General features: G+C 45.3%; 56 protein-coding genes (1 of these 56 cut by a window edge). 30 read left to right on the top strand and 26 right to left on the bottom strand.

Annotation, left to right across the window (positions count from 1 at the left end; all coding sequences use genetic code 11):
- From NDI42_RS08215 to accB, 3 genes are all read left to right on the top strand, one after another.
- Window positions 1-156 (top strand): transposase (locus NDI42_RS08215; RefSeq protein WP_190455406.1); only part of this gene is annotated, 156 nt, incomplete at its 5' end.
- A gap of 187 nt (window positions 157-343) precedes the next feature.
- Window positions 344-907, top strand: a complete 564-nt coding sequence (gene efp / locus NDI42_RS08220; protein ID WP_190420829.1) for an elongation factor P — start codon at window positions 344-346, stop codon at window positions 905-907.
- Between the two features lie 256 nt (window positions 908-1,163).
- Window positions 1,164-1,679, top strand: a complete 516-nt coding sequence (accB, locus tag NDI42_RS08225; RefSeq protein WP_190420825.1) for an acetyl-CoA carboxylase biotin carboxyl carrier protein — start codon at window positions 1,164-1,166, stop codon at window positions 1,677-1,679.
- Between the two features lie 361 nt (window positions 1,680-2,040).
- Here accB and NDI42_RS08230 read toward each other — a convergent pair whose 3' ends face one another.
- Window positions 2,041-2,520 (bottom strand): GNAT family N-acetyltransferase, encoded by a 480-nt coding sequence (locus tag NDI42_RS08230; protein WP_190458166.1) that lies wholly within the window; start codon window positions 2,518-2,520, stop codon window positions 2,041-2,043.
- Between the two features lie 507 nt (window positions 2,521-3,027).
- Here NDI42_RS08230 and NDI42_RS08235 point away from each other — a divergent pair.
- A complete protein-coding gene (locus NDI42_RS08235; protein ID WP_190458168.1) occupies window positions 3,028-3,897 on the top strand; it encodes a Uma2 family endonuclease in 870 nt (289 codons plus the stop codon).
- A gap of 72 nt (window positions 3,898-3,969) precedes the next feature.
- Here NDI42_RS08235 and NDI42_RS08240 read toward each other — a convergent pair whose 3' ends face one another.
- From NDI42_RS08240 to NDI42_RS08250, 3 genes are all read right to left on the bottom strand, one after another.
- On the bottom strand, window positions 3,970-4,584 hold the full coding sequence (locus NDI42_RS08240; RefSeq protein ID WP_190458008.1) for a GerMN domain-containing protein: 615 nt from the start codon (window positions 4,582-4,584) through the stop codon (window positions 3,970-3,972).
- A gap of 90 nt (window positions 4,585-4,674) precedes the next feature.
- On the bottom strand, window positions 4,675-5,487 hold the full coding sequence (locus NDI42_RS08245) for an LmeA family phospholipid-binding protein (RefSeq protein WP_190458010.1): 813 nt from the start codon (window positions 5,485-5,487) through the stop codon (window positions 4,675-4,677).
- 63 nt (window positions 5,488-5,550) lie between these two features.
- The gene (locus NDI42_RS08250) at window positions 5,551-7,356 is read right to left on the bottom strand and encodes a proline--tRNA ligase (RefSeq protein ID WP_190458011.1); all 1,806 of its coding nucleotides are present in this window, start codon (window positions 7,354-7,356) and stop codon (window positions 5,551-5,553) included.
- 81 nt (window positions 7,357-7,437) lie between these two features.
- Here NDI42_RS08250 and NDI42_RS08255 point away from each other — a divergent pair, with 81 nt between their 5' ends.
- From NDI42_RS08255 to NDI42_RS08265, 3 genes are all read left to right on the top strand, one after another.
- Window positions 7,438-8,799, top strand: a complete 1,362-nt coding sequence (locus tag NDI42_RS08255; protein WP_190458014.1) for a 1-acyl-sn-glycerol-3-phosphate acyltransferase — start codon at window positions 7,438-7,440, stop codon at window positions 8,797-8,799.
- A 554-nt stretch (window positions 8,800-9,353) separates the two neighbouring features.
- The gene (locus tag NDI42_RS08260) at window positions 9,354-10,130 is read left to right on the top strand and encodes a Uma2 family endonuclease (protein ID WP_190458015.1); all 777 of its coding nucleotides are present in this window, start codon (window positions 9,354-9,356) and stop codon (window positions 10,128-10,130) included.
- A 292-nt stretch (window positions 10,131-10,422) separates the two neighbouring features.
- Entirely contained in the window at window positions 10,423-10,902 is a 480-nt protein-coding gene (locus tag NDI42_RS08265; RefSeq protein WP_190458018.1) for an orange carotenoid protein N-terminal domain-containing protein, read from the top strand.
- Between the two features lie 277 nt (window positions 10,903-11,179).
- Here NDI42_RS08265 and NDI42_RS08270 read toward each other — a convergent pair whose 3' ends face one another.
- The 4 genes from NDI42_RS08270 to NDI42_RS08285 all read right to left on the bottom strand — a co-directional run bounded on the left by NDI42_RS08270 (window position 11,180) and on the right by NDI42_RS08285 (window position 15,784).
- A complete protein-coding gene (locus NDI42_RS08270) occupies window positions 11,180-11,854 on the bottom strand; it encodes an acetoacetate decarboxylase family protein (protein WP_190458020.1) in 675 nt (224 codons plus the stop codon).
- A 30-nt stretch (window positions 11,855-11,884) separates the two neighbouring features.
- Window positions 11,885-13,279 carry a DUF2079 domain-containing protein gene (locus NDI42_RS08275; protein WP_190458023.1) on the bottom strand — a complete coding sequence of 465 codons (1,395 nt, stop codon included), beginning with the start codon at window positions 13,277-13,279 and terminating at the stop codon, window positions 11,885-11,887.
- Between the two features lie 131 nt (window positions 13,280-13,410).
- Window positions 13,411-14,688 (bottom strand): mannosyltransferase family protein, encoded by a 1,278-nt coding sequence (locus tag NDI42_RS08280; protein WP_242017759.1) that lies wholly within the window; start codon window positions 14,686-14,688, stop codon window positions 13,411-13,413.
- A complete protein-coding gene (locus NDI42_RS08285; protein ID WP_190458025.1) occupies window positions 14,681-15,784 on the bottom strand; it encodes an isomerizing glutamine--fructose-6-phosphate transaminase in 1,104 nt (367 codons plus the stop codon). The genes NDI42_RS08280 and NDI42_RS08285 overlap by 8 nt, the downstream gene beginning before the upstream one ends.
- Window positions 15,785-16,013: 229 nt before the next feature.
- On the opposite strand from NDI42_RS08285, the gene dxr reads away from it, so the two are divergent.
- From dxr to NDI42_RS08305, 4 genes are all read left to right on the top strand, one after another.
- A complete protein-coding gene (dxr, locus tag NDI42_RS08290) occupies window positions 16,014-17,207 on the top strand; it encodes a 1-deoxy-D-xylulose-5-phosphate reductoisomerase (protein ID WP_190458027.1) in 1,194 nt (397 codons plus the stop codon).
- 76 nt (window positions 17,208-17,283) lie between these two features.
- The gene (locus NDI42_RS08295; RefSeq protein ID WP_190458029.1) at window positions 17,284-18,246 is read left to right on the top strand and encodes an Rpn family recombination-promoting nuclease/putative transposase; all 963 of its coding nucleotides are present in this window, start codon (window positions 17,284-17,286) and stop codon (window positions 18,244-18,246) included.
- A 258-nt stretch (window positions 18,247-18,504) separates the two neighbouring features.
- Window positions 18,505-19,206: a tetratricopeptide repeat protein gene (locus NDI42_RS08300; protein WP_190458031.1), complete on the top strand. Its 702-nt coding sequence runs from the start codon at window positions 18,505-18,507 to the stop codon at window positions 19,204-19,206.
- 63 nt (window positions 19,207-19,269) lie between these two features.
- Window positions 19,270-19,488, top strand: coding sequence for a hypothetical protein (locus NDI42_RS08305; RefSeq protein ID WP_190421293.1), 219 nt, complete (start codon window positions 19,270-19,272; stop codon window positions 19,486-19,488).
- A gap of 30 nt (window positions 19,489-19,518) precedes the next feature.
- Here NDI42_RS08305 and NDI42_RS08310 read toward each other — a convergent pair whose 3' ends face one another.
- From NDI42_RS08310 to NDI42_RS08320, 3 genes are all read right to left on the bottom strand, one after another.
- Window positions 19,519-20,280 (bottom strand): MinD/ParA family ATP-binding protein, encoded by a 762-nt coding sequence (locus NDI42_RS08310; protein WP_190458033.1) that lies wholly within the window; start codon window positions 20,278-20,280, stop codon window positions 19,519-19,521.
- A gap of 68 nt (window positions 20,281-20,348) precedes the next feature.
- Complete coding sequence (locus NDI42_RS08315) at window positions 20,349-20,678, bottom strand: ArsR family transcriptional regulator (protein WP_190458035.1); 330 nt, start codon at window positions 20,676-20,678, stop codon at window positions 20,349-20,351.
- Between the two features lie 58 nt (window positions 20,679-20,736).
- Window positions 20,737-23,052, bottom strand: coding sequence for a CHASE2 domain-containing protein (locus tag NDI42_RS08320; RefSeq protein ID WP_190458037.1), 2,316 nt, complete (start codon window positions 23,050-23,052; stop codon window positions 20,737-20,739).
- Window positions 23,053-23,560: 508 nt separating this feature from the next.
- Here NDI42_RS08320 and NDI42_RS08325 point away from each other — a divergent pair.
- Window positions 23,561-24,364: a DUF928 domain-containing protein gene (locus NDI42_RS08325; protein WP_190458039.1), complete on the top strand. Its 804-nt coding sequence runs from the start codon at window positions 23,561-23,563 to the stop codon at window positions 24,362-24,364.
- Between the two features lie 187 nt (window positions 24,365-24,551).
- Here the strand turns inward: NDI42_RS08325 and NDI42_RS08330 are convergent, their stop codons facing one another.
- The 8 genes from NDI42_RS08330 to NDI42_RS08365 form a co-directional block, all read right to left on the bottom strand.
- On the bottom strand, window positions 24,552-24,731 hold the full coding sequence (locus NDI42_RS08330; RefSeq protein ID WP_399317629.1) for a DUF6760 family protein: 180 nt from the start codon (window positions 24,729-24,731) through the stop codon (window positions 24,552-24,554).
- On the bottom strand, window positions 24,695-25,075 hold the full coding sequence (locus tag NDI42_RS08335) for a phage tail assembly protein (RefSeq protein ID WP_190421283.1): 381 nt from the start codon (window positions 25,073-25,075) through the stop codon (window positions 24,695-24,697). The genes NDI42_RS08330 and NDI42_RS08335 overlap by 37 nt, the downstream gene beginning before the upstream one ends.
- A 9-nt stretch (window positions 25,076-25,084) precedes the next feature.
- Complete coding sequence (locus NDI42_RS08340; protein ID WP_190421281.1) at window positions 25,085-25,444, bottom strand: hypothetical protein; 360 nt, start codon at window positions 25,442-25,444, stop codon at window positions 25,085-25,087.
- Window positions 25,431-25,937, bottom strand: a complete 507-nt coding sequence (locus NDI42_RS08345) for a phage tail protein (protein ID WP_190458043.1) — start codon at window positions 25,935-25,937, stop codon at window positions 25,431-25,433. Before NDI42_RS08345 ends, NDI42_RS08340 begins: the two co-directional genes overlap by 14 nt.
- Window positions 25,938-26,047: 110 nt before the next feature.
- Complete coding sequence (locus tag NDI42_RS08350) at window positions 26,048-26,548, bottom strand: phage tail protein (protein WP_190421276.1); 501 nt, start codon at window positions 26,546-26,548, stop codon at window positions 26,048-26,050.
- Between the two features lie 104 nt (window positions 26,549-26,652).
- Window positions 26,653-27,123, bottom strand: a complete 471-nt coding sequence (locus NDI42_RS08355) for a phage tail protein (protein WP_190421274.1) — start codon at window positions 27,121-27,123, stop codon at window positions 26,653-26,655.
- Between the two features lie 83 nt (window positions 27,124-27,206).
- Window positions 27,207-28,925: a phage tail sheath family protein gene (locus NDI42_RS08360; RefSeq protein WP_190443951.1), complete on the bottom strand. Its 1,719-nt coding sequence runs from the start codon at window positions 28,923-28,925 to the stop codon at window positions 27,207-27,209.
- A gap of 45 nt (window positions 28,926-28,970) precedes the next feature.
- Window positions 28,971-29,528, bottom strand: coding sequence for a Pvc16 family protein (locus tag NDI42_RS08365; RefSeq protein ID WP_190458044.1), 558 nt, complete (start codon window positions 29,526-29,528; stop codon window positions 28,971-28,973).
- A gap of 245 nt (window positions 29,529-29,773) precedes the next feature.
- On the opposite strand from NDI42_RS08365, the gene NDI42_RS08370 reads away from it, so the two are divergent.
- The 4 genes from NDI42_RS08370 to NDI42_RS08385 all read left to right on the top strand — a co-directional run bounded on the left by NDI42_RS08370 (window position 29,774) and on the right by NDI42_RS08385 (window position 35,117).
- On the top strand, window positions 29,774-30,919 hold the full coding sequence (locus tag NDI42_RS08370) for a sensor histidine kinase (protein ID WP_190458046.1): 1,146 nt from the start codon (window positions 29,774-29,776) through the stop codon (window positions 30,917-30,919).
- A 91-nt stretch (window positions 30,920-31,010) separates the two neighbouring features.
- Entirely contained in the window at window positions 31,011-31,685 is a 675-nt protein-coding gene (locus NDI42_RS08375; protein WP_190421265.1) for a response regulator, read from the top strand.
- Between the two features lie 112 nt (window positions 31,686-31,797).
- Window positions 31,798-33,138 carry a Pvc16 family protein gene (locus tag NDI42_RS08380; RefSeq protein ID WP_190458048.1) on the top strand — a complete coding sequence of 447 codons (1,341 nt, stop codon included), beginning with the start codon at window positions 31,798-31,800 and terminating at the stop codon, window positions 33,136-33,138.
- Window positions 33,135-35,117, top strand: coding sequence for an ATP-binding protein (locus NDI42_RS08385; protein WP_190458067.1), 1,983 nt, complete (start codon window positions 33,135-33,137; stop codon window positions 35,115-35,117). The genes NDI42_RS08380 and NDI42_RS08385 overlap by 4 nt, the downstream gene beginning before the upstream one ends.
- Window positions 35,118-35,405: 288 nt before the next feature.
- Here NDI42_RS08385 and NDI42_RS08390 read toward each other — a convergent pair whose 3' ends face one another.
- A complete protein-coding gene (locus NDI42_RS08390) occupies window positions 35,406-35,615 on the bottom strand; it encodes a Nif11-like leader peptide family natural product precursor (RefSeq protein WP_190421259.1) in 210 nt (69 codons plus the stop codon).
- A 215-nt stretch (window positions 35,616-35,830) separates the two neighbouring features.
- Here NDI42_RS08390 and NDI42_RS08395 point away from each other — a divergent pair, with 215 nt between their 5' ends.
- From NDI42_RS08395 to NDI42_RS08415, 5 genes are all read left to right on the top strand, one after another.
- Window positions 35,831-38,188, top strand: coding sequence for a substrate-binding domain-containing protein (locus NDI42_RS08395; protein ID WP_190458068.1), 2,358 nt, complete (start codon window positions 35,831-35,833; stop codon window positions 38,186-38,188).
- A gap of 97 nt (window positions 38,189-38,285) precedes the next feature.
- Window positions 38,286-38,480 (top strand): hypothetical protein, encoded by a 195-nt coding sequence (locus NDI42_RS08400; protein ID WP_190458070.1) that lies wholly within the window; start codon window positions 38,286-38,288, stop codon window positions 38,478-38,480.
- A gap of 14 nt (window positions 38,481-38,494) precedes the next feature.
- A complete protein-coding gene (locus tag NDI42_RS08405; RefSeq protein WP_190421255.1) occupies window positions 38,495-39,085 on the top strand; it encodes a phage tail protein in 591 nt (196 codons plus the stop codon).
- Between the two features lie 16 nt (window positions 39,086-39,101).
- Window positions 39,102-43,418 (top strand): hypothetical protein, encoded by a 4,317-nt coding sequence (locus NDI42_RS08410; RefSeq protein ID WP_190458072.1) that lies wholly within the window; start codon window positions 39,102-39,104, stop codon window positions 43,416-43,418.
- A gap of 144 nt (window positions 43,419-43,562) precedes the next feature.
- A complete protein-coding gene (locus NDI42_RS08415) occupies window positions 43,563-44,090 on the top strand; it encodes a CIS tube protein (protein WP_190421251.1) in 528 nt (175 codons plus the stop codon).
- 174 nt (window positions 44,091-44,264) lie between these two features.
- Here NDI42_RS08415 and NDI42_RS08420 read toward each other — a convergent pair whose 3' ends face one another.
- The gene (locus NDI42_RS08420; RefSeq protein WP_190458172.1) at window positions 44,265-44,918 is read right to left on the bottom strand and encodes an HAD-IA family hydrolase; all 654 of its coding nucleotides are present in this window, start codon (window positions 44,916-44,918) and stop codon (window positions 44,265-44,267) included.
- A gap of 114 nt (window positions 44,919-45,032) precedes the next feature.
- On the opposite strand from NDI42_RS08420, the gene NDI42_RS08425 reads away from it, so the two are divergent.
- The 3 genes from NDI42_RS08425 (at window position 45,033) to NDI42_RS08435 (ending at window position 47,273) form a co-directional block, all read left to right on the top strand.
- Complete coding sequence (locus NDI42_RS08425) at window positions 45,033-46,082, top strand: saccharopine dehydrogenase family protein (RefSeq protein ID WP_190458074.1); 1,050 nt, start codon at window positions 45,033-45,035, stop codon at window positions 46,080-46,082.
- Window positions 46,083-46,193: 111 nt separating this feature from the next.
- Entirely contained in the window at window positions 46,194-46,985 is a 792-nt protein-coding gene (locus tag NDI42_RS08430; RefSeq protein ID WP_190458076.1) for a YdcF family protein, read from the top strand.
- Window positions 46,986-47,048: 63 nt separating this feature from the next.
- Window positions 47,049-47,273 carry a hypothetical protein gene (locus tag NDI42_RS08435; protein ID WP_190458077.1) on the top strand — a complete coding sequence of 75 codons (225 nt, stop codon included), beginning with the start codon at window positions 47,049-47,051 and terminating at the stop codon, window positions 47,271-47,273.
- 54 nt (window positions 47,274-47,327) lie between these two features.
- Here the strand turns inward: NDI42_RS08435 and NDI42_RS08440 are convergent, their stop codons facing one another.
- Together NDI42_RS08440 and NDI42_RS08445 are read right to left on the bottom strand one after the other, a co-directional pair.
- Window positions 47,328-47,552, bottom strand: coding sequence for a ferredoxin-thioredoxin reductase variable chain (locus tag NDI42_RS08440; protein ID WP_190421300.1), 225 nt, complete (start codon window positions 47,550-47,552; stop codon window positions 47,328-47,330).
- A gap of 301 nt (window positions 47,553-47,853) precedes the next feature.
- Complete coding sequence (locus NDI42_RS08445) at window positions 47,854-49,923, bottom strand: PP2C family protein-serine/threonine phosphatase (protein ID WP_190458079.1); 2,070 nt, start codon at window positions 49,921-49,923, stop codon at window positions 47,854-47,856.
- A 282-nt stretch (window positions 49,924-50,205) separates the two neighbouring features.
- Between NDI42_RS08445 and NDI42_RS08450 the strand changes: the two genes are divergently transcribed.
- Window positions 50,206-50,622, top strand: a complete 417-nt coding sequence (locus NDI42_RS08450; RefSeq protein ID WP_190421298.1) for an NfeD family protein — start codon at window positions 50,206-50,208, stop codon at window positions 50,620-50,622.
- Between the two features lie 44 nt (window positions 50,623-50,666).
- Window positions 50,667-51,650 (top strand): SPFH domain-containing protein, encoded by a 984-nt coding sequence (locus NDI42_RS08455; RefSeq protein WP_190458081.1) that lies wholly within the window; start codon window positions 50,667-50,669, stop codon window positions 51,648-51,650.
- A gap of 46 nt (window positions 51,651-51,696) precedes the next feature.
- Here NDI42_RS08455 and NDI42_RS08460 read toward each other — a convergent pair whose 3' ends face one another.
- On the bottom strand, window positions 51,697-52,104 hold the full coding sequence (locus NDI42_RS08460; RefSeq protein WP_190458082.1) for a Fur family transcriptional regulator: 408 nt from the start codon (window positions 52,102-52,104) through the stop codon (window positions 51,697-51,699).
- Window positions 52,105-52,262: 158 nt separating this feature from the next.
- Between NDI42_RS08460 and purS the strand changes: the two genes are divergently transcribed.
- Window positions 52,263-52,541: a phosphoribosylformylglycinamidine synthase subunit PurS gene (gene purS / locus NDI42_RS08465; protein ID WP_190421235.1), complete on the top strand. Its 279-nt coding sequence runs from the start codon at window positions 52,263-52,265 to the stop codon at window positions 52,539-52,541.
- Between the two features lie 80 nt (window positions 52,542-52,621).
- Window positions 52,622-53,296: a phosphoribosylformylglycinamidine synthase subunit PurQ gene (gene purQ, locus NDI42_RS08470; RefSeq protein ID WP_190458084.1), complete on the top strand. Its 675-nt coding sequence runs from the start codon at window positions 52,622-52,624 to the stop codon at window positions 53,294-53,296.
- On the opposite strand, the gene NDI42_RS08475 is transcribed toward purQ, so the two are convergent.
- Window positions 53,260-53,616, bottom strand: coding sequence for a hypothetical protein (locus NDI42_RS08475; protein ID WP_190458086.1), 357 nt, complete (start codon window positions 53,614-53,616; stop codon window positions 53,260-53,262). The genes purQ and NDI42_RS08475 overlap by 37 nt on opposite strands.
- A gap of 137 nt (window positions 53,617-53,753) precedes the next feature.
- Window positions 53,754-54,341, bottom strand: a complete 588-nt coding sequence (locus NDI42_RS08480) for a Uma2 family endonuclease (protein WP_190458088.1) — start codon at window positions 54,339-54,341, stop codon at window positions 53,754-53,756.
- A 249-nt stretch (window positions 54,342-54,590) separates the two neighbouring features.
- Between NDI42_RS08480 and NDI42_RS08485 the strand changes: the two genes are divergently transcribed.
- Together NDI42_RS08485 and NDI42_RS08490 are read left to right on the top strand one after the other, a co-directional pair.
- A complete protein-coding gene (locus NDI42_RS08485) occupies window positions 54,591-55,673 on the top strand; it encodes an iron-containing redox enzyme family protein (protein ID WP_190458090.1) in 1,083 nt (360 codons plus the stop codon).
- Between the two features lie 650 nt (window positions 55,674-56,323).
- Window positions 56,324-56,869 carry the 5' portion of a WGxxGxxG-CTERM domain-containing protein gene (locus NDI42_RS08490; RefSeq protein ID WP_190458091.1) on the top strand. The gene runs 342 nt beyond the window's last position, so 546 of the gene's 888 nt are visible here — the first part of the coding sequence; it begins with the start codon at window positions 56,324-56,326; the stop codon falls past the right edge of the window.

Below are 56,869 nucleotides of genomic sequence, written 5' to 3' on the forward strand. Positions count from 1 at the left end.
GATGAAATTATTGCTTACTTTGACAACCGAACTACGAGTGGTGTTGTTGAGGGTATTAACAATAAGCTCAAGTTGATTAAACGCTCTGCTTATGGGTTTAGGAATTTTGAAAAGTACCGAATTAGATGTTTACTTACTTGGCATTTTAATTATTGAATTAGCATACTAAGTACTGAAGAGCCAACTGCTATATTAAAACCGCTATATGAGATATGAGATATGAATTCATAACTCATATCTCATAAGTTTTCCCCAATCCCCAATCCCCAGTCCCCAGCCCCCAGTCCCCAGTCCCTAGTGCGGTAAAATGAATTGCCGATTGTTCTCCCCAAGATAGAGATTCATGATTTCGAGTAACGACTTTAGACCCGGTGTCACGATTGAATTAGATGGCGCTGTGTGGCGGGTGGTGGAATTTCTCCACGTCAAGCCAGGGAAGGGTGCAGCGTTTGTGCGGACGAAGCTGAAAAATGTGCAAACAGGTAGTGTGGTGGAGCGCACCTTCCGGGCTGCTGAAACGGTACCGCAAGCCAACCTGGAAAAGCGCACGATGCAGCATACCTACAAAGAGGCCGACCAGTTCGTGTTTATGGACATGGAAACCTATGAGGAAGCTTCTCTGCGAACAGATCAGATTGGCGATCGCGTGAAATACCTCAAGGAAGGCATGGAAGTGAACGTTATCCGCTGGGGCGAGCAGATAATGGAAGTAGAACTACCTAACTCGGTGGTGCTGGAAGTCACCCAAACCGATCCGGGCCTTAAAGGAGATACTGCTACGGGGGGATCAAAACCAGCAATTGTGGAAACTGGCGCTCAGGTAATGGTTCCTTTGTTTATTACTGTCGGCGAACGAATTAAGGTTGACACTCGTACCGATACTTATCTGGGTCGAGAAAATGCCTAATACCATTTTGGATTTTGGATTTTGGATTTTGAAGCGATTTTTGAGGATATGGATTCTTCCCAAAACATCGCGTGATTTTGGATTGTCAACTAAAAGCCAATACACAAGTCCAGAATTTGAAATCCGCAAGTCTCAAACAAAATGGTATAAGTCAGAGGAAGAATTAAAAATACCAAGTTAAAAATTTTAAAAGCGAAATTTTTAACTTGGCATTTTTAATTTTTTTTTTCATCCTTCATTCTTCATTCTTCCCGTCATGTCAATAGATTTCAACGAACTCCGCGAACTGCTGGCGGCGATCGCGCAAACCGATATTGCGGAGTTGACATTAAAAAGCGCTGATTTTGAACTTACGGTGCGGAAAGCGCCGCGCTTTATCGCTCCGGTCGATCCACCTGCCCTATCAACAAGCGATAGCCCCAGCGTTGCGCCTCCCACCCAAGCAGCATCTATTCCTGTGCTACCTAGTCCGGGTATTGAGGTGCCGCCCCGTGCGGTTGCTCCCGTTGCTGCTCCCAATAGTGATCGCAAATTACCAGAGGTCGCATCCCCAATGGTGGGAACGTTTTATCGCTCTCCGGCACCCGATGAACCTCCATTTGTCGAGGTAGGCGATCGCATCCGTACCGGGCAAACAGTCTGCATTATTGAAGCAATGAAGCTGATGAATGAAATTGAGGCTGAAGTGTCTGGTATTGTGATGGAAATTTTGGTTCAAAACGGCGAACCCGTCGAATATGGACAACCCTTAATGCGGATTAACCCAGAATAATTTTCCTGTTTCTAGATTGCAATTCGAGGTGCGATAAATGTTCAAAAAAAATCTTGCTTTTTCGGCTACTTTTGTCTACGATCTAATTATCTAATAATTGCATTTTTATAATGGAAATATTGACGTTTATTAACAAATCCAAATATTTCCATTATTTAATATAATAACCCAAAATAATAATATAAAAAGGTAACGAAGATTACACGAAAACAATTTATTTCATATTTAAGATTTTTGTGCTTTAGGCAATACGGTAAACTTTACCTACTTAAACATAACCCAACGCAGCTGATTGACTGCCAAATCTCCGATGAGCTACTAAGATTTTTCTGAGATATGATCGTTTTCCAACCCTCCACACCTACAACTTCTTGAAGTATCTGGCAATCGGTAAAAGCCCAAAACCCAGCTTTTCATAGGTACGACGTGCTGGGGCATGGCCAGGATCGCCTCCAGTCTCCACCATAGCAACGGACATCCCAGCAACTTTCATCCAATCAAGAGCGAATTGCGTCAGAGCGGTGCCAATGCCTCGACGTTGATAGTTTGGATCGACGGCGATCATGTAGATTTCACCCATGCTGCTCTCCGAGTGGAGTTTCACCGCTACAAAGCCCACGGTTGAACCAGAGTCTATCGCAACCCACACCTTTGTGTCCTCATCAGCACAGACTTCCTCGACAGCCTTTTGCTGGCTTACACGCCAATCGTCGGGATAAAATGCTCGGTACACGTCAAAGTCCATCGCGTTCTGAATCGAATCAAAGACCGGAGTCCATGCCAGAAGCGAAAGACGAATAACGGCATCAAGTTGGCGGGGGTCGTATGGTTCAATTTGCATTTCAGTATAGGCTTCAGAAGGCGGGGTATCAGTAGCATCAAAACAGAAAATCGGGTTAAGCCGTGTTACGTGAATGCTTGTCGTTATATCTATGATATTGGCAGGGCTGGAATCAGAATTTTGCCACGACTTTACCTGTAATACCTTCTTTTTCGTGAAGCGATCGCTCAAAAAAACAAAAGTCAAAGTCGGCTTGACTCTTTAACTTTTGTTTTGTTCATTAGTATAGTTCATTAACTCAGTACCTCTGAGTCATTTTGTCACCCCTTAGTCTAAACTCCAGAATTTAAACAACCCCTATCGGGTTAGGGCTTGATTGCTAAGTTTCGCAATCAGTCCCTATTAGTAAAAGTGCGATCGCAGTTGAGCGATACCATTAGCCGTCAAGTGCGATCGCACTGAGGATGAAAGTTTAGTAGGATAGAGCGGAACCGCCGACTTACTGCAATAGCTGGAAGTGCTGATTTTAATCTCTATAATTATTTAATTTGATGGCAGGTTGATATGATGCAACCCCAGACAGCCCAAGAACAGGAATCCCAGAGGCAGGTGGTAGAGTGGGAACCGCCTATGCCACCTACAGATTTAATTTTTGATGATGGTGAACCCTTGGAAAGCAATCTCCACCGCATTGCTATGAATGTCCTGATTCGGTCAATGCTAATCCCATTGGCTGACCGCAATGATTACTTTGCGGGGGGCAATATGTTCATTTACTACAGCAGCACTCAAGCTCGTAATCGAGACTTCCGGGGGCCGGATTTTTTTGTAGCGTTGAACGTGGATGGTAGAACCGACCGCCAAGGCTGGGTAGTATGGGAAGAAAATGGTCGCTATCCCGATGTAATCGTGGAGCTGATGTCACCCTCCACAGCGGCGGTAGACACGGGAGTTAAGAAAGATATTTACGAGCAGATTTTCCGCACCCCGGATTATTACGTTTTTGACCCGTTCGATCCCAATTCCTTACGGGGGTGGCATTTGGATGTTAATCAACAGTATCAGCCCCTAACACCGAACGAGCAAGGATGGCTTTGGTGTCAGCGATTAGGCTTGTGGTTAGGAACTTGGGAAGGAACGCTGGAGCGAATTACGGGGGTATGGTTGCGCTTCTATGACCAAGCTGGTAATCTTATCCCCTTACCAGAGGAGGTGGCGCAACAGCAAGGAATCGAGCAAGGTTTACAGCAAGGAATTGAGCAAGGTTTACAGCAAGGCGCTTTGCGACAGTTGTTGCGTTTACTCACCACTCGCTTTGGAGACGTTCCTACTGAAATCGAGCCAAGATTACAAATACTTAATTTGAATCAATTGGAAGATTTGGTAGAGGTAGCGCTGACGGTAGGCTCTTTAGAGCAATTCGTCAATCAATTGTAGAAGTATCCACCGTTTGAGCCTGTTTTCTTTAGGGGCAGGAAAACTCCGCCCCTATGAATGGCAAAGCAAAAACTACAGTTTAAAATTTTCCTGAAAGGTTTGCCTTGTGAGTGGCTGATCTAGTTCTAAACCTTCACCGCCCAAAACGTCTAAAGGTTTTCCCTCTACATTCAGCCAAACCTTGGCATTGGGATTTTCACTGGTGGCTGTATAGAGAACCTGTGCCACGCGACCTGTCATTGAGGTACTGCCGCCGCCACTGGTAAACTCTTGGGATAGATCCACATAAACACCATCATCCCGAATCTTCAAACTTCTGAGCTTGGTTCCCTTGGGAATAGTGCTGCTGTAAGCCGGATCGGTTGGGCCAGCCAGCAAACTATTGAAAGCCTCATTGAGAGGAGCTTGCGATTTGACTGCGGCTGCCGCTTTGACCTGACTTGGCACCACCTCAATATTGTTGCCACTACTTTTTAGCCAATAGACTTCAACTGTCTTCTGGGCTGCTTGGGGCTTAGTCTGAGACGGCGTGGGCGACTCTTGGGCGATGGGAGCCGGAGAGGCTGTGGGAGACGTGTCTGGATTTACTGCCTGCGGCTCTTCTGGAGCGCACGCCGCAAAAACTAGCGCCGACATACCGAGTGCGATCGCGATCGCTATCCGGCGGACTGGTTGTTGAGCTTGCATATTAATTTCCCTCCTTAAAGATTTATTGAGATTTTTGTGAGGAGGTTTTGATGAAAAATACATTTGAACGGGGCGCTGCTCCGGAAAAACCTAACGCACACTAGGTACAGCAGTTGGCGCTTTTACTTTCACAAACGCTGCTACCTCTAGCTGTTCCCTATCTACATCTAATTTTAGGATTTTAAGAGCGATCGCAGCATCATCCAAGGTACTGAGATCCAATCGGTCATTTAAAGTGGACAGCAAAGCAGCAACTACTGGGGGTGGCACTGGCGTATTATTAACCAAAACCGACGGCTCAATTAACTGCAACTTAGTTTCTTCGGCAACACTCACCCCTGTCTCCACCGATACACTCAGTTTATCCGCTCCCTGTTCTTGTAATTCCAACTGCAAACGCACTCGGTTATTCCCCAGAAGTTCTATCTTGGGATTGACAAACTCATAGCGTTGAACTATAAGTTCAGCTGAACTGCCCAAAAGACGGCTTGCCAGTTTACTCAAACGCTTTGTTACAGCCGGTGAGAGTAAAGCTTGATTAATATCCTCCTGGGTGATAACTAAACGCAATCCCCCCTGTAAAGGTTGCTCTAGTAAAGTCGTCACTGGAGCCTTTCCCCGCTTTCGCAAACGCGCTACATCAATGTCAAGGGGATCGGTTTCTAGTTCCAAAGCTGCAATTCTGATTTCTGGTGTTAGCCAGAACCCCCGCCCCGCAACCCGCACTCGCTCGACTTTTCCTTGGACAATTTGATAGTTGGGGGCGTTGTCGATGCGGACTTGCAATTGCTCTACTTTATCAAATCGGGAGCGGATGGCGCTCTCTACTGTGCGATCGAGAACTAATCCAACAGGTGAGACGAGAGCTAGTATCCCAGACAAAAAGATGGCTATAAGTTCCATTAGTTAATATTAATTATTTACTTCTCATTCCCAGCCTCTAACTGGGAATGAGTATTGATGTAGTTATGAAACAGCGGTAGAAATCCACTCTTTTAAGGTAGATACTACTTCCGAAAGGGGAATTTCCTGTGATTTATGGGTGGCTCGTTCGACGATTTCCACTTTGCCATTATTGAGCGATCGTCCTGTCACCACTCTATAGGGTATCCCAATTAAATCGGCATCTTTAAACTTTACCCCAGCGCGTTCGTCGCGGTCATCTAATAATGTTTCAATTCCCGCTTCATTGAGTTGAGTGTAGAGTTGTTCAGCAGCTTCGACTTGTTTGGTGTCGCCTGTGTTGGGAATTGAAATGATGACTTGATAAGGCGCGATCGCTACCGGCCAGATAATCCCATCTTTATCATAAGATTGTTCTACCGCAGCCTGCGCCAGTCTCGACACGCCAACACCATAACAACCCATTACTAAAGGTACTTCTTCACCTTGTTCGTTGGTGTAAGTTGCTCCCATTGCTACAGAGTATTTGGTGCCTAGCTGGAAAATGTGACCGATTTCAATTCCTCTGGCAGTTTGGAGAGTTTGACTGGGATCGTGAATTGCGCGATCGCCTAATCTTGCCTTTCGCACATCCAATACCATTTCTGGTAATTTAAATTGCTCACCCCAATTTGCCCCGACTCCGTGGTAGCCACTTTCATTAGAACCTGTGACGAAGTTCTTTAAACTAACAGCAGTTTTATCAACTAAGCGCACAAACTTAGGATGTATTTGCTTATCCTGAGTGATGTAGTCATCAGTAATATCAGGGGCAATATAACCCAAAGGTAGAGGTTTTGCCGCCCATTTTTGCTGCGCTTCTGCGTCTGGTACCGTCAAGGCGATGATGGTTTTCCCGCCATACTGCGGGGCTAACTTTGTCAGCTCATTTTGCAACTTGACTTCATTAACATCTTGATCTCCTCGGATGCTTACCAGTACCAAAACTGTCATGCCATTGTCATAAACAGTTTGGTAGAGGACATTTTTTACAATTTGGGTAGGATGACACTTTAAAAATTGGCACAGTTTATCGATAGTTTCTGTTCCCGGTGTCTCTCGTTTTTCGGAAGTTGTAAATGAGGATTCTTCTGCATCCGGTGGCAAAGAAACAGCCTTTTCCACATTGGCGGCGTACTGTCCATCTTCGGTGTAAAGAACTTCATCTTCACCCGCCTCAGCGAGTACCATAAATTCTTGGGAACCAGAGCCACCAATAGCGCCAGAATCAGCTTCTACCGCTCGGAAAGCCAAACCGCACCGTCGCAACATATTGCTGTAAGCTTGGTGCATATCCTGATAAGTTTTCTTCAGGCTTTCCTCATTGGTGTGGAACGAGTAGCCATCTTTCATGATGAATTCTCGCCCGCGCATCAAGCCAAAGCGGGGACGAATTTCATCCCGGAATTTGGTTTGCAGTTGATAGAGGTGCAGTGGTAGCTGACGGTAGGAGCGAATCATATCACGAGCGATCGCTGTAATTACTTCCTCATGCGTCGGCCCTAATCCCAATTCTTGTTTGTGTCGGTCTGTGAGGGCAAACATGATATTCTCAGCTTGGGTGTAAGTATCCCAGCGCTCCGATTCTCGCCATAAATCTGCTGGTTGCAATTGTGGCAGCAGACACTCTTGAGCGCCTGTTGCATTCATCTCTTGGCGCACGATTTGGGAAACCTTTTGCAGCACTCGCCACATCAAGGGAAGATAGGCGTAAATACCGCTACCGATGCGACGAATATAGCCTGCACGGAGCAGTAATTTATGACTGGGGATTGTTGCTTCCGCTGGATCTTCCCGCAGCGTAACAAAAAGCATTTGTGACAGTCGCATCAGTGGTTGCCTCTACAGATGGGAAAATTATTATCTAAGCTAAGTCTAGGATGTCTAATCGCAAGTTATAAGGATAGGACATTGCCAGATTTCATGATACAGGCTCAACCACCGCTAGAATTTATTCCTCCAGCTTTCAATCCTCTAGTTTTACGCTCCGCCCAGATGGTGCTACCGTTTTGGATGCGATCGCATACAGCAATTACCCAAATTCAAGCGGACAACGTGGAAGTTTTGGTCGATCTGTATCGCCAATTTCAGGACGGAAAAATCCGCTTCCTAATGGCATTTCGCCATCCCAACGCCGAAGATGCGCTGTGCATGGCTCATTTGATGTGGAAATTGGTGCCACGGGTAGCACAACAACAAGGCGTATCCCTGCAAAATCCCCTACATTTTCACTTTATCTATGACCGGGGAATTCCCCTATGGGCAGGCGCACACATGGGCTGGATCTATTCTCGCTTAGGTGGCACCCCCATTCATAGAGGCAAAGCAGATTGGTTAGGGTTAAAGTCAGCGCGTGACTTGTTTGCTAATGCTCAGTTTCCGATGGCAGCTGCCCCCGAAGGTGCCACCAACGGTCACAATGAGATTATCAGTCCACTAGAACCAGGTATCTCTCAATTAGGCTTTTGGTGTGTTGAAGATTTGCTTAAAGCTGGACGCTCCGAGCAAGTTTTGATTGTCCCAGTAGGGATTAAATATCGTTACATCGAAGCTCCCTGGAAGTCTTTAGAAAAGCTTTTAACCGAATTGGAAGCAGTTAGCGGTTTAACCGCATATGCAGAAAGTGCTGAGCCTGATGTTTTAAATCCTCATTTCCTCTATAAACGCTTGTATCGTTTAGGGGAACATTTACTCTCATTAATGGAGCATTTTTATACCCGATTTTATCATAAAAATCTGCTAAAGAATGAAGCCTTGGAAGCTCGACTTCAAGCTTTGATGGATGCGGCTCTACAAGTTGCAGAGCAATATTTTGACTTACCGCCCAAGGGAAGCGTAATTGACCGCTGTCGTCGGCTAGAGCAGGCTGGTTGGAATCACATTTATCGAGAAGAATACAAGAATATAAAGGCGCTGTCTCCCCTAGAAAGGGCATTAGCCAATCGAATAGCTGACGAAGCAAACAGTCATGTATGGCATATGCGGTTGGTAGAAACTTTTGTGGCAGTTACAGGCAAGTATGTTATGGAAAAACCAACCGTAGAGCGCTTTGCTGAGACAGCCTTACTTTTATGGGATATGGTGAATCGCATCAAGAATAGTAATCCTTTTGAACGCCCTCGTCTTGGCAATCAACAAGTGGAGATGACTATCGGGCAACCAATATCTGTTTCAGAACGTTACGCAGTTTATCAAGAAAATCGTCACGGTGCCAAACTTGCTGTAACCCATTTGACTAAAGATTTGCAACACGCGATAGAGAGTTTACTTTAGTGAAATCCCAAGGAATTTGTAGCTTGCTTAGCCGTATGTCTAGCAAAAATTTTATAGCTTGTGTTTCTCCTTTAAAGCTTCCCATCTAGCTTCATCTGTATCAAAATCAGGTGGAGCAGGCTGAGTTTTAGCAAACCAGTCTCTTAAAGCCTTGATTTTAGCTGAAACTTGTCTTTAAGGTGTCGTATCCAGTAGCTCATTACTAAAGGAGTTAGTGCCATTTTTAGCTTACTGTAAGATGATAATTTCTACATCTCCCAGCTTTAGGTTAATCGGGTCTGTAATAATCAATTGACCCAATTATTCAATTTTACCTTGAGTTCATAGGCTTGTATATGTGCTTCGGTGATGAAAGTAATATCTATCATACATCTTAAGCGAGGGTAGGTAAGGAAGGATGCGATCGCGCTCCAATTACCTTCTTTATCAGACTAAAATAAATTGGCTCATTATCAAAAATGCCCTATTACAAAATCATAACTTTGCTCACCCGGCAATCTAGTTATCAAGTAATATGAAAGTATGAAAAACTGGTACTCAACAGTTAAAAAGCCATGTCAAACATTATTCTAGTTGAACATGACGTAACGCTGCCTCCAACCCAGGCAGAACTTCCCTATGATGATGGAATTCCGATGGAATCTCAACGGCATAAAGTCCAGATGGATTTGTTGATTGATACCCTACTACCTTGGCTGGGAGAACGCTCGGACGGTTATGTAGGCGGCAATATGTTCGTATACTTCAGTATGGAGCAGGTTCGCAACAAAGACTTTAGAGGCCCAGACTTTTTTGCTGTGTTGGGAGTACCAAAAAGAGAACGTTTAAGTTGGGTGGTTTGGGAAGAAGGAAAAGCCCCAGATGTGGTAATTGAGTTGCTCTCAGAAAGCACCGCCCAGCTAGATAAAAATGAGAAAAAGCTGATTTATCAAAATCAGTTGCGCGTATCAGAGTATTTTTGGTTTGACCCTTTTAACTCCGATGATTGGGCTGGTTTCTTTCTCCAGCAAGGAGTTTATCAACCTCTATCTCTAAATGCTCAGAACCAATTAGTAAGCCAATCGTTGGGTTTAGCGTTGCAGCGTTGGCAAGGTAACTACAAAGGGATTGATGCTACCTGGTTGCGTTGGGCAACTTTGGAGGGAGAATTGCTACCAACTCCGGAAGAACAAGAACGCCTGCGGGCAGACTCGGGACGCCTGCGGGCAGAGCAAGCAGAGTCTCAGTTGCAGCAGACGGTACGCAACTTACTGGCAGAAGGGATGGGTGTAGAACACGTAGCTCGGTTAACTGGTTTGTCTGTAGGGCAAGTAGAGGAACTGAGCAGTTAAACGCTGTAAATTAGCAGATATTACCTTACGTTACTTGTTTAAATCTAAGAGCGATCGCCTTCTGAGATTTTTTTAAAGTGTTGCGCGATCGCTTACTTTTTCATATCTTCCTTTGGTTATAAATTTATAACTTATCTACCCTCTCGTTGATGGATTTGTCTTGGGGATCGTAATCTATCTTCAGCGGGGTTAAACCATCATCGATTATTAGTTAATTTTCTTTAAGAAAGCGAAAAGTAGTTTTCTGAGTAACTGCGGAAACTAAGCAATTATTGATTTTTTGGAGGGCATTATGACATTCACCACTACGGGTAGCTACGACAAAGGTAAAGAAGCTCTTAAGGGCTTGAATGTAGACGATCAGCTAGGATTGCTGTGGTTTGTTTACACCAAGATGGGTAAATCAATCACACCAGCGGCTCCAGGGGCTTCTGGCTCTGATATTGCAGAGGGATTGTTCAATCAAGTTAAAGAACTTTCCCATGAAGAACAGCTGCAAGTTCAGCGTGATATCGCTACAAATGCTAATACTCAGATTAGCCGTCAATACGGCTCTTTAAGTCCTGAAACTAAGCTGGCTTTCTGGTACTTTTTAGCGCAAGGAATGGACAACGGTACTATCATTCCTATGCCTCCTAATTATGAACTTCCCCAAGAAGGAAAAGACTTGTTAGCGCAAATTGAAGGTATGGATTTTCAGCAGCAAATTGATTTCTTACGTGGTGCTGTATTACCTATGGGTGCTGAGGCTGCACCAGGATCTGATATCTAGAAAGATTAGTAAATATCGGACTGATTCCTCTCAATCATCCTCCGCTAATTGGGGAAGCAATTAGCGGTTTTTTTGATTTTTGCGATCGCCCTTTAAGATGGCTCTAGACAAACAAAGTTAACAAAATAGTAGCTTGGGAAGCCACACGCAATGCGTATTTTACCCCGCCCTTACGAGTGGTATTTGAGGTAACGCAACAAATGCAATATAAGCGTTTGTTGCGTTTTGCTATTTCACTCAACCCAAATACAATTGTTATGAATTGGTGTTCTAGTGCTTACTGATAGCTAAACTCAGCTTCTCTTGCTGTGCGTCCCACTACTTCCGGTGCATCTACAACTATACGCATTTGGTCGCAGTAAACTGTTACCAAAGGCTGACCTAAGCTTAACTGGGAGAAAGGACTAATTGCAGGTACTTCTAATTTGCCACTAACTGCCTTTAGCTGAGACTCTAATCCACTTTTGAAAAATAGCACATTGGAGTCTAGGGTACTGAAGGCAGATCCGGTTAAGGGTTGTCGCCACCAGGTAGAAAGGGGTAATGGCGTGTTTGTGTAGCTGAGGCTGCACAACTGCTTATCGCCTTGACGGACAGTAACCAGAGAATTGTCGCCTTTTTGCCACGTAAATTCAGCTATTTCTTTGGGTAGTCCCCAAATTTCTCGTCCACCAGCAACAGAATCAGAATTGTCTACATAAATATGGGAAACCCAACCGCCCAATTTTCCTTCATAGCTGACGATACCAGGGACAACAATTAACTCGCTGTACTCTAATACTGAACCTGTGCCGTAATAGGATAAGTAAACCCCGCCTAGCGTTTTTCCTGGGAATACAGAGACGATTTCAAACTCTGGGGGGATGAAAGGACGCGCTTTGGGAATATCTACCAAATGCAAGGTTTGTAATGCGTAACCTTGAAGCGTCCAAGGTGCCTGGGGATATGTCATTTGAAACTCCTAAAATCGTATTTAATTTTATTAAGACTTTTTTCTAAACAAATAAACATCATCACGTTGATAGGTTAATTGAAATTGCGCTGCATTTCTGAGTTGATTGACAAAGTTAGCGGCAAATTCTTGATTACCAGATCCGCCCGGATAACGCACATTCAGCAAGACATATTCAAAGGCTGAGAGGTCGGTGGGTGGTGGATTAAAATCGTCAACGAACTGGATCAGGCGGCGGTGGGTTAAATGGGGGACAATTCTGTGGGTAGTTAAGACACCATCAGAAGTTTGAATTTGCGCGATCGCTTCCCGCGTTGCTTGCCAATTATCTAGCGAAATCTGATATTTTGACCAAAAATACCCATACTTTGCTAATGCTAAGAAAGCCACTAGCGACCAGAGAATTATCGCCTTTCTATTCTGCAACCAACTACGATTAGCAGCAAGACTAGAAATTACAGCCAGCAGCAGAAAAGGCAAAATTGGCAAAGAATACTGATGAATTAAATCCCGTTGATGGGGTTTGTCGGAAAGAATGTTCAACATGAAAGCGGGAATAGCACTCACCAAAGGAGTTAAATGCTGCGGCGAAAGCCCCCAAATTAACGGCAAAATTAAAATTATTAAATAGTTTATGGTATTAATTGAGAATATTCTTCCTAACACCAACTCTGGCTTAAATACTAAATTTCTCGCAATGTCCAAAACTGAATTGCCGAGATAACTGTAACGTTCCACTGCTGCGGCTTCGCTGCTGCTGAAGAACGGAATAACCACCTGAGTTGCAATGAGGAACCAGGCAATACCAGCGTAGAGGGCAAAAGCACCATAGAAACGTCTCTTCTCGAACACCAGCAGCCACAAACCCATTGCCGCTACAGTTAGAGATAAGACAGCTTTACATCCCAAAATAAAAATAATACTTAAACAAAACAACCCAATTTTACTTTCCCTAGCACACCATACGGCTGCTAAAAAGACGGGAACAGCCATAACTTCCGGGTGAAATTCAAATAAGTTAACATTAAAAATTAGCGGGTAGAGTAAGTACGCCACTGCCATTGCTACGCATTGCGATTGTTTTAGCCCCGCCTGATGTGCAAGGTGCCACATGGGTAATGCACCCAAAGATAAGGCAACAGCTTGGACTATCAATAACCAGTGAACATTAGGGAAAATTTTGTAAAATAAAGCCAGCGGATAAACTGCCCAAGCTGCATGGTTTCCCATGTGATGAAAGCCGAGAATAGAGGAAATCGGCGGTTGTCCTTGACTGATTAAATAAACTACTTGATCGTAAATTCCCAGGTCAAAAGCCCCCGATTGAAACATTGCATGTCTAAGACTGCTACACGCAAATAAAATTAAGATACTTGTGCCGATTGTTAGCGCCACAGCACCAGGCTTTAACAGTTTTTCTTTCATAATATTTTTGAACTGCTTCAGGCACAGGGTAAATCTCTCTTGATCCCTTATATTATTAGAGGAAATTTCCACCAATTGGTTTGATAGCGGGCAATGCCCACTCTACATTAATTGCTGAATTAATCCAATTTTCACCCTGCCCAGAGGTGTTGGGCAAATCTAATAGATAAACTGGCAAGAAAGATGGTGAAAAAGCCGATTGTAGGGTATCCCCAACGCGGATAACGGGAAAGTAATAAACCAAGCGCGATCGCTAGTGATACAATTCCATAAGCAATCCGACCAATTGACCAAGTACCTCCAGAGTTCAAAATTAATCCTAAGCCACAAAAGCCATAAATTACTGTCACCAAACTCAACTGGTTGCGTAAGTGCCATAACAAGTAGCCACCACCTACTAAAGCGACCGTATTAATCAACGGATCGCCCGCCACGAGCCATAAAATTAACCATAACAAACAAAAACCATATCTAACTTTAATCTCACCCAATTTTTTCCGAAATCGCCACAACAAAAAGCCACTGGCGACAATAATTAAAAATAGCAGTGGATGCAAAGGGTCTACAATTGAGCCGTGTTTCCAGTTCGCTGTCCCCACCGAAATTTGCATCAGCATTTTACCCCAACCTTGCCAATCAAACCCTACGGTTGGTCGCCATCCCCGCTGTGCATTGACAAACGCTAAGGGGTCTGCAAAACGAATCCAGCAATATAAACTAAACAGCAGCAAACCAACTGCGGTAGCTAAACTGGAAACGTAGGCAATCAGGGGTCTGCGTTGTCTCCACGCTACTATCAAAAAAGCGGGGATAAGTGCTATCCCAGTTGGTCGAGTTGCAGTTGCTAATGCACCACACAAAGCTAACCAAAAATACTGTTTTTTATCAAATGCTCTCAAAGCGGCTGTACTTAGTAACAGAAACAGCCCTTCTGTATAAATTACCGTTCCAAATAGAGAAAACGGACACCAAGCGAGTACAGCACTTGACCACCTTGCAGCACTTTTGCCATGATGTTCTTCTACCCAAAGGTAAACAATAATTATTGCGCCCAAAAAGGCAAAATTGTTTACTAATGTTCCTGCTACCTCAAAGGGTAAGCCAAGGAGCATTATTCCACGAACAATTAAAGGAAATAGGGGAAAAAAGGCAACATTATGCCCTTTTCCATCATTGATATATTCGTAGCCAGTAGTAGCGATCGCGCGATAATGTACACTATCCCAATAATCGAAAACTCCCCAGCCAAACGTAGGCGCAATCCCACCTGGTGGAGGCGGAAGCAGCGGAGCAATCAATATCATTGCTATCAAAATCACGAGTCTGCTAATTAGCCACATTCCCGCTGCAAAGATGAAGGCATTGTTTAAAAAAGCTTTTTTTGTATCGATTGTTCCAGCTTCATTCATGAGTTATAGCCTTAGTTAAATTCCTGGGGCGGTCAACATCGACTCCCCGATGCACTCCGAGATAGTAAGCCAAGATTTGCAGGGGAATAACTGTTAGAAGGGGAGAGAGTAATTCGTCTACTTCAGGTACAGACAACACATCATCAAATATTTCAGACTTGATGGATGTTACCCCAATTAGGCGAACACCACAAGCCCTGGCTTTCTGAGCATTTGCAAGGACTTTTTCGTAAACGACACCAGGCATAGCGATCGCTACCACAGCAACCTTAGAATCTAGGATGGCAATTGGCCCATGCAAAAATTCTCCACTATGATAACCTTCCGCGTGAATATAGCTAATTTCTTTCAGTTTTAATGCTCCCTCTAAAGCAATGGAAAAGTTAATACCTCGTCCTAATAAAATCCAATTTTCTGTTCCCTTTAAATCTTGCGCTAATTTTTCAATATACTCTTTTTGAGTTTGCAAAATTATGTCTATTTTGGCAGGAATTTGTCGTAATCGTGCCATGATTTGATGTAATTGTTCCGCCGATATTTGGCGGTAGTAAGCCAAATCAAGAGCTAAACAGTAAAACGCTATCAACTGAGCTAGAAACGTTTTTGTGGCAGCGATCGCTATTTCAATTCCTGCCTGCGTATGGATAGTATGGTCTACCAGTTTCTCTAAAGAACTTCCTGTTTTATTGGTAATTCCTAAAAGTCGCTGCTTCACCCTACGATTTTTTTCTATTTCCAACGCAGCGAGTGTATCTGCGGTTTCTCCGGACTGGGTAACGCCAATGATAAGTGTGTTAGCAGTTGGGGGCGGTGGTGCATCTCGAAATTCCGCAGCATCATGTACTATAGTGGGAACTTTTGCCACTTGTTCAAACAAATATTTACCTACTAAGCTGGCATACAAACTACTACCACAAGCAATAATTTGAATTTGGTTTATATCAAGGTAAAAATTAGAGGAAAAACCTAAATTTATGATGTGTTCACCTAATGCTGGTATTGATTGATTAGTAAAAGCATCTAAACAAGCTTGCACCACGGCTGACTGCTCGTATATTTCCTTAAGTGTGTAATCTTCAATTTTATTTTCTTTCATCAGTATCTCCCTTAGATTAATTTCGACTACTCTTAAAGCTGAAAAACATAATTATCATCTTTTGTCAATTGTCCGTTGAGGTTAAAAATTGAGTATATATTGTTGTCAGGTTGAAAAGTTAGAGCCTGACAAGGTTTTAACTTTTCAATCCGGCAACGTTTCAATGACCAACGACTAAGGCAGCCCAAACAATCGTATAGTGTAAAGTACAGCGAATTATTAAATAAATATGAAAGCGATCGCTCTCCTTGGCTCTACCGGATCAATTGGAACTCAGACGCTAGATATCGTGGCTCAGTACCCTGACCAGTTTCGGATTGTAGGGTTAGCAGCTGGACGCAACGTAGAAATGCTTGCCGCACAAATACGACAGTTTCGCCCAAGCATAGCAGCCATCTGCGAAGAAGAGAAATTGTCAGAATTGAAAGAGGCGATAAAAGACGTTGACCCCCAGCCCGTCCTACTTGCGGGCCAAGCCGGGGTGATTGAAGTTGCCCGTTACAGCGATGCCCAAATCGTAGTCACTGGTATTGTCGGCTGTGCAGGTCTATTGCCAACCATCGCCGCAATTGAAGCTGGAAAAGACATTGCTCTGGCGAATAAAGAAACTCTAATTGCTGGGGGGCCAGTTGTGCTGCCTTTGGTGGAGAAATATGGCGTTAAGTTGCTGCCAGCTGACTCAGAACATTCTGCCATCTTTCAGTGCCTTCAAGGGGTTAAGATGGGCGGCTTGCGGCGAATTTTGCTCACGGCTTCAGGAGGTGCTTTCCGCGATTTGCCTGTAGAAAAATTAGCAACAGTTAAAGTTGCAGATGCTCTAAAGCATCCTAATTGGTCAATGGGTAAAAAAATTACTATAGACTCCGCCACGTTGATGAATAAAGGACTAGAAGTAATTGAGGCTCATTTCCTATTTGGCATGGATTACGACCATATTGATATTGTCCTTCATCCCCAAAGTATTATTCACTCATTAATTGAGTTGCAAGATACTTCAGTTTTAGCTCAGTTGGGTTGGCCTGATATGCGTTTACCCCTGCTTTATGCGTTGTCATGGCCGGAACGAATTCATACAGATTGGCAACAGTTAGATTTAGTAAAAGCTGGAAATTTAACCTTCAAAGAACCAGATCATCAAAAGTATCCCTGTATGCAACTTGCCTATACAGCGGGAAGAGCTGGTGGTTCAATGCCTGCTGTTTTGAATGCGGCAAATGAACAGGCGGTAGCGCTATTTTTGGATGAAAAAATCGAATTTTTGGATATTCCGCGTTGTATTGAATATGTATGCAATCGCCATCAATCCGACAATCGACCTAACCCTTCTCTTGATGACATCGTAACAGCCGATGAATGGGCAAGGCAGGAAGTTTTAGCGGCAAGAGATAAGATTGGGCGCGATCGCCTTCTCTTCCTTAGCTAAGATAAATTCATCATTGATATAGCCAAAACCACAGCGATCGCTAGAATAAATAGACTATAGCTGTGGACGCGATCGCATGGTCAACAATCAACCCGATGAATACGATAGTCCTTGGAAAGAAGTTATCGAAACTTATTTTCAAGACTTCATGGCATTCTTTTTTCCACAAGCTCATGCTGAGATTAACTGGTCGAGAAATTATGAATCTCTTGACAACGAACTACAGCAAATTGTGCGGGATGCTGAGATTGGAATGCGGCGAGTCGATAAACTGATAAAAGTATGGCTGCAAAATGGCGAGGAAGCTTGGGTATTAGTTCATATCGAAGTCCAAAGCAAATCTCAGTCAAGCTTTGCCAAGCGTATGTACACATACAACTACCGCATTTTTGACAGGTATGAGAGACAAGTAGCAAGTCTCGCAGTGTTGGCAGATGACGAACAGAATTGGCGACCCAATAGTTACAGGTATACCCTCTTTGGTTGTCGAATAAGCCTAGAGTTCCCGATAGTGAAACTATTGGATTATGACGAACAATGGAGCGAACTAGAGCAGAGTAGCAACCCATTTTCTGTAGTAGTTATGGCGCATTTGAAAGCGAAAGCAACGCGCCGCGATAAATTTAGTCGGTTACAGTGGAAATTGAGGCTGGTCAGAGGGTTGTATGAACGCGGCTATGAACGCCAAGATATACTAGAGTTATTTCGCTTCATTGACTGGGTGATGCGATTACCAGAGGACTTAGAGGATAGGTTTGACGAAGAAATAAGTCGTTATCAGGAGGAGCAGCAAATGCCATATATTACCAGTATTGAGCGGAGAGCAATGGCAAGGGGGGAACTAAAAGGGCGATTGGAAACTGCGCGAGAGGCTGTTATCGAAGTTTTAGAAACTCGTTTTGAAGTGGTTCCTCAATCTATGGTTGAGGTGATTAATGAGATTGATGATTTGTCTGTGCTGAAGAGTCTCCTTCGGCAAGCGATAACTATTGCGTCGCTGTCAGATTTTCAGGAATTTATCAGCAGTATTAGGTCTTAATCTGAGCAATCATAACTTCACGCTTTAAGTTGCTATATAGCTATTTACTAAGAGCCATAAGCAAAAGAGATTTCTAAAATAAAAAATATAGAGTGCCACGCTTCAAGAGTAGCCGTAATGCGATCGCATTCATCATACACAGGCAATATAGTAAGTTTTGGCATGAATTAAAGTTATTAGAAAAGGTAAAATCTGCGGAAAAATTCTCTAACATCTTGTATATATAAGTTGATACTTTTATTCCTGCCAGCAAAAATAATGAATCACATTCATAGAGCGATCGCTATCTTGGGAATCATTACCTCCATCGGTGGACTGTCTCCTTCGGTCTATGCTCAACCACCGCGAACGCTCACGCAAGAAAGAAGTGCTGAGGACTTCAACAAACAAGGGTTAGAAAAGTACCACGACGGAGACTACCAGGGAGCAATACAAGATTACGATCGGGCAATTCGTCTCAATCCCAACTTTGCCGGAGCTTATGTAAATCGAGGCAATGCCCGCGATGACATGGGAGATATACAAGGAGCGATCGCTGATTATAACCAAGCGATTCGTGTCAATCCTAAGGATGATACAGCCTACTACAACCGAGGAATCTCTCGCATCAGAGAGAGAAACTATCAAGAAGCGATCGCAGACTTCGACCAAGCAATTCGTCTTAATCCTGAGTTTGCCGAAGCTTATGGCAACCGGGGAAATATTCGCGCCGCCCTTGGAGATAAACAGGGAGCGATCGCTGATTATAACCAGGTGCTACAAATTAATCCCAATGATGCCCTAGCATACTATAACCGGGCGACTGCCAAAGCTCAATTAGGAAACCCACAGGACGCGATCGCAGATTTTCAGAAAGCCGCCGACCTCGGCAAACAACAAGACAATCAAAGGTTATATCAAGATGCACTCGATAAAATTAAAGATTTGCAACAATCAGTAGCCGAACGCCAAACAGTTTGATCTCGATTTGGTGCGATCTCCTCCAAAAATTTCCTCTTCAGCAATAAATACTTTTGATTCGCTATGCCAGTAGACTTAATCATTTTCATCGCCGCAATTATAGTTTCCTGGCTAATCTTTACCCTACTGGTTAAAGTTGTGAAGGCAAGTATTAGCACTGCAATTCTTGTTGCGGCAATTGTTCTTATTTTGCAACTATTTTTTGGCATTGGGCCTCAAGACCTTTGGCAACAAGTGACCCAACTTCCTCAAACCCTTTGGCAGTTAGTTACAGGCAAGTAATAATAGCTAATTCCAATTAGCTATTAGCCATTAAGCGATAATCATTTTGGCAACATTTTCCATCACCTTGCTTAACGGATGATCTGGAAAACGCAAGCAGAACAAATCGCTACTTGCCATTTGGATCATCTCTTCCGAAAGCGGCAAAATACCTGCTACCGGTGCCTTATATGTCTTCTCGACCTGTTGCTTCAAAGCATCAAAATCCAAAATAGGTAGAGCCTTATTCACCATAAGCAACATCTTAGGAACCTGCAACTTTCGGGCAACTTCCACTGTCACGGCAGTACCCTGAAAATCTTGGCGATCTGGACGCAAAATCAAAACCAAAATATCAGAAATAGTGATAGAAAGCAGAGTTTCTTCATTAAGCCCTGGATGGGTATCAATGAATAAGTAATCTAAATCTAGAGTGTCGATTACCTCTTGAAACCCATCATTGAGCAGACCAAAATCGAATCCCTCGCGCAGCACTCTGGTAATATCTCCAGCTTTAATGCTGGAAGGAATCAGGTAAATGCTGCTGTCTTTATTACCCGTTTTTTTCAAAACCGAGGTGACATCATAAGCAGCTTCTTCAATTAAACAGCGCCCCCAGAGATAGTCATTGAGAGAGTGTTTTATCTTATCCTCATCGAAACCGAAAAGCACATGAATTCCGGGGGATTGGATATCCGTATCAACGATGCCAACGCGATGCCCAAAGCGAGCAACTATCGCAGCCAGGTTAGCAGTCGAGTTCGATTTTCCGGTGCCACCCCGAAATGAGTGGATGGACACGATTTTTGACATGATTTACCTCAATTAACTCATAACTCAAGACGCGATGATAAATCGCGTCTCTACAAACTCCTAACTCATCACTCTTCCCCTGGTGCCTTCTCGTCTAAACTTTGCCAGATATCTGTAGACAACTTGCTGCGCCGTTTAGAGGCAAGGCGAGGTCGGTAGTAGCGATCGCTTCCCTGTTCCACTTCTTGCACAAATCCTTGTGCTATCAGGGTGTCTAGCTGTGTACGGGCAATATCTTCACCCGCGCCAGTATAAGCCACCACTTCCGCTAAGGATACGCTTTTGTGACGCATGATCCAATTGACGAGTTTCCGCTCTTGGTCGGGTAAACTCATCACATCGACCATACTCAGACCAATATCTGTCTCTTGTTCGCCAGATGTCGTTTCCTTAGTCATAGTCTTCCTTCCTTGACTTTAAGCCAATTAATGTTGAAAGCGATCGCTCCTATGCTCATCACTTAGATTCATCCTCTGTCTTCTGTCGCTTGTTCGCCCTTTGCTGCAACTGCTGGAAGTAGTCTTCTTCAGATGAGTTAACTTCTTGGCTTACCTGTGAATCCTCTTCGATCTCAGCTACGCCTTCAGTTTGTCCGTTAGCGTCCAAATTCTTCAGTTGCACTCGTTGCTGCAACTGCTGGAAGTAATCTTCTTCAGCGGTTTGGGCGTCTTGGCTTACCTGTGAATCCTCTTCCATCTCAGTTGCACCTTCAGTTTGTCCGTTAGCGTCCAAATTCTTCAGTTGCACTCGTTGCTGCAACTGTTGGAAGTAGTCTTCTTCAGCAGTTTGGCCGTTTTGGCTTACCTGGGTATCTTCTTCGATCTCGATTGCCGCTTCACGCCCGTCTGCATCCCAATTCTTCAGCTTCGCCTTTTGCTGCAACTGCTCAAAATAATCAATTTCTTCAGTTATTACAACTTGGGGTGAAACTGTGGCTTCTGAGGTGTGTGTATTTGATTCAATTTCGACATCGCTGCGCCGATTTTTCCGATTTTTCGCCTTTCGCTGCAACTGCTGCAAGTAATCGTCGGTTTCTTCAGTTATTACAGGTACAGAGGCGGAAACTGTCACGTCTGATGTCTGTGTATTTGATTCAATTTCGACATCCCTGTGCCGATTTTCCGCCTTTTGCTGCAACTGCTGCAAGTAGTCGTTGGTTTCATCAATTATTACAACTTGGGGTGAAACTGTTGCTTCTGATGTCAGTGGATTTGATTCAATCTCGACATCGGTGTGCCGAGGGCGCAAATTTTTCCCCTGTTGCTGCAACTGCTGCAAGTAGTCGTCGTTTTTTTCAGTTGTTTCAATGACTTCGGATGCAGGCGTAGGTTTTGCCTTAGATGAGGTGCCGCCTCGACTTCTGAAATTTTTTGCCTTTTCCTGCAACTCCTGAAAATAGTCAGTTTCTGTAATTTCAGCTACCTGGCGCTCTTTCTTTTCTTCATCAATCTCAATATCGATTTTCAAGAAACCCTTGACACTTTTATAGATTGCCTTGGCGTAGCCTCTTTCTACGATCAAAACACCGCCAGCTGTCGCCACTAGTGCCAATACTGGCGGTATTAGCGGTATCCATCCAGCTTGGAGAAATAAAACGTAGCAAGTTCCATACAAAACGACTATTGCTACGCCTCCAGCAATACCAAGCAGCCAAGGACGGCGAATGCGCCATGCTAGAATGCCTCCCGCCAGCGACCAACCCCAAATCCAGAAAAGTTCGCCCCACTCATTCCAGTACCAAAATAGGGGTCGTTTATCCAGCACTGCGCTAAGGATTTGACTGACAACTTGAGCGTGAATGGTCACTCCGGGCATTTTCTGGGTGCCTTCTTGAGCAGCACTGTAAGGCGTGTTAAAGTCGTCATTTACGCTGGTTGCTGTGTAGCCAACCAGGACAACTTTATCTTTTACTAAAGCCGGATCGACTTTACCCTTGAGTACATCTGTGAGCGTTACTTTGTTGGCTGGCTCATTTGCAGAGCGATAATTAATTAGCATCTGCACACCTTCCATATCGGCGTTCCGATATCCGCCAGCATTTTTGTCGGGGCTTTTGAATACGGTTGAGCCGATTTTCAGGTTTCCATCGGGTGTAGGTTCCGCTTCAATTCCCTCAGCTTGCAGGTAAATTAGTGCTAGGGACATATCCAAAGATGTCAGTTGCTCTTCGGGATCGCTGCATAGGTGAGCATTCTCTAGGGGAACTTTCGGGACTGGAGGACTTGCAACTAAGAGACTGCGGCGCACCCATCCATCAGGCTCTTTGACAAAATCAGCAAATCCAACTTGCTCTGGCGGGATGCTAGGTGGCGGCGGAAATCCTGCTTGTTTACCGTCACTCAGTTGGCAGATAGTTATAATGCGATCGCTTCCATTAAGCACCTTCAATAACTCTGCATTTCCCTCTTTAACGGGAACATCCCGAATAATATCTATACCGATGGCTCGCGGTTCATACTCGTCTAGTTTCTGCAAAACTCTAGCAATTGTCGCATCAGACAAAGGCCATCCCTTCTCCGCTTGGATGTCTCCCTGGGTGATTTCCACCAGCAACACGCGCTTATCTGGCCCTTCATCAGGACGCAGACGAATTAGCTGGTCAAAAGCACCAAGCTCTTGTCCCTGGAGCATTCCCAGCGCTCTTGCTCCTACTACCAAGCCTGTAATTACAACGCTGGTGAGAACTACCTGTCCGCCAAAGTTTAATGCTGTTGTGCCGACGTTGGTGTTTGATAACAGTGAGCGAATTTTTGAGTTAAGCCTAGAAATCATATAATTGCCACCTCCTCTCTAGGGGCTAGAGTGTCAATTGTCGCTCAATCTGTCGCCTTTACAGATAAATTCAAAATTAAGATTTTTTCTGCCCCAATGTATTTGGCAAAGCTGATTGATGAGCTTCTGCGTCGCTCTTAAATTTTATTTCTCCAAGATTACAAAAGTTAATGAAGTTTTGGACAAATAAATGGATAAGTCAATTAAATTTTCAATGAAGCAGAAGAAAAAAGGCTGACATGAGGGATAATTTATAGCAGTTATAACACTGAAATCTTCCCAATAGGCTAAAAGTAAAAAAATCAAATTAAAAACCAGACAACAGCGATCGCATCTTTAAATTTTCTATCTTATTTCCCAGGAAAGTAGAGAAACATTGTTGAAGATAAAAGAGTCTCTATTTACAAATTACAATGTCCTAGTCAAGTTTTGCCCTACAGACCGCAAAGCCTATGCTTTGAAGACGTGCTGCAAGACGTGTAAAAGTGCTACAACTTGAAAAAAATATATGTTGAACAAATCTTCTGTACATTTCACGACACTTTCCTTAGCCTTATCTGTGGGACTAACGCTGTACGCCAGCATTCCCGCCACAGCAGAATCGCCACAAACACCGATACGGCAAACAACCCCCAACCGTGGGCAAATCCGCTCAGGTCGCCTGAGATTCAGATTGCCAAAAGTCGGCGCGCCCCGTACTAGAGAACCGGGAGCATCGCGTGGTAGCTCAAACTGTAGCAATCAAGAAAAATCCGTAATGGCATTATTGCCAAATACTAATGTGGGATTGACTCTAGCGGAGCGTCCGACCTTATTTGTTGCTATTCCTTCTAGTAGCGCCCAACAAGCGGAGTTTACGCTGCATGACGAGGAAAACCAGCAGGAGGCACTATACAAAACAAAAATTCCCATTCCTAGCACTGCTGGTATTGTTAGCATCAGCCTTCCCTCAGACGCTGATTCTCCACAGCTGGAAGTTGGTAAAAAATATCGTTGGTCGTTTTCAGTTATTTGTGACGCTGAGGATAGGGCAGCAGATATTTTTGTAGAAGGGTGGGTGCAACGAATGGAACCAAGTGCCACCTTAGTTAAGGATTTACAGAAAGCAACAGAACGTGATCGCCCAGTCTTGTACGCTGAGGCTGGACTGTGGCTCGACACAATCGCATCTCTAGCTGATTTACGCAACGCTTCTCCTAACGATTCCAGCTTAGTAACAGACTGGGAAGACTTATTAAAAGCCGTTAATCTTGGCAAAGTTGCTAAAGAACCTTTAATTAAGTTAGAAACCAACACAAGTTCCACGCCCTAGCCATTGAAATGTTGTCAATTTTGTAGGGGCATGGCAATCAAAAAGCCCCTACAGCCAACCAAAATCAACGTTACAAAATTTTCTTTTAATAAATGAAACCATCCTGCTAGATAGCAAGCCAATGACGGAGCCAAAGCCCCAGACGATGGTGGGGTGGGCTTCTTTTATTTTGGGCTTACCGGACACATCATTCCTGATGCTGAATCTTACTAATTTCCGTCACCCAACTCCGGCGGTCATTATGTTCCAAGTTGAGGATGTCTTCTAAAGACCAGTGGAAGTGAAAAGCAATTAAGGCTACCTCCTCGCGCAGCGCATCAGAGGGGTAGCCTAAGATTCCCCCGCTAGAGAAAGCTCCACCTGAAATTGACTATTGCACGTAGGACACTGAACTGGAATGTAAACATCACCTTGTTGGTTGATGCGATTGTAAAACTCCCGCAAGTACGCCAAATCTAGAGAAAAAAGATTCTCCAATAATTCAGGAGTTACCTTTGATAATTCGCCTAAACGAGTAATAGTTCGCGAGAGCATCACCAAAACTGCATAAGCGGGATTATCCTGCACCCCCCGGTCTTTTTGGACAAACATTTCATCTTTTGCAGTTGCTAGACGCATCACGCCTTGGCGATGAACGCCCCCGCTTGCATCCACCAATCCTCTAGGAAGGATAAATTCAAATTCCGTATAGAGTATGCGATCGCTGTCCATCTCGTCGGGTTACTCAAAATCAGGAGTCAGTGCAGGATTGGGTAACGGGTTTGTCACCACTTTCGACTCAGCATTTTCCTGCTCTAGTTCATTAATCTGACGATAAAATTTTTGGAGATAATTCAAATCACAAGCGAAAAAACCTTCAACAACTGAAGGCGTAACCTCTTCCAAGGCTCCCAATCGAACGATCACGCGGGCTAAAATAATTACTGTAGCGTAAGCAGGATTTGATTTAACGCGAGGGTCGCGCAAGGGGACAATTTCGTCCATTGCTCTCGACAAACGCATTACGCCTTTGCGGTGAATGTTGCCATCACTATCGAGATACCCCTTTGGCAAAGTAAATTCAAACTCAGTTTGAATCATTCGTTACTACATTAATCCGTTTTAAATCTTCAACAGTCACTTCTATCTCTTCAATCTCCATATCGCCCCCAACAGCATTAACATCTGCAATTTTATAGCTAGTCGGCCATGCTCGTTTAAACTCAAATCTAAACTGCTCTTGGGCTGCCTGATTATAGATTACTAAAGAGCCATCGCGCTGTTGTTTACCCCAATTTCCGTCCTGCACAGCCTGAATCCAGTTCCACAACGTCATCGAACAAGTCAGACCCCGGCGCAAGGTAATATTGCTGTAACTAACATTACCAGGAATTTTTGTTCGGACAACTCGACCCTGAGATTCTCCATCTTTGCCCCACTTCTGAGGTGTCACCTCGGAGATTTCTATCACCTGTTGGGTAGACTTAAAACCGCTACAATCCATAAAATAGCCGTCTACCGCATCATTGCTTCCATCGAGTTTTAGTTCCAGGTAAAATCGGCAAGTTGTGAGAATTTCAGGAAAGTCTGTCACAGTTGATACCGCCTTACAACCAATTCACTTTCTATTATATAAATCACTGACTGGTGAAATGGAGCGCGATCGCATCTCACCAGAGCAGTTTTACATTGAGTATATTCTTTCTACGCCGATACAGTAAACTTCATCCGCTCGTAATTAAGCTTAAGCGTCCAAGTTTCCAGTTCGCTACTCCCTGCGTCCCGCTTAGGAACATCAAAACTATTGGGAAGCACCCCTACAAAGCTGTACGTTAACCCCACCTTCCCCTCTGAACCGGAGTAATAGACATTAATTGTCATTTCTTTACGTAAAGTTCGCGCTTTTGCAGCTTCCCCAAGGTTTGCTTTCGAGGCACAATCCTTGTACCACTCCCAAAGCTTATCGTCATTTCCGCCCTGATGCGCTCCTGGCACTAAAACTAGCGTTATCTCCCCATACTTCGGTTGACTCGGAACACTGAGAACCAGCGATTTTCCTTTCGGGCCAGAACCGATGGCATTATCAGCACCCTTTGGGGACATATCTACTGACATTCCACTAACTTCTTTGATAATGATGTCTTTGATATCACCAATTGTTACATCGTAGTTATCACTAGATAGTAACTCAACAGCATCAGCCATAAATAACCTTCCAATCGATTACAAAGTACCAAGAAATGATTGCGATCACTTCTTAAAGCGAACAAAATTAAGAGTATTGTCTCAAACACCCAGACTTAGATAGATCAAGCTGGATCGAATTGGTCAACCTGTAGCGTAAAGGTCTCTTCAAGCAACCCACCGTCTGCACTGAGTTTCCCGATTTGATATTTACAAATCCAAACTCCGCTCATCTTCCACGAATCCACCATTTCACCGGCTGAGTTATAGGATTTAATTACGCCTTCTGCCATCCTGGCGCTCGTGGGAAACCCCCCACCATCCTCTGCTTTTGGCATACACTGTAACAGCCACTTTCTCATCAGCGAGCTAGTGCTTTTTGCATCTCCACTAGCTAGGGTTACTAAAGTGATTTGAACCGCTGCTTCCCTTTTCTTAGTAAGAGTCTGCCGTACAGAGCCCTTGGCACCTGACATTAGGGCATCACCATGTTGAACGTCAGTCTTATAAGCTGGCAAGTCAACACTTTTAAACTGTAGACCGTCACCGACTCCCTTGATTTCTAATTCAAAATTCTCAACTGTAATAATAGCCATTGTTCAAAACCTCCTTACAAATTTTTTCAATATTCAGTTTAGATATCAGCTCTAGGGCTGATATCTAAACTAACGACTCTAACCTACTGGTTAGGAGACCACTGACTGATGCGGAAGATCACAAATTCCGCTGGTCGGACTGGACAGACACCAATTTCGACATACAGACGACCCAGCATTATTGTCTCGTGGGTGTTGATACTGGCATCGCACTTCACGTAGAAGGATTCACCAGGCGAACCACCGAACAACGCCCCTGCACGCCACAGCCGTTCGAGGAAATTGCTAACTGTGCGGGTAACTCGCGCCCACAAATCTTGATCGTTAGGCTCGAACACAACCCACTGGGTACCGATTTCAATCGAGCGCTCGATGTAGCTAATCAGACGGCGGACGCTGATATAGCGCCACTGGACATTAGCGGGTTCTACCAGAGTGCGTGCGCCCCAAACTTGGAAGCCTCGGTTGTAGTTTGCGAAGTTGCGGATACAGTTAATCCCCACAGGGTTCAACAGTTCCTGTTCGCGGAAGTTAGTTTCGTAGGCTAAACCCAAGACACCGCGAGGAACTTCGTTGGCGGGTGCTTTGAAAACGCCACGAGTCTCATCGGTGCGGCACCAAATCCCCATCATGTGACCGCAGGGGGGAACCAAAATCGGTCGTCCGGCATTGCGTGGGTTCGCCACTTTAATCCAGGGATAATACAACGCCCCGAACATGGAACGACGATTAAAGTTATTTAACCACTGAGCTACGTGCTGAGGCTTTTGTTGCTCAGGGGGTACAGGCTCACCGCCTCCCTTGCAAGGTGGCGGGTCGAGAACTACCATGCGGTAGTTGGGGCTGGGTGCGTTGTTTTCGCACATACTAACCATCATTTCCATGATGCCGTGAACCTGATCCAAATCCAGCAGACCGCGTTGGTATGCCAGCATTAAATCTGGACAAGCAATCATGGAAACTTCGTCAATTTCAAAAATCCCTTGTACGCCCGTGCGGTCATCACGCGCCCCATTCACATCCCGTGGAAAGCGCTCGCGGCTAGAAATGACGGGTGGAGGGCTGACTTCATAGGTGCCGTTGACAGGTCGCCGAGACAAGGGTTGCCCACTGGTGGACATATCGGTTACGGACAAAAATTGAGATGCCTGCTGGTCGCCGATACCTTCATTGATTGCAGTGACGACATAGGTACCGACTTGCGCCTCGACATCCGGGTTCATTGTCAGGTGGGTATACTCTTCGAGTTTCTCGCCACCGCGACTAATAATGACTTTAAAATATTCCCCTGTGTTGAGGGGGGGTTCTGCCTCTGGGTCTTCAGGGGCTTTGGGTTCATCGGGGAGGATTGAAACATTGACTCGTCCACCGGATAAGGCAAGAGCTGAGCTGTCATCCTCTTCGCCTTCCGATGGCTTAATAGCAAACATCAAAGAGGGACGATTTCCAGAGGTTCTAAGCTTTGTGGCTGTTTCCTCTGGTGCAGGTGGTTCTGAACCGGGGAGTTTGGTACCAATGCTAGTCACCCAACAGCGTCCACCGCCGTTCATAAACCAGCCATTGACGGCAAAGGGGAGATAGGCGTTGAAATCTGTGTAACCATCGGAGCCTTGTTTGCCAAAATATTCTAGGAATTGGCTCCAATTGGTAATCATCATGGGTTTGAACAGTTCGGCATCACCGCGTACATCTTCGGTAAAGCCAACAAACCCAGCAACACTCATACTTACGCCTTCAATCGGGCGGCTGCCACGGTCTACTTCTTCGACGTAGACACCAGGAGCAAAATAATCCATCGGCATGGCGTAGTCTTCCTTTTTTGGGTGGGGGGTAATGGGCGCGAGGAGTTATGAGTTATGAGTTTTGAATTCAAAACTCATAACTTTTTCTCGCTTCTTTACTACTTCTTTAGGTGTGTTCGGTTCTTGTAAGGTGAAGGGAACCGTCACTGTCACATATAAGGCTGGACGTAATGGGACACCCAGCGCACTCCATAAAGCTGCTGCTTCAATAAAGCCAATGGCAGAAACAATCATTGACAAGTTGCCATGACCGCGTAGTGCTGGAACCAGCAACTCTTCTGCTATCGGGCGATGAGGCAACAGCATTGTTAATGCTTCTGAGAGTAGACGTTGTTCTCCCAAGGCGGTACAGTCCCAGGCACTCACCAGGAACGAGATATCAAACCATAAGGGGGAACCGTTAAGAGTGCCTGTATGCGTTTTTTCCGGGTTAAGCCTGCGGTCTACCTGACCGTTTTCCCCGATGTTGTAGCAGTACAGGTTCAGCGCTGGCCTTATATCCTGCCGCATACCAGGGTGGTTGAAATCTATTTGCTCTGTATTGAGCAGAGAAGTCCCGCCAGCCAGGATTTCTGCCAAAGTCTGGGCAGTAGCAGGGATCATAAGACTAGATAGATGCTTAGGCTGTATAGGTCTAGATTAGGTAGACACATCTAGAGTGTTTATTAGACTTTGGTCGAAACTTTAAAAATTGTGTGTAAATACGCGTATTTACGGAACTCTGGGACTAAGCTAGATGAGTCATTTACTTCTCAGGGATGATGACAAGTTCCGCAGGCTGAATGCCCTACTGGGTGCTGCACCCTATTCCACACTGCTGATTTATCGTGTATGTCGGGGAGTTACAGATGAAGGTTGGTATACAAAAGTTGGTTCGCGAGGTGCGTCCACCTACCTCCACAATCGGTTCACTGGGTACACCGTCGTCTGCCGATGTTAGAAGTATTTGCAAGCTGCATATTGAACAGTTAGCGGTGCAAGTGCCGATTGTGGCAGCTTGGATTGTCTACGAGGATTCTGATACGGGGATGCGCCAATTTGTTGCTCATTATACACAGCAGCAGGGCAGTATTTACGCAGGCTTTCCCCATCCCCTTTCTGTGGTGTGGTGGGAAGATTGGTTGCCAGATGCGATCGCGCGTGTATTTACCCCGCGTCGGGATACGGTACCATGTCCCTACAATGCTTATGTTTGCGCTCTTAGTCAGCATAGCTCTAGGCCTGAGTATCTAATGCTATGGAGCGAATATTCTCTATCTGTTCATCAGCAGGAGTGTATAGAGCAACAAGCTCAACTACTTAGTCACTACTTGGCTATGTTTCGCGAGTGTTCTCGTCAAAAAGCTGAGATTCAGTTACTTGAGCAAGTGTTACGCCGTGCAGAACATCAACTGCGAAATCCTTTAGCACTGATTAGTCTTTATTCGGAAAATTTATGCCGGGGGTTGCAATCTGGAGGCTTGCAAGAACAGGCTACGATTATTCGGGAAACTGTGGATGATTTGAGTGCTAATTTAACAGATTTGGTTTACTGTGGACAGCAGGCAAAATTGCGCGTAGCGCCTTATGACCTGCGGGAAATTTTATCTGACAGCATTCAGGGTTTGCAACCGTGGTTAGAGGAAAAACAAGTAGATATCTGCTATCCGGATAAACCTGTGATTGTGGCGTTGGATCGGTGGCAGATGAAGCAGGTTTTTGACAACTTGTTAAGTAATGCAATTCATTTTAGTCCGGAAGGAGGGGTAGTTACTTGCAACTGGCAAGTTTTTGCAATGGAAGTGATAGTTGAAGTGAGCGATCGCGGGAGCGGACTTTCCCAAGAAGACCTGAAACAAGTATTTACACCGTTCTACTCTAAGCGTCCGGGTGGTACAGGTTTGGGGCTAGCGATCGCTAAAAAAATTATCCTCGACCATAAAGGGAGCATTTGGGTAGAAAATCTCTCAGTCGGCGGCGCACAATTTTCGTTTATTTTACCTCGAAATAATTAAAAACAAATTTTGTCAGTTCTTTGTTGCCCGTCAAGGGTTGAAAGTTGGATTGAAAAGTTCCAACTCTTATCTTATCGATAACTAATGAGCCATGAATAACCAGCCAATTTCTATTTTGTTAGTGGATGATGAACCACGCTTTCGTCAAGGGTTAAGAACTTTACTAGGATTCTTAGGTACTAACGACTCTTTAAAATTCGATGTTGTTGGCGAAGCTGCTAGTGTAGAGCAAGCATTAAAATTAACTGTAGAACAAAAACCAGCGATGATTTTGCTGGATATGGAATTGCCACCAGGGGATGGAATTACTGCCTTGCTGAGTCTCAGAGAAATGTCCTATAAAGGGAAAGTGCTGGTTCTCTCAGGACATCGGGAAGACGAATGGGTATTTCGAGCAATGCAAGCAGGTGCTTGCGGCTATGTGTTTAAAGATCGCGTAGCTACCCAACTGTGTGAAGCAATTACCACAGTAATGAAAGAAGAAGTGTATTTATCGCCAGAAGTTGCAACCTGCTTTTTCCGTTTGTTTAACTTTTATGCAGGGCGCTCGTTGAGCGCAGGTAAAGCTATTCACCTAACTGAACGAGAGCAAGAAGTTCTACACTGGTTAGTTGAAGGATCTTCAAATGAAGAAATTGCCCGGCATCTTTACATCACAGTTGCTACAGTCAAAGCTCACCTGACAGCTATATTTGAAAAATTAAGTGTCACGAGTCGCACACAAGCAATTGTAAAAGCCTTAAAACTTGGATTAGTTAGTGCTTAAGGCAAGAGATTAACCATCCGTTTAGAAACTAAAATTTTAGTCTTGGCTGAACTTCGAGAAAAATAAACTAAGCTATCCTAAAAGCTTACCGCTGACTGCTAAAAGCTATTTTATGAGCAATTACTTAGCGATCGCTACTGTCACCGCTGCCTTGCAAAGAACTTTGCAGGCTGTAGTACAAGTAGACGTAGATGGCGCAAGAGTGACAATGGTACGACCTAGTAACTTGGGGAGTGGCACGCCAGAAACAGGAGTGAATCTGTATCTTTATCAAGTGACGCTCAATTCCGTGTGGCGAAACAACGCTGATGTGCGGAATCGCAACCGTAAAGGAGAAATGGCCAAGCGATCGCACAATGCCTTAGATTTGCATTACATGATCAGTTTCTATGGCAATGAAGTTGAGTTAGAACCGCAACGACTTTTAGGCAGCGTAGTCCGTACCCTCAAGGATCAATCGACTTTGACACAGGAGATGATTTGGGACACAATCGCCGATTCTAACTTTACCTACTTGGCTGACTCTAACCTCTCCGAACAGGTAGAAGAAATTGACTTTGTGCCGATGGATCTATCTTTAGAAGATTTATCCAAAGTTTGGTCGGTATTCTTTCAAACTCCCTACACCCTGTCAGTCGCCTACCGCGCTACTGTAGTGATAATCGAAGGGGAAGAGTCAGCCCAAAAAGCGCTACCAGTGCGCGACTACAACTTTAGCGGTGTGATGCCGTTCCCAAATCAGCCAGTGATAGATCGGGTTGTGTCCCAAGCTGGAAGGTTTCAGCCGATCTCGGCAGACAGCACATTGGTGATATGGGGTAAGCATTTGAAGAGTAGTATTACTCAAGTGCGCTTGGGTGAGGTGGAGGTGACACCCTCAGAGGTTCAGGATAACCAGATTGTCTTGTCCCTCTCCTCGTTCCCTGCTTCTTCCCTACAGGCAGGTGTACAAAGTTTGCAGGTGATTCACCGCATCTCAACCGGGACAGAAGCAGTATCGATGGGAGTTGAGTCAGCAGCAACTTCTAGAGGCAACTCGACACCAACATTAAGCTTACAGCGAAGTCTCCAACGCGGTGTGGAGTCAAATGTTGCACCTTTTGTGCTGCGTCCAACCATAACAGAGGTTAGCGTCTCAAATATACAAGAAAGTAGAGATGAGTTGCACTCAGCTGATGTGATAGTGCAAGTCAATGTCACCATTGGCAACAAGCAGCGAGTGGTTATGGCGCTGAATGAACGGTCAATTAATAATCCTGTGGCTTATCTTTTCGATGCCTTGCCACGTCGAAATGATACTAACCTGGTGACTGTTCCGGTGCGAGATGTGAAGCCTGGGGAGTATCTGGTGCGTTTGCACGTAGATGGGGCAGAAAGTCTGCTGAGTGTAGATATGGACAAGGGCAGCCCAACATTTCAGCAGTTTATTAGTCCGAAGGTAATAATTTCATGAATGTCACGGCTACTAACAACTTGCAGCAAGCTAACCAGCACTCCTTGATGGCAGCACTGGCTCCGGTGCATCAAGCGTTACAACGTCAAGCGCGGCTGGCGCAAGGGAAGCCGGACAAGGAACAGGAGGAAGAATATTTTTCGCCTCGAAATGGGCTTTCGCCTCATGGGGCATTGGAGAAGCTTTGCACAACTTTTGGGCTGTCGGATTTTGAGCGGGATGTGCTGCTGTTGTGCGTTGGGATGGAACTTGATGCTAGTTGGGCTAGCTTGTGCGCGATCGCTCAAGGTGTCCAAGAGCGGGTGTATCCTACTTTTAGTTTGGCTCTAACAATTTTACCAAACCCGGAATGGAGTGCTTTAACGCCTAACGCTCCTTTACGTCGGTGGCGGCTGCTTGAAGTTGGATCGGGGAATGCACTCACCACTGCACCCCTGCGAATTGACGAGCAGATACTGCACTATATTGCTGGCGTGCAGCATCTCGATGAGCGACTGATGGGCATTGTGGAGCCTGTCGCCGCTGTTAACATTTTAGTGCCGTCGCACCATCAACTAGCTCAAAGGCTTGCTCAGACATGGGTTGAGGCATCACAGGAAGCGGTTTTACCGATTATCTGTTTGTGTGGCGACGACGTTGCCAGTATGCAAGCGATCGCTTTGAAAGCCTGCGAACTTTTAGAAATGAATCTGAACGCCATCTTTGCCAGCACTGTTCCCACTGGCATCAACGAACTTAATAACCTAATGCGACTGTGGGAACGGGAAGCTGTTTTGAGTAATAGTGTGCTGTTACTGGAATGGGACGAAACCGATGCAGGGGAGGGACTGCGAGAAAGCGCGATCGCAACTATGGTAGAGCGCATCCGTTCTCCATTGGTAATTATCAGTCGCGATCGCCGCAAACAACGTCAGCGTCCCCTAATCGCCATTGAAGTTCCCAAAGCAACCCCGAACGAACAGCGAGCAATTTGGCAAGCTGCCTTGGGCGATGCAGCCATTAGCTTAAACGGACACGTCGAAACCTTAGTTTCCCATTTCACCCTCAGCGCCACCACAATTTACGCTGCTTGTGCAGAAGCAAAAGGAAAGCTTGCAACTCAGGCAGAAGCAGAATCCCCGATTCACAATCAATTATGGGATACTTGCCGCATTCAAGCGCGATCGCGTCTCAATGACCTGGCTCAACCGATTATCCCAGGAGCCAGTTGGGATGAGCTAGTATTGCCAGAGACACAACGCCAAGTTCTGCGCGATATTGCCGCCCACGTCCGCCAACGCGCCAGGGTTTACGAAAGTTGGGGATTTGCCGGGAAAGGCGGACGCGGCTTAGGCATCAGCGCTTTATTTGCTGGTGCCAGCGGTACAGGTAAAACAATGGCAGCAGAGGTAATAGCTGGAGAATTGCGGCTAGACCTTTACCGCATTGACTTGAGTTCCGTCATCAGCAAATACATCGGCGAGACAGAGAAGAACTTGCGGCGCGTATTTGACGCTGCTGAAGCTGGTGGGGCAATTCTGCTATTCGATGAAGCTGATGCTTTATTCGGCAAGCGTTCTGAGGTCAAAGACAGCCACGACCGTCATGCCAATATTGAAGTCAGCTACCTGTTACAGCGTATGGAATCATACCGAGGTTTGGCAATTCTCACCACCAATCTAAAAGGTTCGCTGGATCAAGCTTTTCTGCGCCGGATTCGTTTTATCGTCCAATTTTCCTTCCCTGATGCTAATCAGAGAGCCGAAATATGGCAACGCATCTTTCCCAGTAAAACACCAACACAGGGGCTAGAGGCACGTAAATTGGCACAGTTGAATGTCGCTGGCGGTAACATCCGCAATATTGCTTTGAATGCAGCTTTTATCGCAGCTGATGCGGGGGAGGCTGTGGGTATGAAACACGTTTTACAAGCTGCCAAGAGCGAATATGTAAAGCTAGAAAGACCTCTGACGGATACGGAAGTGAAAGGCTGGGTGTAAGGAGAGGATGCGATCGCTTACTTCTTAAAGATGACAGATATTTCAAATTTCATTTTTTAGAAAGATGTAGAACGTTAAATTTTATTAGGGTGTTTACTACTACCTCAAAACAATATGTAACACTAGAAAAATTATTGATCTCGCTAAATATGAGAGATTCAGCTAAAAACCCCATATTCCTTCTTTAAAGGCATAAGCTAGTAAAGGAAAGAAAGAAGCGATCGCTTAAATAAAAATATAATCTTTAAAGAAAGCGATCGCTAATAACTGTATACATCCTTTGAAAATTTACAACCCAGGAATTTCTGATAATTCACCCTCCAATTCTTCCACAACAAAGCCAGTAACCGCATTCCATTCTTCCACGGTGAAGCTATAGCCAGATTCTTCAGCCATCTTGACAAATGCTTCCAAATTAGGTGCAGAGTTAAGCTTCTCCTTTAAAGCCGGGTCAGCTTGAACAGCTTTGAAAAGTTTTGTAACTTCTTCTTTTGCCATAAATCCATATTTCCATCGCGCTAAATCAATGTTACTTTAACAAATTGAGGAGATATTTTGAGCAACAGCTTCGGCAAAATCGGAGATTCACAAGCGGGACTCGTGTTCGAGGGATTGGAGAGGAGAAAAAACTATTACTAATAACCAATTTAAAATCCTTTCATCCAAAATTTAAAATCCCATAGTCCACCTATTTATTATTCGGAGAGTTTTCGGTGGCGCTGACAAACATTCCCAAAATTTTACTTAGAGAGTATCTGAGCAGAAATGCACCTCCAATCAGGCTTACCCAATACAATTGGTTAAGCCGATACCAATGGCTGGCACCAATAGTTGATGAAATCAAAACCGAACTAGATCCGCCAACCCCAGAAGAACAAACCGCCCTTGTTGACGCACCGCCACAATTTACCGCGCCAGTCCACTCATTTGAATCCCACTACTCAATTGAATCCCACTACAGATACTATCGTTGCAAGTATAGCGATCCCTTAGCCTGTAACTTGCCGCAACAGACCCTCCAGCGAGAGCCAACAGCCAAGTATTGTTTAGAATGCGGTTTTCCAGCTACCTTACCGGAAAAAAGTGAAATTCGGGGACGGCGCGGCAGATATCGAGTAGAAACTTTAGTCGGAAAGCGCGGTATGGGCCGTCTGTACCAGGGAACCCAACTTTCCGATCAGCAGCCGATTGTCATTAAAGAATACCTGCTCCCCAACCGTTCCTTCAGCCAAGAAGAAACCCGCCAGCGCAAGCAAACCTTTGAGCTAGTAGCAGGTTTGAGTCTAGCAGATGGAAGAGTTCAGGATTTGCGCCTGCGTCAGCCTTGGGATGCCATTTCTGACGGGCTTGAGGAACGCTGCTACCTCATTACCAACGGCAATTTAGATACATCCCCAACCCTCAGCGCCTACCTGTCCGCCAGTGGTGCGATGACCAGTTGGCAAGTGCGCCTAGTTCTCAACCAAGTGTTGCAAACCCTGGAATCTCTCCACGGTCAAAAGTTTAGCCTGCCTTCCGGCCAGGTGCAGCAGGGAATGGCTCATGGCAATATCAGCCTTGATAGTTTGCTATACGTAGGAGACAAGGAGAAATTTTTTATACATCTGTGCGACTTGGCTCTCTGGGAACGCTTGTTTGAGCCGCCAAACACCGAAATCATTATTCCCATGCCTGCCCAAGATTTAGTAGCATTGGGATATGTGGGCTTTTACCTGTTGGTAGGGCGATCGCTTGACCCTTCCCATCAGCTTATTGACCCCAGAGATGAGCGACAATGGCCTCCCGTAGAGCCTCACCTGAAGACGTTTATCCTTCGTCTTATCGGGCTAGATGTGACTTTTGAAAGTGCCGAAGAAGCGCGACTCGCTCTATTGAAATTGCCCCCAGATCAACATATTGATATTTTAGTTGTAGAAACAGCGTCACCAGAAGACGACCAAGCCAAGCTGCGTCGCCCTCCCTACTGGCTCTTTGGTATCCTGGGATTGAGTTTGTTAGGAATATTTGTTTGGGCGCTAATCCCCAAATCCCAAGCCGGAAATCTTACCGATAACGACTTTCTAACTTGCTGCATCAAGGACATCTCTGCTATTCCTGGTGGTAAATTTAATTACACAGCGGAAGAAGCGGGAACCTGGAGCTATATACTGCGACACGCAAACATAATATCCCAGGATAAAACTTTAGAAGAAAAGCTCCTAGAACGTCAGCCAAAATTACAGCTAAATTATCAACCAGAGCCTTCAGGAGAAGCAGCAATAGCAAAAGTAATGTCCGGAAAAGCAAACTTTGCCATCTCCGGTCTGGTTAATGAATTGGCACCAGAGCTGAAATCGAAAGAAGTTGCCTATGATGGTTTGGTAGTGTTTGTTGCCTTCAGCTATGCCAAAAGGGATAAGAGCCTTCCACAGGCTTTAAAAGGGCAGATTACTTTTGAGCAATTGCGTAAACTCTACACAGGCGAAATTACAAGCTGGAAACAGCTAGGCGGCCCCGATATACCAGTAAGACTTTATATTCCCAAAGAAACTGAGGCAGTACGAATCTTTGAGCAACGAGTCCTCAAAAATGACCAAGAAATTGCTTTATTTAGAAGATTAATTCAAAAAGGCGAGCAGCCACCACCTTTGTTTAAAAATCCGTACGCGCAAGAAATTAAACAGATGTCCACTTTTGAGACTCTGCGACAGGTGATTCGAGATTTCGAGGATGATGAAGTTGGGGGAATTGCTTTTGGTACGCTCAGCAAAGTTTTCGGTCAATGTTCAGCTTATCCTCTGGCTTTAATAGATAAAAATAAGACGGCGGTACAGGCTTTAATTCAAGACAACGGTAATCCCGTAAATCCCACAACAGACTTGTGCGATGATAAAGGAAGTTATCGCCCTAACGTCGAAGTTTTCAGAAATAGAAGCTATCCCTTGGGATATCCCATTGCTGTAGTTTATTCTGGAGATAACAGTCGTCCCCCGGTCGGTCAAAAGTTTGCTGAGCTACTGAGAACCCGCGAAGCACAACGCCTGCTAAGTAAAGCAGGCCTGGTGCCTTTGCAACCGCTACCACCAAATTAAAAATTAAAAATTCTTAATTTAGCTCAAATTCGACTTTCCGCTACTGATCGGCACTAAGGTAGAGGCATAAAATAGCAGTAAGGTTTGGGTTTTGGTTATGGTAAATTATCGTTTTCCAGAGGCGCAGAAGGATGCTGTAGCTAATCAGAGCATACAACACTCCCGAAGTGCGCTTTCAAAGACAGCAGCTAAAGTTCTGCAAGATCCTCTACTGCTGCGACAGCTTAGCGACCAAGTATACAAACTGATGATTGAAGATTTGCGCCGTCAACGAGAACGCAGTAGAAACTAAGGAGGATAATTTTGATGGCACTTCCATTGCCACAATCACAGCCATCTGTGTCAAATCAGAATAACGGACAGAATAAAAATGGCACAAGCACTCGCGAACTGAACTACGTTACAGCCAATCGCTTTTATGTAGAAATTCAGAGTAACATTACTGCCTGTTTCACAGAGTGCCAAGGCTTGGGTGTCACTATAAAAGCTGAAAAACGTTTGGAAGGTGGTGTCAACGACCAACAGAGAATTATTCTGGGTCAGGCAGAATTTTCTGATGTGACGCTCAAACGTGGCATCACAAATGATTTAACCTTCTGGAATTGGATTAGTAAAATATTGAGCGATGTTGGACGCAATAAAGGTAATAATTTGCCGAAAAAAGAACGCCGCAACGTCAATATTCTAGTTTTTAACCAGGCAGGAGAAACGATGCAGTGTTGGACGCTAATCGGTGCCGTTCCGGTTTCTTGGAAAGCACCAGCATTAAACGCCGATTCTGGCACAGTGGCTATTGAAGAGTTGACTCTAGCATACGAAAGTTTGCAAGTTGATAACTCCCGTGCTGGCGGCTCCTCGATTTCTGGCGGACGCGATAAATTGGGATACTTCGCCTAGTAATTAGCACAAATATATGGCGGAAATTCAAGACACCCACCCCCATAACAATCTTCCCAATGGAGAAACAACATCCCAGGAACCCCTTGGTTTCAAAAATCCCTTGCTTCCAGCTAATCCATTAGGACAAAATTTCATTAGCCGGAAATTTCTCTATCCGCTGGGAGCAAGGGCAATTACAGCATTTGATCCTTCGGTATTTTTTTCCCGTGAAATGCCGGATGAAGTGCCGCCGGACAATCCATTTGACAATTCACCCTTTTTCGCCGAATCCCAAGCCTCACAGTTGAGTAAATCGGTTGCAGCCTCTGATGGCATTACGTCAGCAGCAGCACCACCAGTCGTCGCGCAGCTAAAAGAATCCACGCTAATACAACCTCGATTGGAAACCGAAAAACCAGCTTCGAGGGCAGAAGTAATTAAGCCTGTAACTACACCGCAAGTAACTTATAAGATTAATCAAGGCAAGGAAGACAATTCCGGCCTTTTGTCTTCTACCACCACGCTTTCGGAAATGCTGCCAGCTACGATTACCGAAGTAACTCAAATACAACCACGATTAGAAAGTCAAATATCAACTTACAACTCTGAAGTAAGTCAGTCAATAACTGCACCACAAGTAGCTTCTATAACTCAAGAAAAACAAGAATTCGATCCTGCGACAACGCAGCAAGTTAGGATTATAGACGGAACTCAAATACAACCGCGTTTAGAAAATCAAATATCAACTGACAACCCTGAAGTAAGTCAGTCAATAACTGCACCACAAGTAGGTTCTATAGCTGAAGAAAAACAAGAATTAGATCCAGCGATAGTGCCGCAAATTACGACTACCGAAGCAACTCAAATACAACCGCGATTAGAAAGTAAAACACCAAATACAACCGAAGCAATTGAGTCGGGAATTACACGACAAGAAACCTTAGCGGTACCAAAAGCAGCAGAAGAAATTACAGATTCTCAGTCAGAATTTGTAGCCTTAGATTCTGTCACAAAGTCAGAGGAAACCCCACAAGTTACCACTACAGATGCAACTCAAATACAACCGCGGTTAGAAAGTGAAATATCAGCTGACAACCCTGAAGTAGCTCAGTCAATAACTGCACTAGAAGTAGCTTCTATAACTCAAGAGAAACAAGGATTCGACCCTGCGACAACGCCGCCAGCTACGACTACCGATGCAACAATCGTACAAGCGTTTAAAGAAAGTAAACCACAACCTGGAAACCGTGAAGTAATTGAGCCAATAACTTTACCAGAACTATCTTCTATAACTCAAGAGAAACAAGAATTCGACCCTACGACGACAACGCCGCAAGTTACGATTACAGACGCAGCTCAAATACAACCGCGATTAGAAAGTCAAATATCAACTGAGAACTCTGAAGTAATTCAGTCAATAACTGCACCACAAGTAAATTCTGGAATAACTCAAGAGAAAGAAGCATTCGCACCAACCATAAGTCCGGAAGTTACGATTACAGACGCAACAATTGTACAAGCGTTTAAAGAAAGTAAAACAGAACCTGATAACTTTGAAGAAATTGACACAGGGTCTGCACTAGAAGTAATAGAAAAAACAACTCAAGAGGAAGAAAAATTCGCAACTCTACCTTCTTCTACCACGCTTTCAGAAACGCCGGAAGTTACGATTACAGACGCAACAATACAACCGCGATTAGAAGAACAAACACAATTTATTAAAACAGAAGGACTTGAGTCATTAACAGTAACTTCACTACAAGTAGCTGCGGAAGTAACTCAAGAAGAAGTAAAATTCGCACCAAGGACAACGCCGCAAGTTACAATTACAGGCGCAACGCAAATACAACCGCGATTAGAAAGTCAAATATCAACTGACAACACAGAAAAAATTGAGTTAGTAGCTGTACCGCAAGTAGCTGATGAAGTAACTCAAGAGAAGGAAGATTTCGCACCAGCGATAACGCCGCAAGTTACGATTACAGACGCAACCCAAGTACAAACGTTTAAAGAAACAGAAAGACCAACTATAAAAACTGAAGGAATTGAGTCAGTAGCTGCGCCACAAGTAGCTGATGAAGTAACTCAAGAGAAGGAAGATTTCGCACCAGCAACAACGCCACAAGTTACGTTCGCAGATGCAATAGAAGGTCAAATATCGGCTGAGAATACAGAGGAGATTGAGTCATTAACAGTAACTTCACCACAAATAGCTGAGGGAGTAACTCAAGAGAAAGAAGAATTCGCACCAGCAACAACGCCGGAAGTTACGATTACAGACGCAACGGTACAACCGCGGTTAGAAAGTAAAATATCAGATGAGAACGCAGAACAAGTTGAGTCAGGAACTGCACCAGAGGTAAATTATCTAACAACTCAACCGAAGGAAGAATTCGCACCAGCAACAACGCCGGAAGTTACGATTACAGACGCAACGGTACAACCGCGATTAGAAAGTAAAATATCAGTTGAGAATACAGAAGGAATTGAGTCAATAGCTGCACCAGAACTAGCTGATGAAGTAACTCAGCAAAAAGTAGAATTTGTACCAGCAAAAACGCCGGAAGTTACGATTGCAGACGTAGCTCAAGTACAAGCGTTTAAAGAAACACCAACTACAAAAGCTGGAGGAATTGAGTCAGTAATTGCCCTTAAAGTAGCTTCGGAAGCAACTCAAGAGAAAGAAGCATTTGCCTCCGTAACAACGCCGGAAGTTACGATTGGAGACACAACGGGACAACCACGATTAGAAAGTAAAATACTAACTACAAAAACTGAAGGAATTGAGCCGGGAACTTCACCACAAGTAGCTTCTAAAGTAAATGAGGCTCAGTCAGAACTCGGAGCTTTAGCTTCTGTCACAATGCCAGAGGAAACGCCGCAAGTTACGACAACAAACTCAATTCAAGTACAAGCGCAATTAGAAACTCAAACACCAGCTACAACCGAAGGAATTGAGCGGGAAACTACACCAGACGCAGCACCCTTACCACTACAGCCAGCCGCAGAACAAACGAGTGAGGTAGCAGTGTTGTCAAACGTTACGGAACCGATGCCGTTTTCTGTAAGCCGGAAGGTAGAATCGGTAGAAATGCCAGCGATCGCTTCTGAGAAAACGCTTACCCAATCAGACATCACAGCCCCTTCTCTGGCATCTTCTGTCACGACACCAGATGTTCCGCTTGTACAACTTCTATCGGAACAGGAACCCAGGAAGGCAACAGAAGAAGCGGTTTCAGAAATCAATGCACCTTCTTCTGTTGTACCGATACCGACTCAACTGCATGAAAATTCGGATCTTCGGGTAGAGGAAGCGATCGCTCCCATATCCTCTGACACTTCTAACAAACAGGTGTCAAAAATTACAACGAATACCGAAATGGGCGTTGTACAACCTCTGTTAGATAACCAGTTGTCTGCACAATCCCAGGTGCCAACAGCTAGGGAAGATTTGGCTGACAAGGTGGAAGAAGCTGCACCCATATCTTCTGCCACAGATAACAAACAGGTGTCAGAAAGTACGCCCAATACACAAGCCAATATTGTCCAACCTTTAGGGGAAATAGAGCCTCGCCAGCAGATTGAAGAAATCCCTCAATTGCCTACAGTTTTGACAAATCTATCCATCCTCAGCCCATTAACTCAATCCAATTTGCTCGTTTCCAAATTTCCAGAACAGACAACTCTTAACGTTGAAGAATCCTTGCTCTCGCCTTCAAAGTTACCTGGGCGTATCCAGAGAATGCCAGAGGAAGGGGATAAGGGACAAGAATTTGGCGACTCGGAAGTAAAGCCGACAATTCAAAGAAGCGTTTCTTCCTCCTTTGAAGAAAAATTGCGATCGCAACAGGCGGGAGATTTACCAGAATCCAACCAATCTTCAATCCCCTTAGCAAAAGATTCTGCGATCGCTAAAACTATACCCACATCATGGTCTAGCATCGCCGATTTAATAGGCGAGGCTACATCAGACTCAAGCAACTCAATGATTGTACAACCCCTCTTAGAGGAGAGGGGTTGGCAAGAGCCGATTATTTCCTCGTCAGATTCCAGAAACTCTTACTCAACAGTTGATTCCCCACATACCGATAGGGCGAACGGTGTTATCCAAGCATATTCCAATACCTCCGGGCGCACATCAGCATCCGGGATGGAAGCTCTTAGACAGTTGATGGAATCATCTGGTGGTAGCAAAGTAGAGGCGCATCAGTCAGACGAAGATTTCTCAGAAGACGAAGGAGTTGATAACCTGGAGATTTTGGCTCGTGAAATTTACAGTTTTATAAAGCAACGGTTGGAGATAGAACGAGAGCGTAGAGGGAACAACTACTCCGGTCGCCTGCCTTGGTAAAGTTATACCATTTTGGATTTTGCAAAAATCGGATTAACTTTGCCTTTAATAATAACTGAATTAGGAAAGCCATAGGCAGTTTCAAACATTTGAATGTCGCACCGCTAAAAAAAAAATGCCAGTAGCATTACTTAGGAGAATATTATGTCCACTACTCGCCTAGTCAAAGCCAAACTTATTCCCAAGATTCCAGCGCAGGGTGTGGATACCATCGAATTTATGTTCAATCCCACCAAACTATCCTTCAATCGAAGCGTTCAAATTAATGCCTCTCAAGGAGCGCGGACTGGGAAGGGACTACCCAAAGTCAGCTTTCAAAGTATTGATCCTTACAAGCTCACCATCTCAGATATCCTGTTTGATACCTACGAAGAAGGCACAAGCGTTCTCTGGTACATCAACAAATTGAAAAAAGCTGTTGAGTTTCCCGATGGTCAAGAGGTTCCACCAGTCTATCTGTTTACTTGGGGCGCTCAGGAATACTTGCGTTGCTTTGTGCAACAATTGTCCTACGAACTGACCATGTTTCTGCCTGATGGTACGCCCGTGCGTGCTTCGGCTAACTTGACACTCCACGAGGTTGATATACTTATACCCCCAGGTAATCCGGAGGCTCCTTCTAGTGTGAACCGCACCGGGGATAGTCGGGAAAACCGCAGCAATAATCAGTAGTCTTTAAGGTCAAAACGCTAGCTATTCTTTAGATGGCGGAGGGATTCAAGTAGATAATGTCTTGAATTTTAGCCATTGATGGCGGCACTAAGCACGCTGCGGCTAAAGTCTTTGCTTCCCCCTTGGGATAGGTTATGAGGCGGTCGCCTCATAGTAGGCAAGGTGGGGAAGGGGTCAAGAGGGAGAAACCAGCCACGTCCACAACTGGGAAGATGTGAAATCAGCAACAGTGAATAATGCCCCAGATGCGTCGAGAATCTTGGGGTCGTGGGTGGAGGCAATGCCAATTGTAGTAATTCCTGCGCCTACAGATGAACGAATGCCAGAGGGAGAGTCTTCAAATGCGATCGCTTGTTCGGCACTCATGCCAAAATGATTCAGAGCCAGTTGATAAGGAGCAGGGTCAGGCTTGCCCGCTGTTGCTTCTTCAGCTAAAACAACTTTAGCGAAAGCATCTGTCAAGCCCAAAACTTTGAGCATGAATTCGGCATTCTTACGCGGAGCATTTGTAACAATAGCTCGTTGCAACTTCAATTCCTCCGTCCATGCCAGCATATCCAAAAGTCCATCCAGCGGCTTTAGTTCTGGTGCCAATTCCCGGAAATAAGCTTCTTTATCTTTTGCTAATTGTTCGCCTTCTGCTATCGACAGCTGCGGCAAGATATCTTGAATAATAACTGGGTTAAGTCGTCCGCTAATCCGGGTTTTGTAGAAAGTTTCGTCAATTTCTAAACCGTAGTTTCTCAATATTTCCTGCCAAGCCTTGTAATGGATTGGGTCAGTGTTTACGAGAGTCCCGTCCAAGTCAAATAAAATTGCTTCAAGCATAGTTTTCCAGGCGAGACGGCACAATAAAAGAATATCCCGATTTAAGAAGCAGCACAAATACAGCGATCGCAAAGCGGGATGCGTTCTGTCTGGCATGTATCTACACCTTTACCAATGTCATCAAACTTTTTGTTATACGGTGCTAACGGCTATACCGGAACCCTCATCGCCAAATTAGCGGTGCAGCAAGGGTTACGCCCTATCCTAGCTGGACGCAATACCGATAAATTGGAGCCGCTAGCGACATCGCTTGGTTTAGAACACCGCGCCTTTAGTTTAGACAATTCGGTTGCCCTGGATGCGGCTTTAGGGGATGTAGCAGCCGTACTGCACTGTGCTGGCCCCTTCTCCAAAACCTCACAGCCAATGGTTGAAGGGTGCTTGCGGACAAAAACTCACTACTTGGATATTACCGGGGAAGTCGCAGTCTTTGAGGCAGCGGCTGCCAAAGATGCTGAAGCCAAGGCCGCCGGAGTGATGCTGCTTCCTGGCGTAGGCTTTGATGTCGTCCCCTCTGATTGTCTAGCATCTTACCTCAAAGCACAGATGCCCTCAGCAACACATCTCGCCCTTGGTTTCACGGCAGGTAATATGTCGAGAGGAACTGCAACGACGATGGTGGAGGCGCAGGATAAAGGCGGTTTGGTGCGGCGTGGTGGGGTTCTTACTCCGGTTCCTGCTGCCTGGAAAACTCGGATGATTGATTTTGGACAAGGTGCAGTCTTAACTACGACAATTCCTTGGGGAGACGTATCTACAGCCTTTTACAGCACAGGGATTCCCAACATTGAGGTTTATACCGCTGTCTCCGAATCCGCTTATCGGGCTATGGTGGCAAGTCGATATCTCGGCTGGTTGCTGGGGTTGCCTATAGTACAGAATTTTCAGAAACGTCTAATTCAATCTCAAGCGCCAGGGCCAACAGATGCACAGAGAAAGGAAGGTGTAACTAGGCTGTGGGGAGAGGTGTCAGATTCTGGCTCAAGCAAGCGATCGCGGCTACAATGCCCGGAAGGTTATACTCTCACTTCAATGACGGCTTTGGCAATTGTAACCAAGGTGCTTGCCGGACAGGTGAGTGTAGGTTTTCAAACACCCTCTAAAGTTTATGGTGCCGATTTGATTCTAGAAATTGAGGGAGTGGTGAGAGAAGATATCAACTAGGCTAATGGCTAATTTTCCATTCCCCTCTAGACCTCTTATACTTCTCTCTGATGAGGGCTGTCAGTTTTATGCGCTGAATCCCCTCTGTTGGTTGCTGCTATTTAACCTTTTATGTTTTTATTTCTCTCGAAACTGCTACCGCTATTTTTCTACCCTTTGGGATTTGCCTGCGTGCTGATGGTTGTGGCACTTGTATTGTGGTGGAAGCGATCGCGCTGGACTCCTATACCGATTTCTTTGGCTCTGATTGCTCTACTGGTGGGGAGTAATGGCTGGGTGAGTAACGCTTTGATGCGAAGCCTGGAATGGCAAAATCTCCCAGCCGCAGAACTCCCATCGGCAGAAGCCATCGTCATCTTGGGAGGCGCTACTAAGCCAGCTTCGCCACCCCGTTCCGGTGTCGATTTGAGCGAAGAAGGCGATCGCGTCCTGTATGGTGCCGAGTTATATCGCAAGGGCAAAGCGCCTCTGGTAATTGCCAGTGGGGGACGTATTGACTGGCGACGATCTGGAGCGTCGGAGTCAGGGGATATGGCGGTAATATTGGAAACATTGGGTGTCCCAAAAGATGCTATTCTCCAAGATCCCACTTCGCTCAACACCTACGAAAATGCAGTGAATGTGCGGCAAATCCTGCGATCGCGAGGGATTGGTCGGGTATTATTAGTTACTTCAGCATTTCATATGCCGCGATCGCTGCTGATTTTCAAGCGTCAGGGAATAGAAGCGATCGCAGCACCTACCGACTTTCTGGTAACACAAGCCGAATTACGCGAACCCAACAGCAGCATCCAATCTACAGTGCTGAATGTTCTACCAGACGCGGAAAGGTTACAGCGGTCAACCAGAGCTTTAAAAGAATACATTGGAATAGTAATCTATCGCCTAAGAGGCTGGCTTTAATCAATTTTGGATTTTAGATTTTAGATTGAATTCAAAATCCAAAATAAATAGCCCCTAATCATCATGTCACAAAAGATACTAAGAATTATCCTTGGGACTCAACCAGCTGCTGAAGTCTTTGCCACATATCGCGCAACTCACGATTTTTACCGAGAAGTCCAATACCGGGAAGAGTTAAAATCTTACTCCGAATGGTATTACATGACGGCCGAAAGTAACCGCAAAGAGTTGCAGAAAATGCGGGGTGACATCAACATATTCGGCTGGTTTAATCGCCGTAAGAGGTAAATGGCTAATGGCTAATAGCACTCAACAATTAGCCATTAGCCATTAGCCATTAGCCTACTCGATGATTTCTATTTCATCTTCGCGGAAATGACCTCTAAATTTTTTCTCAAACTGGATTACAACGGGAAGGTTAGCGCTTATGGGTTTGCCGTGTAATTCATTTGCAAACCCGATAACTTCACCTTCCCGATCCTTGACATCAAAAGGTTTACCCCTGTTTTCAGGATGGTGATAAACAATTACAGATTTGATGACGCGAACGCGATCGCCAACTTTCATTCTTACAATCTCCGGCTGGGTATCTGAGCCAAACTGGTGCAGTCTGCAAGCGGGGATTCCCGCTTCCACAACATTGAACTGGGAGCATTGCCTATCCAGCGGCTTCTCTCTACCCAGCGTCCAGCAAAGTGCTATTTTGAACAATTTTATATTTTTGCACAGGAAGGTACTAAGGGGATTAGGGATTGGGGATTAGGGATTGGGGATTGGGAACCCTTGAAGATTCTTCACCCAGGCCCCAGTCCCCAGTACCAGCCCCCAGTACCCAGTCCCCAGCCCCCAAGTACCCAGTACCCAGTCCCTAGCTACTTGGTGGTGGCGGAACTGACGGTATTGGGGAGGGAGAATCCTGTGGTGATGGTGGTGGTAGCGGTGATGGGGAGACAGCATCTGGCGAGGGTAGAGGCTGGGCTGAGGGTGGAAAAACGCGATCGCGCATTTGATTGAACCCCCGTTCATCATATTTCCGCCAAGCGTACAACCCAGCAATACTGCCTCCAATCAGCAGCAGCAATAACCCCAACCATAAAGCTAAAGTTTTATGGCGGCGCTGTCGTGGCGTTGCCGTAACCGGAACTTCTTGAGAAGGCACAGCCTCAGCGTAAACTGCCCCTTCGACAATCTCAGGTTGCAGGTTGACTTTTGGCATTAGAGCTTTACTGCCTATCTCCCCAAGGTTGAGTAACACCGGATACTCTGGCGAAACACGGCAGTAAGTAATTACCACAGAAGTATTATCGTGACCATTCCTTTGATTAGCCAACTCAATCCAGGACTGAACCGCTGCCTCTAGGGGAATCTTGCTTTGCATAATAGGCTCCACGAAATCCGCCCAAGATTGCTCAACCCAGTTGTTATCGCTTAGACCATCAGAACACAGCAGCAATAAGCCGTCTTCTTCCACAATGAACCGTTGCACGTTGGGACGCAAAAACTCAGCATCCCGCGTACCCAACGCCTGCGTAAGTGCGCCAGAATCGGGGCGCTGTAATGCCTCGCGGTAGAAACTGCGCCCCAAGCGCACCTCCCTGGAAGCAACATCATCGTCTACAGTCAGCTGCTGACAGGAATGGGGAGTAATCCAGTAGGCGCGGCTATCCCCAACATTGGCGATGTAGAGTTCGTGGGCGTTGTCTAATAAGGTTTGCGGGTTGGGACTAACCTTTTGTGGCAGCTGAAGCGCCATAACTAGCGTCGTTCCCATGCGCCGCCGGGACTCTCTGCCTTGTTCGTCATTTCGGGAGGAAATCAGGTTATTCACCACTCTGATACTTGCTGCCAGCTGCTCCTTCAGGAGTTCAGGCTGCACGATTTCTGTCTGTTCTGCCACCTCCGCCAGAAGCGCCCGCACTTGCAACTTCAGGGATTGTACTGCTAGAAGGCTGGCAACTTCTCCGCCTTCGTGACCGCCAATTCCATCGCAAACGATGGTCAAGTGGGGAAGCAGTGGGTCATTCAGAGAAGTGTAGTCTGCTTTTGAATCCTGTACTGTGGGATAGCAAGTATCTTCGTTGTGGTCGCGCTGAGGGCCAGTATCTGTTGCTCCAGCAACCCGTAAGCGCAAGGGCAAAAGGGCGGCTTGTTCCAGTAATAGCTGATTCAGCTTTTGGGCGATCGCTTTCTCGGAAGTATTCCCGGCTTGCATCTGTTCGCATATCTCTAAAACCTGCGTCGCCACCGATACGTGTATCAATCTACACCATCTAGCCCATAACGAACCCAGGTGATAGAGACTAGGAACAAAAGTTGCGCTTTCTTCCAGTGGCAGTTCCACAAACGCTTGGGTAACAATATCAGACTTGTCTGATGCACCATTACCGTTGTGTGTTGGGGAAAATCCTATACCCGTGTCTTCGACTGGATCGGCGTAAAGTTCCAATAGGCGCACTCGCCAGCCGTCTACCCGGAGATTGTCTTCCACTAAAAGGCTATAAAGTACACCATTATCTGCTAAAGGTTTCCAAAGCTCCAAAATTTGCCAAAGCCAATAAATCTGACGCACTGCTGGTGCTTGCGGCAAAGCTTCCACCAAAGAAGGGACAAGCTTGCCAGTCGCATCTATTGGCGCATCCAGTAACAGAATTTCGACAGCAGCAGTCGAAGTTTCTAGCACAGCGTATCCATAAGCCTCCGGGACGTGGAGGCGCTGGGGATACAAATGTAGGTAAGGGTAAACGCTGTTTGGCAGCTGTTCGGGGTGAGGCGGCTGTTCGGGAAGGGTATCCCGCCAAATTTGAGGTGCAACAACCTGATATCTGCCTTGTACTAACTCGCCAGGTGGGATCGTTGCTGCGGCTGGGTTAGCTGCCCAAAGATAGCGATGTCCTGAGAGAATGTCCTTCGGTTCGCGTTGAAATTGGGAACTGTTCATAAATTAAAGTTTTTATACAAAAATCTTAAATCATACTGTCAATAAGAAAAATTGAGTTTTTTCCTCGGAAACATAGATGAAGTGTTGTAGTAAATAATAAAGTCACGATGTCTTCCAATCCTAACTGGCTAGAGTGGAATAGTGGATTGTACCTCAATAACTACACTCACGCCTGCTATCAAGAAGGGATTGAGTTTTATGACGATCTGGTTACTGGTAAGGCAAATAAATACCTCTCCACTTATGGGGTTGCTGGGAAGCTTCTTTGGATTGAACCTGACTATGTTTTGGTTAATAGTAGGGGCAATGCTTTGCTTGGTAGAACTGTTTGTCCCAACGGCTTTTACCGCCTTTATGATGGGCATGGGCGCTTTTGTGGTGGCGCTGGTTACGATGGTGCTACCACTGAAGGGGGCTTTTCAGGTGGCGCTTTGGCTGGTGCTTTCGACTGCTTTCGTCTACCTCAGCCATCGCTTGATGCCGAAGCGTCGGGTATCGTCTATTGAAAATGCTACCGAGGCTCAAACCGTTTCAGAGATTTTGCCAGGAGAGACAGGTAGGGTTCTATACGAAGGTAGTTCTTGGCGGGCAAGGTGTGGGGATGAGAAACTAGCGATCGCTCCCAATCAAAAAGTTTACATTGTGGGACGCGAAGGCACAACTCTGATTGTGCTGCCAGCAAATCTGTTGAAGTCATAGCCCTAGTATTCTAATCGGACGAGTTACAAAGAACGAGGTTTAAAATGGAATCATTTTTTAGTTTATTGATAGCTTTAGTCCTGGGTGGTTCTGCCCTCTCTGGTGTCAAAATTGTGACCCAAGGAAACGAAGCTTTAGTGGAAACTTTGGGTAAATATAACGGTAAGAAGCTCAAGCCCGGTCTAAATTTCGTTATTCCAGTTTATGAAAGAGTCGCTTATCAAGCAACCGTTCGGGAGAGAGTTTTAGACATTCCTCCCCAACAATGTATTACCCGCGACAACGTTTCTATGACTGCTGACGCCGTAGTTTACTGGCGAATTTTGGATTTAGAGAAAGCTTACTATAAAGTGGAAAATCTCCAGTCAGCAATGGTGAATTTAGTATTAACTCAAATTCGCTCAGAAATGGGTAGATTGGAACTAGATGAAACCTTTACAGCCCGTTCTCAAATCAATGAAATTCTGCTCAGAGATTTAGACGAAGCTACCGATCCTTGGGGAGTGAAAGTCACGCGGGTAGAACTGAGAGATATTGTTCCTTCCAAGGCGGTACAGGAATCGATGGAATTACAAATGTCGGCAGAACGTCGCAAACGGGCGGCAATTCTGACATCTGAAGGCGAACGAGAATCAGCAGTTAACTCTGCTAGAGGTAAGGCTGAAGCGCAAGTTTTAGACGCAGAAGCTCGTCAAAAATCTGCAATTCTGGAGGCGGAGGGTCAACAAAAAACAATCATTCTCAAAGCTCAAGCCGAACGTCAACAGCAAGTTCTTAAAGCTCAGGCTACAGCTGAGGCGATGCAAGTGATTTCAAAAATCCTCAAAACTGATGCCAATGCCCAAGAAGCTCTGCAATTCTTAGTAGCCCAAAATTATATCGAAATGGGGACGACGATTGGCAAGAGTGACAGCAGCAAGGTGATGTTTATGGATCCCCGCAGCATTCCTGGTACTTTGGAGGGACTTCGCTCGCTTGTGGGAGAATCTAATCAGCCGCAATTTTTAGATTTAGACGAAGACGCTTAATTAGTTAATGGCTAATGGCGATGAACAATTAGCCATTAGCTATTCTTCAGTTAGCGTTTTCACTAGCAACAGGAGCAATAGAGCAGCGATCGCATAGTCCAAAAAACTCCAGCGTGTGGTAAAAAATCTTAAAGGAGTGCGACTGTTGCAACTGCGTCTCCAGATTATGAACTGGGCATTCGTTGATGGGGATTGAGTCTCCACACTGCAAACAAGTCAGGTGATGCTTGTCTTGCTGGACACTGCTGTAGAGCGATTCGCCACTAGCCAACGTCCGCACCTGCACTACGCCTTCTAGTTTCAAAGCTTCCAAAGAGCGATAAACTGTTGCTAAACCCATACTCTGATCGCGATTGCGAAGTTCTACATAGATATCCTGAGCTGAGACAGCTCGGTTCATTGTCTTGAGCAGGTTCAGAATCCGATCCTGACTGCGGGTGCGTTGGGCTTTCATGGTCTCATCTGGTTTAGATATTCTTAATCTTTTCAGGTTTTAACTGATAACAGTCTCTATTTCCACGTTAGATCATCGAAAGATCACCCATCTTGCACCCGTCCAGCTTTAAAATAGTACATCTGTGACATTGGAAGTGAAAAATTGGGGAATCGTCTGTGAATCTGAAATATCAGGCTAAAATTTACGTGACGCTCCGACCTTCGGTTCTCGATCCAGCTGGCACGGCGGTACAGTCGAGTTTGCAGCATTTGGGATATGAAAATGTCGAGCAGGTGCGAATCGGGAAGTACATTGAGCTGATGGTAACGGCATCTGAGGAGGATGAGGCGCGTCAGCAGTTAGATCGGATGTGCGATCAATTGTTGGCAAATCCGGTAATTGAAAATTATCGGTTTGAATTAATTGAGGTGGAAGCGCAGACAGGCGTGATTTAGGTTTTTCACCCCACCCCAACCCCTCCCCGTCAACGGGGAGGGGCTAAGAGGAAGGAGGGTTTTTGGGAGAAGGAAAAAAAATGAAATTTGGGGTTGTGGTTTTTCCGGGTTCAAATTGCGATCGCGATGTCGCCTATGTGACTCGCGATTTGCTTTCTCAGCCGACGCGAATGGTTTGGCATGAAGAAACTGATATTTCTGATTTAGATGTGGTGGTGATTCCGGGTGGTTTCAGCTACGGGGATTATCTGCGTTGCGGCGCGATCGCTCGTTTCTCCCCAGTAATGAAAGCAACAATCGAACACGCCTCACAGGGTAAGTTTGTCTTGGGTATTTGCAACGGTTTTCAGGTACTAACTGAGGCGGGATTGTTACCTGGGGCTTTGGTACGAAATCGGGATTTGCATTTTATTTGCGATCGCTCTCCTGTCAAAGTTGAACGCACTAATCTCTCTTGGACGCAAGAATACAAATCTGGGCAAGTTATCACATTACCAATTGCCCACGGCGAAGGTCAATATTACGCCGATGCCGATACTCTGGCAAAGTTGGAAGATAACAATCAAGTCGTCTTCCGCTATGAAGGAGACAATCCCAACGGTTCTATAAATAATATTGCCGGGATTTGCAATATTAAGGGAAATGTGCTGGGAATGATGCCGCACCCAGAACGCGCCTCAGACGCTATGCTGGGCGGCACTGATGGCATAAAACTGTTTCAAGGATTGTTAGCAGCAGTTGGTGCAATGGCGTAGTTGCGGCTTGAGCGAGTGGTGTGGTGATTGTAGGCGATCGCTGCTAGGCTGGCGACAAGACAAGTGCTTCCCAGCCACAGCAGGATGTAGGTAGGAGCCATCACCACGCCTATCTGGAACCAAGTCCAGACGTGGAACACCATTACTAAAGCAAAGCAAATTGCCGCGATCGCACTCCGCCATACTTGGACTGGCGGACGACGGCGTGCAGCGGCAACTACTGTCAGCGTGGTAGCAACCAAGTTGGCTGGAACCAGAAACGCACAAATGGCGATACAGTGGGTGCGCGAGAATTCGGATAAGGTATTTAAGTCGAGCATTATTTCATTGTATCGAATTGCAAAATTTTACAAGACTTTTCTTTTTAGAGAATCACACTCTCTGCTGTTGATAACATTTATTCACATAGACAGGTGATCGCTTTCTTAAAAAAGAGTATTAGCGCGTCTAAATAAAACTACATAATTTGTTTTAAATCTAATACAAATCCAGGTAAAACATCTTCCCCTGATAAAGTTGCCGGATTTTCTAGAATTTCCACATCCTGACCTTGACGATAGATTTCCACGTGCTGGTTTTTTCGGTCTATCAACCAACCCAATCTAGCGCCATTTTCCATGTACTCTTGCATTTTCTCTTGCAATTCTTTGAGAGAATCACTCTTGGATCGCAACTCAATCACAAAATCGGGACAGATGGGAGCAAATCTCTGTTGTTCTTCGGCGGTTAAAGCATCCCAGCGATCGCAACGAATCCAAGACGCATCAGGGGAACGATTTGCGCCATTAGGCAGTGTGAAGCCACTTGAAGAGTCAAAGCCTTTGCCTAGATTCGTCTGTTTGTTCCAGATTCCTAACTCTACTGCAATATCAAAGTTATGGTTGCCAGTTTCGCTACCTGTAGGTGGCATAATAATTAATTCTCCCGATGCCGTGCGCTCAAATCTATAATCGCGGTTGTTCTGACACAGCTTCCAAAACTGCTCATCAGTCAAATCGATTTTCAATTCGAGAGTTGAAGGCAATGCGATCGCAGCCGTTTGCATAGACTTATCTCAACATCTTCCTTTGGTATACACTTTCTAGTCTAGTTGTGAGCTGCAACCTGACGCATCATCTGGTTTTACTAGCATTTAATAGTTTTTTTTATTTCCATCTACAGACTGACAAAAGGTTCCATCTTTAGGAAGTTAGGAATAAAATTTATAAATTTTATTATTAATTAATGTAAATATCTGAACCGAATAAACGTTATCTGCGGATTGTAAGAGTAACAAAGGAATAGACCCAGTATTATGAATTCGCTTACTAACTTTAAGGCGAAAAGTACGCCAACAACTCAATTAAAATCCACAAATTACGATCGAGCCGAGCAGCAATTTATAAATCTGCTCGAAATGGAAGATTTAGACAAGAAAATACAAGCACAACCAGCGATCGCTACTGACTTTGAAACGGCAATGGGAGCGGCCCTGAAAAGTGCATATGAAGACGCACCGGGCGATAATGCCGCACACCGCTTTTTACAGCGTATACTTTATCGCATTAATCGCCTCAAACTGTTTTGGTACGACGATCTGCGACACTACACTAACGAGCGGTCTATCTACTTGCAATTAGTGCGCGACCAAATTGAGGAAGCTTGGCAAGAATGGGAAATAGCCCAAATTGACGTAGCAGCACTGCAAAAACTTGATCCTAAGCAAGCGCTAATTGATCGTGTCGCTGCCGATCTCGATCCATCTTTGTCGGATGATAGTCGCTATCTGCGGGAACAGATGACTGAGGCAGGTTATCGTCACCTGCTGGCAATTGGTTCCTTTGATGGCTTAGTCGAAGGCAGCCGTCTGTCTCGCATCCTGGGTGGTGCGGCAAATGAGGTACAGTGTACGCTCACCAAAGTGCTGCTAGAAGAGTACGGTAATGGTCGTTATACTCGCAAGCATTCTACATTTTTTGCCCAGATGCTTAACGAGTTTGGGATGAACACCGAACCAGAGGCATACTTTGATTTAGTACCTTGGGAAGTGCTGGCTTGCGATAATCATAACTTTCTCGTGACTGAGCGCAAAATCTACTTCTTACGCTACTGTGGTGGACTGACCTATTTTGAAGTGGCTGGCCCTTCATGGTACAGAAACTATTTAGCCGCAGCGCAACGGTTGCAACTATCAGCAGCGGCGATGGGTTATTGGGAACTGCACATTAAGGAAGACGAACGCCACGGACAATGGATGTTAGATGATGTAGCTTTGCCTCTAGCGGAACAATACCCAGGTGAAGCCTGGCAGCTGGTGCTAGGGTATGACCAAGAGAAACTGATGGGCGATCGCGCAGGTTCCGCCGTCGTGCGATCTGTCCGCCAAGCCGAAAGGTAATTGGATTTCTAATTTTCTCTCGTTGTGAAGGGCGTACTTTGAAAGTATGCCCCCAATGAAATAACCCCAGCATATAGCTCAATACGGTTCACTTAAAGCTAAAAATCTGAACATTAAGTACACCGTATTGGCATATAGCTAAGGTAATTTTTGGTGAGCTACTGACCTTGATAGCGCAGCTGCCTACCTGATTGACTGACAAATCTCGGATGTGTAGGCTGGGTTTCGTGAACTCTACGCAGCACTGGTGCAGTTCGTTAAGTTTCGCTTACGTTCTACCCAACCTACGATTTTTCAAGGGTTTTAGGAGTTTTGTCAGTCAATCAGGCTGCCTACAGTATTTATTGTATCCAGAAGCACAGCTTAAGTTAATATCAGGTCAATTCTTTAGGTATAACTAAGTCTCTCTTTGGGTAGGAGTGGTGGCAAACAATAGCAGTTACTCTGCTTTACATAGGATAAATTTGGACAAAAACAGCAAATACCTCTGGCCATTCCAACCCTAATCAAAACAAGAATTTTCCTGAATCGGTGCTGCGCGATCGCAAAACCTATGACTGTTTTCAATTCAACCGCCAATTAACTTGCTGATACCTTGTTGGCAACATCAAAAACCACAGCTCTCTAGAAAATTAAGAGAAAACATTACTATGAAGCCTTCTCATTTGTCCAGAATCTTGTTTGCTGGTACTTTTGCCCTAACTGTAGCCACTCTACCCTTAGCTGTGCCTACTTCTGCCCAGACTGGCGGTGGTGCGGGTGGTTCGGGTTCCGGGACTGGTGGTGCAGGTAGCACTACTGGAACAACTGGAACGACTGGGACGACTGGAACGACTGGTGGTGCAGGTAGCACTACTGGAACAACTGGAACGACAGGAACAACTGGAACGACAGGGACGACTGGAACGACTGGGACTGGTGGTGCAGGTAGCACTACTGGGATAACAGGTGCAGATAGCACTACTGGAACGACAGGGACGACTGGGACTGGTGGTGCAGGTAGCACTACTGGAACAACTGGAACGACTGGGACGACTGGAACGACTGGGACTGGTGGTGCAGGTAGCACTACTGGGATAACAGGTGCAGATAGCACTACTGGAACGACAGGGACGACTGGGACTGGTGGTGCAGGTAGCACTACTGGAACAACTGGAACAACTGGAACAACTGGAACAACTGGAACGACTGGTGCA

This window comes from Funiculus sociatus GB2-C1, from assembly GCF_039962115.1.
In the GTDB taxonomy this organism is placed as follows: Bacteria; Cyanobacteriota; Cyanobacteriia; order Cyanobacteriales; family FACHB-T130; genus Funiculus; species Funiculus sociatus.

What these genes read in the sequence shown, in the direction of transcription:
- NDI42_RS08295 (WP_190458029.1), top strand. Translation starts at nt 17,284, where the DNA reads ATGGTCAACAATCAACCCGATGAATACGATAGTCCTTGGAAAGAAGTT.
- NDI42_RS08270 (WP_190458020.1), bottom strand. Translation starts at nt 11,854, where the DNA reads ATGACATATCCCCAGGCACCTTGGACGCTTCAAGGTTACGCATTACAA.
- NDI42_RS08325 (WP_190458039.1), top strand. Translation starts at nt 23,561, where the DNA reads ATGTTGAACAAATCTTCTGTACATTTCACGACACTTTCCTTAGCCTTA.
- NDI42_RS08355 (WP_190421274.1), bottom strand. Translation starts at nt 27,123, where the DNA reads ATGGCTATTATTACAGTTGAGAATTTTGAATTAGAAATCAAGGGAGTC.
- NDI42_RS08455 (WP_190458081.1), top strand. Translation starts at nt 50,667, where the DNA reads ATGGAATCATTTTTTAGTTTATTGATAGCTTTAGTCCTGGGTGGTTCT.
- NDI42_RS08385 (WP_190458067.1), top strand. Translation starts at nt 33,135, where the DNA reads ATGAATGTCACGGCTACTAACAACTTGCAGCAAGCTAACCAGCACTCC.
- NDI42_RS08285 (WP_190458025.1), bottom strand. Translation starts at nt 15,784, where the DNA reads ATGAAAGAAAATAAAATTGAAGATTACACACTTAAGGAAATATACGAG.
- NDI42_RS08425 (WP_190458074.1), top strand. Translation starts at nt 45,033, where the DNA reads ATGTCATCAAACTTTTTGTTATACGGTGCTAACGGCTATACCGGAACC.
- NDI42_RS08485 (WP_190458090.1), top strand. Translation starts at nt 54,591, where the DNA reads ATGAATTCGCTTACTAACTTTAAGGCGAAAAGTACGCCAACAACTCAA.
- NDI42_RS08305 (WP_190421293.1), top strand. Translation starts at nt 19,270, where the DNA reads ATGCCAGTAGACTTAATCATTTTCATCGCCGCAATTATAGTTTCCTGG.
- NDI42_RS08300 (WP_190458031.1), top strand. Translation starts at nt 18,505, where the DNA reads ATGAATCACATTCATAGAGCGATCGCTATCTTGGGAATCATTACCTCC.
- NDI42_RS08340 (WP_190421281.1), bottom strand. Translation starts at nt 25,444, where the DNA reads ATGATTCAAACTGAGTTTGAATTTACTTTGCCAAAGGGGTATCTCGAT.
- NDI42_RS08315 (WP_190458035.1), bottom strand. Translation starts at nt 20,678, where the DNA reads ATGACTAAGGAAACGACATCTGGCGAACAAGAGACAGATATTGGTCTG.
- NDI42_RS08260 (WP_190458015.1), top strand. Translation starts at nt 9,354, where the DNA reads ATGTCAAACATTATTCTAGTTGAACATGACGTAACGCTGCCTCCAACC.
- NDI42_RS08420 (WP_190458172.1), bottom strand. Translation starts at nt 44,918, where the DNA reads ATGCTTGAAGCAATTTTATTTGACTTGGACGGGACTCTCGTAAACACT.
- NDI42_RS08400 (WP_190458070.1), top strand. Translation starts at nt 38,286, where the DNA reads ATGGTAAATTATCGTTTTCCAGAGGCGCAGAAGGATGCTGTAGCTAAT.
- efp (WP_190420829.1), top strand. Translation starts at nt 344, where the DNA reads ATGATTTCGAGTAACGACTTTAGACCCGGTGTCACGATTGAATTAGAT.
- NDI42_RS08250 (WP_190458011.1), bottom strand. Translation starts at nt 7,356, where the DNA reads ATGCGACTGTCACAAATGCTTTTTGTTACGCTGCGGGAAGATCCAGCG.
- accB (WP_190420825.1), top strand. Translation starts at nt 1,164, where the DNA reads ATGTCAATAGATTTCAACGAACTCCGCGAACTGCTGGCGGCGATCGCG.
- NDI42_RS08440 (WP_190421300.1), bottom strand. Translation starts at nt 47,552, where the DNA reads ATGAAAGTTGGCGATCGCGTTCGCGTCATCAAATCTGTAATTGTTTAT.
- NDI42_RS08435 (WP_190458077.1), top strand. Translation starts at nt 47,049, where the DNA reads ATGTCACAAAAGATACTAAGAATTATCCTTGGGACTCAACCAGCTGCT.
- NDI42_RS08415 (WP_190421251.1), top strand. Translation starts at nt 43,563, where the DNA reads ATGTCCACTACTCGCCTAGTCAAAGCCAAACTTATTCCCAAGATTCCA.
- NDI42_RS08410 (WP_190458072.1), top strand. Translation starts at nt 39,102, where the DNA reads ATGGCGGAAATTCAAGACACCCACCCCCATAACAATCTTCCCAATGGA.
- NDI42_RS08480 (WP_190458088.1), bottom strand. Translation starts at nt 54,341, where the DNA reads ATGCAAACGGCTGCGATCGCATTGCCTTCAACTCTCGAATTGAAAATC.
- NDI42_RS08230 (WP_190458166.1), bottom strand. Translation starts at nt 2,520, where the DNA reads ATGCAAATTGAACCATACGACCCCCGCCAACTTGATGCCGTTATTCGT.
- purQ (WP_190458084.1), top strand. Translation starts at nt 52,622, where the DNA reads ATGAAATTTGGGGTTGTGGTTTTTCCGGGTTCAAATTGCGATCGCGAT.
- NDI42_RS08310 (WP_190458033.1), bottom strand. Translation starts at nt 20,280, where the DNA reads ATGTCAAAAATCGTGTCCATCCACTCATTTCGGGGTGGCACCGGAAAA.
- NDI42_RS08350 (WP_190421276.1), bottom strand. Translation starts at nt 26,548, where the DNA reads ATGGCTGATGCTGTTGAGTTACTATCTAGTGATAACTACGATGTAACA.
- NDI42_RS08390 (WP_190421259.1), bottom strand. Translation starts at nt 35,615, where the DNA reads ATGGCAAAAGAAGAAGTTACAAAACTTTTCAAAGCTGTTCAAGCTGAC.
- NDI42_RS08275 (WP_190458023.1), bottom strand. Translation starts at nt 13,279, where the DNA reads ATGAAAGAAAAACTGTTAAAGCCTGGTGCTGTGGCGCTAACAATCGGC.
- NDI42_RS08460 (WP_190458082.1), bottom strand. Translation starts at nt 52,104, where the DNA reads ATGAAAGCCCAACGCACCCGCAGTCAGGATCGGATTCTGAACCTGCTC.
- NDI42_RS08360 (WP_190443951.1), bottom strand. Translation starts at nt 28,925, where the DNA reads ATGCCGATGGATTATTTTGCTCCTGGTGTCTACGTCGAAGAAGTAGAC.
- NDI42_RS08405 (WP_190421255.1), top strand. Translation starts at nt 38,495, where the DNA reads ATGGCACTTCCATTGCCACAATCACAGCCATCTGTGTCAAATCAGAAT.
- NDI42_RS08430 (WP_190458076.1), top strand. Translation starts at nt 46,194, where the DNA reads ATGTTTTTATTTCTCTCGAAACTGCTACCGCTATTTTTCTACCCTTTG.
- NDI42_RS08375 (WP_190421265.1), top strand. Translation starts at nt 31,011, where the DNA reads ATGAATAACCAGCCAATTTCTATTTTGTTAGTGGATGATGAACCACGC.
- NDI42_RS08380 (WP_190458048.1), top strand. Translation starts at nt 31,798, where the DNA reads ATGAGCAATTACTTAGCGATCGCTACTGTCACCGCTGCCTTGCAAAGA.
- NDI42_RS08475 (WP_190458086.1), bottom strand. Translation starts at nt 53,616, where the DNA reads ATGCTCGACTTAAATACCTTATCCGAATTCTCGCGCACCCACTGTATC.
- NDI42_RS08320 (WP_190458037.1), bottom strand. Translation starts at nt 23,052, where the DNA reads ATGATTTCTAGGCTTAACTCAAAAATTCGCTCACTGTTATCAAACACC.
- NDI42_RS08335 (WP_190421283.1), bottom strand. Translation starts at nt 25,075, where the DNA reads ATGGACAGCGATCGCATACTCTATACGGAATTTGAATTTATCCTTCCT.
- NDI42_RS08280 (WP_242017759.1), bottom strand. Translation starts at nt 14,688, where the DNA reads ATGAATGAAGCTGGAACAATCGATACAAAAAAAGCTTTTTTAAACAAT.
- NDI42_RS08365 (WP_190458044.1), bottom strand. Translation starts at nt 29,528, where the DNA reads ATGATCCCTGCTACTGCCCAGACTTTGGCAGAAATCCTGGCTGGCGGG.
- NDI42_RS08445 (WP_190458079.1), bottom strand. Translation starts at nt 49,923, where the DNA reads ATGAACAGTTCCCAATTTCAACGCGAACCGAAGGACATTCTCTCAGGA.
- dxr (WP_190458027.1), top strand. Translation starts at nt 16,014, where the DNA reads ATGAAAGCGATCGCTCTCCTTGGCTCTACCGGATCAATTGGAACTCAG.
- NDI42_RS08245 (WP_190458010.1), bottom strand. Translation starts at nt 5,487, where the DNA reads ATGGAACTTATAGCCATCTTTTTGTCTGGGATACTAGCTCTCGTCTCA.
- NDI42_RS08450 (WP_190421298.1), top strand. Translation starts at nt 50,206, where the DNA reads ATGTTTTGGTTAATAGTAGGGGCAATGCTTTGCTTGGTAGAACTGTTT.
- NDI42_RS08370 (WP_190458046.1), top strand. Translation starts at nt 29,774, where the DNA reads ATGAAGGTTGGTATACAAAAGTTGGTTCGCGAGGTGCGTCCACCTACC.
- NDI42_RS08265 (WP_190458018.1), top strand. Translation starts at nt 10,423, where the DNA reads ATGACATTCACCACTACGGGTAGCTACGACAAAGGTAAAGAAGCTCTT.
- NDI42_RS08235 (WP_190458168.1), top strand. Translation starts at nt 3,028, where the DNA reads ATGCAACCCCAGACAGCCCAAGAACAGGAATCCCAGAGGCAGGTGGTA.
- NDI42_RS08240 (WP_190458008.1), bottom strand. Translation starts at nt 4,584, where the DNA reads ATGCAAGCTCAACAACCAGTCCGCCGGATAGCGATCGCGATCGCACTC.